Genomic DNA, 56,948 nt, shown 5'->3' on the forward strand with positions numbered 1-56,948 from the left:
GACGCGGACGGGCGGCGGGCCCGGAGGCGGACCGGGCCATCCACGAGCCCGTGCGGGACCTGACCGCCGAGAGCGACACCACCCAAGCCGAGATCGCGGAAGCTGAGATCATGGAAACCGAGATCACGGAAGACGGGATCGCGCAGGGCGACACCGCCCGGGCCGGGATCACGGAGGACGAGATCGCCCGGACCGGGATCGCGCAGGCCGGGACCGCGGAAGACGAGATCACGCAGGTCCAGACGGCCGAGGCCGAGGTGGCCGAGGTGGCCGAGGGTGACACCGCCCAGGACGCCGCCATCGGCGATGCCGGGACGGACGCCGAGTTCGCGGCGCTCGACCAGGACAGGATCGCGGCCCTGACCGAACGGCTGCGCCGGCAGGAGGAACGCAGCTCGGTCGAGAACGCGGATCTCGCGTCCCGCCTGGCGGCGGCGGAGCTGTGGGCCACCGCCTCGGAGAGCCGGGTGAGCGCGGCCGAGCGGCGGGCGGCGAACGCGGCCGAGCAGGTCAACGCGACGCAGGCACGGATCGCCCAGATCGAGGCGGAGCTGCGCCGCGAGGGCGACGGGCGGGATGGCCAGGCCGCCCACCTGCGGACCGCGCTCGCCGAGGCGGAGACCCGGGCGGCCAGCTTCTCCGCGCGGCTCGCGACCGTGCGGACCGAGGCCGAGGAGGCCGCCCACCAGACCGCCGCGCTGACCGAGCGGCTGGAGGTCCGCCAGGCGGAGTGGGCCGCCGAACGCGCCGGGCTGCTCCGCAGGATCGCCGAGGTCGAGGCGCTCGCCGCCACCTGGGCGACCAGCGCCGCGACCACCCGGGCGACCGAGGCCCCCACGGTCCCCACGACCAGGGCTCCCGCGACCGAGGCCCCGCGGGACACGGCTGACGGGCTGGACGTCCCGATCGGCGTGGCTAGCGTGGTTGGCATGGCGAGCGTGGTTGGCATGGATGGCGYGGACGGCGACGCACCGGCCACCGGCGAGCCCCGCCGCGAGACGGCGGCCCCCGCGTCCCCTGGGGCTCCCGCGGCCGGCGCCCCGGTGGCCGCGCCCCTGGCCCCGGCCGCTCAGGCGGCGAAGGTGCCGCCGGCCAACGCCGGTGCGCGGCCGAAGCCCAGGACGGCGGCGGAGACGTTCCCGTCCTGGGGCGGCCTCGCGGAGCCGGTGGCCTCGGCGGACAACCTCAAGGAGATCGTCGGCATCGGCCAGGTGATCGAGGCGCGGCTGCGCGGGCTCGGCGTCACCTCGTTCCGTCAGCTCGCGACCATGGGCGACACCGACGTCGAGCGCCTCGTGGCGCTGCTGGAGGGGTTCGGGACCCGGATCGTCTCCGACGACTGGGTCGGCCAGGCCCGCGAGCTGGAGGCCCGCTACCACGGCGGACTGTAGGTCTCCGGCGGCTACAGCTCGGAGATCAGGCCCTCGATCTCCGCGTCGAGGATGCGCCGGTCGGTCACGTCCACGTACAGCCAGAGGTGGCCGCGGTAGCCGTCCGGGCTGACCAGGGGCAGGTGGCTGCGTTCGAAGACCCGGCCGTCGGCGAACATCACCGTCTCGCGGCGCAGGGTGCGCCGGCGCCGCAGCAGCGTGTCGAGGCGGTCGGCGAAGCCGGCCGGGTCGTCGACGAGGCCGGTACGCGGACGCAGCAGCAGGCGGCAGTCGGTGCCGACGAGGTCGACCGGCGCCTCGGCGAGGTCGAACAGGTCGCAGTACGCCTGGTTGACCCCGACGACCTGGCTGTGCGCGTCGGCGAGCAGCACCGCGGCCGGCAGCTCGGCGAGCAGGCTGGTGAGCCAGCGTTCCCGGTCGCGGCAGGCCGCCTCCGCGCGGGTCAGCTCCCCATAGAGGCATCCACACTCCGCCGGCGGTAGCCGGTCGGGCTGGCCGCGCCCGCTGTCGCCCATGCCGGAGCCGCGCCCGCCGCCCTGCCCGGAACCGTTGCCGCCGGTGTGGCCCTGGCCGTCGCCGCCGGCCGGGCCGCGGCCCTGGCCGCCCGCCTGGGCGTGCGCCCGGGCGTGCTGGCGGCTGTCGTGCGGGTGCGGATGGGCCGCCGCCGGATCCCGGTCCTGGACGTCGTGCCTGCCGGCGTCCCGGCCGTGCAGCGCGATGGCGGCGCGCCACTCGCCCCCCAGCGTCGGCGCGGTCCTCGTCTCCGTGTTGCCCGGCCAGGTGTCCCCGCCATCGGGCGCGGCGGCGCGGCGGCGGTTGCCGTCCCAGGCGAGATGGTCACGTCGGGAGCGGCCCGGGCCACGTTCGTCGAACGGGGCGTTCAGGCCGGCTGCCCCCACGTCGTCCCGGCCGGTCAGGTTCATTGCCTCGTCCCACCAGCTGCCCGCGGTCTCGCCAACCTCGCCGTCGCCGCCGTCCTCGGCCTCCCAGGCGGGCAGGTCGTCGCCGCTCCAGGGCGCCACGTCGTCCCGACCCTCGGATTCCGGCGTGCCGCGACCGGCCGCGGTCACCCACGGTGGCTCCTGCCCGGTCCGTGGCCGTGGCACCGGGACCGGGATCGTCGCGCGGCCGTCGTCCTCGCGGGTACGGCCCTGGTCGTCGGCACCGTCCCTCTCCGGCGTATCCCGGCCCGGCGCGTCGTGAGGCCCCGTGGCCGTCTCCCTCGTGGTCGTCTCCTTCGCCGTCGCCTGCTCCGCCGGGACCGGCCCGGGCGGAGCCGCGAGCGGCGGTGGCAGGGGCGTGGGCGCCGCGCCGGCACCGTGGCGGGGAGTCGGCAGCGAGGCCGGCAGCGGGGGGAGCGGGGTGAGCGTCCCGATGAAGCGCGGGACGCCTCCCTCGACTCCCGTCGGTACCGCCTGCAGGATGGCCGCCCGGTGCAGTCCGTCGGGGCGCAGCAGCCGTAGCCGGACCCACAGCCCGTCGCCGCCCGACCGGGCCCGTCCCCACTGGTTGGTCACGACCAGCAGGTCGTGCGGGTGGATCGCGCGCTCCCAGCCCCAGCCCATGGCCTCGTCGGGCTCGACGCCGGTCAGCTCGCTCCATCGTGGGTTGACGAAGACGTGCCGGCCGACCGCGTCGGTGGCGAAGACCGGCAGTGGGCAGCTCATCGCCATCCGGCGGAACAGGTCCCACCCGGCGGTCTCGGCACCGTCGTTCGCGCCGCCAGCGTCGTTCGCGGCGGCGGCGTCGTGTTCGCCGGCGACGGCGTTCGTGCCGTCGCCGTGCCGGCCATGGGGAGCGCGGCTGAGGGGGGCGTCGGTGGTGACGTCGCGGTCATCAGTGCCTTCGCCGGCCGCACTGTGGGACGCCTCGCCGAGCGCCGCTTCGCCGAGGCTGCCCTCGGCGCCCCACTCGTCGGACTGGTCGGGCATGGGAACGCCCACAGTTGACACCCCCGGGAGGCATGCCACGGCGGTCCGACAAGGCGGTGGACGTGGGGGGAAGGTCCGTCGCCGAACGGCTCGTGACTGAGCGAACGTGGAAGGTTGCTAAGCGTCGCCAGGTTAGCGCGCGCCGGGTGAAGGTGCCATCAGGTACATGGCTGTGGCCTGTCGCCGTTGACGGGTCCGGTCGCCCGGTACCGGGTTGTCCGGATTGGCTTCCTTCGTGACTCGCCGGCTGCCTCGACGCGGCGGGTCCGAGGCGGCGATGTGGCGGGAGCCGCGAGCTGTGAGCCGGAACCGCCGTGATCTGGGGCATCGACCCGGACCGCCCGACCTGCGCCGGTCGCGTCGACCCGGACCCGTGCCGAGGGTCGGCGATCCGTCGGGCCGATGAACATCACCTCTCGTCATCGCCCTCGTTGCTCAAGTGATGACGTTCTCACGGAAAGCGCCAAGCCGAACATACCCCGCCACCACGAGCCGACGGGGATTGTGCGAATGTTGGTTCCGTGCGCCCCCTTCATCAGGGGTTGCCGGGATGTGGCGACGTTCCTACCCTTCGTAGCGATTGCCCGCTGACGCGAGGTGGTGACACGTGCGCCTGGACGAGGAGCGGCGGACTCTCGTGGCGGCTGTACGTGGTGGCCCCCTGGGCGGGGGCCCTCTGGGCGGTGGCTCCCTGAACGGCGGCCTGACGGGCGGTCCGGGGCCGGGCGGCTGGCTCGACGCGAGCTCTCTCGTGGAGGCGGAGGTCCGGGAGCTGGTCCGGCGGCGTTCGCTGGACCCGGTGCGGGAGCCGATGGCCGTGCGCCGCCTGGTCGACGACGTCCTGACCGACTATGAGGACCGGGTCCTCACCAGCGACCTGCCGGCCGTCGCGGACCGAGAGCTGACCGCGCGGCTCGTCTACGACGCCGTGGCCGGCTTCGGCCCGCTGCAGCGCCACCTCGACGACCCCACCGTCGAGGAGATCTGGATCAACGAGCCGGGCCGGGTGTTCATCGCCCGCCACGGCCGCAGCGAGCTCACCAACACGATCCTCACCGCCGACCAGGTGCAGGACCTCGTCGAGCGGATGCTCAAGTCGTCGGGGCGGCGGGTGGACCTGTCGACGCCGTTCGTGGACGCGATGCTGCCGGACGGCTCGCGGCTGCACGTCGTCATCCCGGACGTGACCCGCCAGCACTGGTCGGTCAACATCCGCAAGTTCATCCTCTCGGCGTCGAGCCTTGACGAGCTGGTCGCGATGGGCACACTCCCGCCGGCCGCCGCCGCGTTCCTCGAGGCCGCCGTCGTCGCCGGCCTCAACATCATCGTCGCCGGCGGCACCCAGGCGGGGAAGACGACGATGCTCAACTGCCTGGGCTCGGCGATCCCGGCCAGGGAGCGGGTGATCAGCTGCGAGGAGGTCTTCGAACTGCGGCTGCGCTCGCCGGACTGGGTGGCGATGCAGACCCGGCAGGCGAACCTGGAGGGCAGCGGAGAGATCCGGCTGCGGCGGCTGATCAAGGAGGCGCTGCGGATGCGCCCCGACCGGCTGCTGGTCGGCGAGGTCCGCCAGGAGGAGGCGCTGGACCTGCTGATCGCGCTGAACTCCGGCCTGCCCGGGATGTGCAGCCTGCACGCGAACTCCGCCCGCGAGGCGGTCACGAAGTTGTGCACGCTGCCGCTGCTGGCCGGTGAGAACGTCAGCCACAACTTCGTGGTGCCGACCGTGGCCGCCAGCGTCGACATCGTCGTCCACCTGGCCAAGGACGCGCACGGGCGGCGACGCGCCACCGAGATCGTCGCCCTGCCGGGCCGCGCCGAGGGCGACGTCGTCGAGGTCGCGCAGATCTTCCGCGCCTACGGCGACACGCTGGTGCGCGCCGAGGGCTACCCGCCGCACCCGGAGCGGTTCGCCCGCGCCGGCTACGACCTCGCCGCGGTGCTCGCCCCGCCGGAGCGCGGCGGCTGGCCCGAGATCGCGGTCGACCGATGATCCGCCGGCGGAGCCAGACTCGCCGGCGGAGCCAGATACGCCAGCGGACCCAGCGGACGGCCACGGGGGTGGGCTGATGGGAATCTTCGTCGGGCTGTTGTTCGGCCTCGGGCTCTTCCTGATCGTCGGCCCGCGCCGGCAGCGGTCACGGGAGGCGAGCCCCGAGGCGAACTGGCACCGGTCCACCGCCGAGTTGCTCGCCCAGGCCGGGGTGCGAGGGCTGAGCCCCAGCCAGTTCGTCGCCGTGAGCGTGGTCGTCGGCGTGGTCGTCGGCTTCATCATCTTCGCCTTCACGTCGACCGTCTCGCTCGCCGCGGCGTTCTTCGTGTTCGCCGCGTTCCTGCCGCGCACGCTGGTGGTTCGCCGCCGCCGATCCCGGATGCACGACCTTCGGGCGATGTGGCCGGACGTCGTCGACAACCTCGCCAGCGCCGTGCGCGCCGGGATGTCGCTGCCGGAGGGACTCGCCGCGGTCGGTCAGCGCGGGCCGGCGCCGCTGCGCGGGGCGTTCACCCGGTTTGGCGAGGAGTACCGGGCGACCGGCTCGTTCAGCACCTGCCTGGACCGGCTCTCCGACGAGCTCGCCGATCCGGTGGCCGACCGGATCATCGAGTCGCTGCGGCTGGCCAGGGAGGTCGGCGGTACGGATCTCGGCCGGCTGCTGCGCACGCTGTCCACCTTCCTGCGCGAGGACGCCCGCACCCGCGCCGAGCTGGAGACGCGGCAGGGCTGGACGGTCAACGCGGCTCGGCTCGCCCTCGCGGCGCCCTGGGTGGTGCTGCTGCTGCTCGCCACCCGTGGCCAGAACGTGTCCGCCTACGACAGCCCGACGGGGGTCGGGGTGCTCGTCGGCGGCGGGGTCGTCTCGCTGCTCGCCTACCTGCTCATGAAACGGATCGGCCGGCTGCCGGAGGAGGGACGGGTGCTGCGACCGTGACCGAGGCGACCGTGCTCCAGACAGTCATGACCCAGACAGTCATGACCCAGGCAAACATGATCCAGAAAGCCGGGAACGAGGGGACGGGTCAGCGATGAGCCTCGCCGCCACCGGAGCGTTGTTGGGACTGTTCACCGGCGCCGGCCTGGTGATCATTGCTGTGCGCTCGCCGCGGGCGCGCCGGATCCGCTATGCCGATCGGGTCGAGCCCTACCTGCGCGACACCCCGGCGCCGTCCCGGCTGCTCGACGAGCGGACCGCCCGCGAGCTTCGCCGGGCCGGGCGCGCGGCACCCACTCCACTCGCCGCGGTCGAGGCGCTGGCCCGGCCGTTCCTCACGGACGCGGCCCGCCGGCTCGACCGGTTCCTCGGCGGCAGGGCGGGCCTCGCGCGCCGGCTGACCCAGGCCGGTGGCCGCACGTCCGTTGAGGAGTTCCGCGCCCAGCAGGTGATCTGGGCGGTGGTCGGCGGCCTCGTCGGGGCGCTGCTGCTGGTTCTGCGCGCGACCGCCGGGATCGGGCCGCCACCCGCCGTCGGCGTCGCGCTGATCGTCGCCGGGGTCGCGGGCGGTGTGGTCGCCAGGGAGTGGTACCTCACCCGGGCCATCCGGGAGCGTGAGGACCAGATGCTCACGGAGTTCCCGACGGTCGCCGAGCTGCTCGCGCTCGCGGTCACCGCCGGGGAGTCGCCGGTCGGCGCGCTCGAGCGGGTCGCCCGGCTGACCCGCGGCGAGCTCGGCCATGAGCTGCGGCTCGCGCTCGCCGACGCCCGCGCCGGCGCCACCCTGGTGCAGGCGCTGGAAGGAATCGCCAACCGGACCACGCTGACGTCGCTCGCGCGGTTCGTCGACGGAATGGCCGTCGCGATCGAGCGCGGCACCCCGCTGGCGGACGTGCTGCGCGCGCAGGCGGTCGACGTCCGGGAGGCCGGCCGGCGCCAGCTGCTGGAGGCCGGCGGGCGCAAGGAGATCGCGATGATGATTCCCGTCGTCTTCCTGGTGCTGCCGACGACGGTGATCTTCGCTTTCTATCCGGCGCTCGTGAGCTTCACGTTCTTCGCGCAATGACGCGCTGGTATCCGGCCGAGGTGCCTTCCTCGCGGCGATCAGGGCACAGCCTGGCGCCGTCGGAGGTCCGGTCATGGCATCGGGTGTGGTGACACCCGTGAGTCTCGCGCGATGAGGCGCGTGGGTCGCCGCCAGTGCGCGGCGGCGGCCGGGTCGCGGAGCGTCTGAGGGGTCGCTCCGTGAGTGGGGGGTCAGCGGTTAGAGGGGGTCGAGGGGGCCAGGGGTTCTGCTGCGAATAGGCAGGCCCGCGGCCGCGCGAGGCTTCGCCATCGTCGCGTGTCGCCGGTCAGCCGGACTGGGAGGACGAGATGGCACGGATGGCGACGACGTTGGTCGTCGGCTACTTCGCTTGGTGGGAACGGCGGCACCCGGCCGCGGCCCACCGTGGCGGGGATCGCGGCGACGTGCCGGGCTGGGTGATGGTGACGGTGATGACCGCCGCTTTGGTGGTCGCGATCGCCACCATCGCCACTCCGGCACTGCAGGACATGTTCACCGCCGCGATCAGCAAGGTCACCGGCATCGGTGGCGACGGCGGAGGCGGCGGTGCGGGCGGCTGAGTCCCCGCGCCGGCGCCGGCTGGCCGCCGTGGTCCGGGCTCCCGCCCGGGTCCGCGACGGCCAGCCGGCGGGGGCCGATGGAGATCACGAGGCGCGACAGCCCCGAACTCCGGGCCGGTCGGCCCGACACCCGGCCCACGGCCGACACCCGGCCCACGGCCGGTACCGGGCCGACGCGGGCTCGGCTGGACCGTGTCGGGTCGGCGTGCGCCGAGCCGGTGCGTGTCGGGCCGGTGCGTGTCAGGTCGGCGTGCATCGGGTCGGCGTGCGCCAGGCTGGTCCGCGCCGGGCCGACGCCGGGTCGGCGATCGTGGAATTCGTGCTGGTCAGCACCCTGCTGCTGTTCCTCTTCCTGGGGATCATCCAGGTCGGCCTGGTGCTGCACGTCCGCAACACCCTCGCCGCGAACGCCGCGGAGGGCGCGCGGCACGGCGCGAACCTCGGCGTCGACCCGGCCGACGGTGGCCCCTACGCGCAGCGACTGATCGCCGAGTCCATCCCAGGCCGGTCCGACACGGCCTGCACGGGCGCCCAGATCGACGGTCCGGGCGACGTGCCGCTGGTCCAGGTGACCTGCGAGGTCCGCGTTCCCCTCAGCCTGCTCCCGTTCGGGGGCGGCGTGACCGTGCACGTCACCGGCCACGCGGTGAAGGAGACCCCATGACGACGACGCCGGATCCGCAGAGGCCGGCCGCTCTCCCGCGGACACCATCCCCGTCGTCCCCGTCGTCATCCCCGTCGTCGTCGCATGCGCCGCCTGGTGCCGCTTCAGCCAAGGTCGGYCCGGCCACGCCGCCGCGCCGTGAACTTGATCAGCGGATCTGTACCCGGATCCGAACCAGCGAGGGCTCGGAGTTCGGATCCGGATACAGTCCTGGCGATCTTCGAGGCGCGGGCTGGGTGAACGTCGCCGTGGACGGCACGGGGGCGTCGGCGCGGGCTTTGTCGCCGGTGGTAGCGCCTGTGGCGACGGCGCGCCCTGTCGAGGCGCGGAAGCCCGGCGCAGAGAGATTCCGCCGGTGGCGGGCGGATTTGGCTCTCCGCACGCGTCCGCGTCCGGTTGGCCTGGCGGGTCGTGGTGCCCGGGATGGGCGCGACGAGCGGGCACGGCGGCCGGACGCCGGTTCGGCGATGATCGAGTTCGTCGGGCTCTCGGTGGTGCTGCTGATCCCGTTCGTCTACTTCTTCCTCGCGCTGTTCTCCGTGCAGCGTTCGGCGTTCGCGGTCACGCAGGCGGCGAGGGAGGCGGGCCGGGCCTACTCGACGGCCGCCAACGAGGAAGAGGGCCTGACCCGCGCACGGCTCGCCGCCCAGCTCGCCTTTCAGGACCAGGGAATCGACACCGCTCCCGAGCTTCGGTTCGCGCCTCAGGGCGCCAACTGCGGGGCGTCCGACCCCGGCGACGGTGCCGAGACCCTGCAACCGGGCGCAGTCTTCGTCGTCTGCGTCCGCACCGTCGCCCCACTCCCCGGAGTCAGCGTCCTCGGCTCCGGCCTCGCCGACGTCACGCTCAACGGAGCGTTCACCGTCGTCATCGACCAGTACCGCGCGGACCGGTCCGGCACCGACACCGAGCCCTAGCGGGAGAACGGCGCGACCTCTGGTCGGCCGGTGCCAAAAACCTCACCAGATCATGGTCTGGTTCATGATCTGGTGGGATTTTCGGAGTCGGAACTCCGAAAATCCCACCAGATCACCGTGGGCCTCGCGCGTTGCCGGTCGTCGGCGACTTTTCATCGCTCCCGTGCGGCTGGTCCAGCCCGGCCCGGACCCCGATGGGGTTGTACCGGTTCCATATGTGCCCGTTATCGGGCGGTATGGGTCGGACCCCTCTCGGCGCCAGCCCCGGGTACAGAATGGCCCCGACCGATGCCGGGGCCGTTCTGCCATGTGCGCTTAGCGGTCATGCGCGCTTAGCTGCCATGTCCGCTTTAGCTGCTATGTCCGCTCAGCTGGTCTCGCAGGCCACGCCGTCGTCATCCCGGTCCAGAGCGCTCCGGTATCCCGGATCGCCTCGATGTAGGGGTGCGGCGCCGGCGGCACGAGCCTCGGAGCAGTTCGCGTAGTACACGCTGGCGGGTTGCGCGGGGGCCTGCTGAGGTGGCGGGGCCTGCTGCTGGGGCGGCGGGGCCTGCTGCTGGGGCGGGGCAGCGGCCTGTGCCGGTTCGGTACGTGCTGGTTGCGTGGCCGCGGGTACTGCCGGCTGGGTCGTCCTTTGCGCCGGCGCGGCGGCTGATGTCGTTGCCGGTGCCAGGAGCCCCGCCGCTGGTGTGGTCGCAGCCACCTGCGTGGCAACCGGTGCTGGTGTTGACGGCGTCGGCTCGGCAGTAGAGAACGTCGCCGTCGGGGTTGCCGTCTGAATGTCCGCGGCTGTGGCCTTCTTGTCCGACTTCGGCAGTACGAGACCGAGGATCAGGAAGAACAGAAACAGTCCGCCCATGATGGCTGCTGTGATCTTTGCGATTCGCCGCCAGTTTCGCTGTGGCTGCGGCTGTGGCGGATACGGTCCCCCGTAGGTCATCTCCAACCCCCCTGTTGGTGAGGCAGGCAGCGTATGGGGGGCCGCAGGGCGAGCCGACGGGAGGTCGTGACTCGTCATTTACAACCGTTCTGGCGCGCTGGTCCGTAGGTTCGCGGTTGTTCCGTGTGTTCATCGATTGATCTGTCTTGCTTGGTTTGGCTGGAGCGGGTCGTCGAGCATGGGGACGTGCGCGAAGTACCAGATTCTGGGCAAACTGCAGATCGCCGGCCCGGTCGATGACCATCGGCACTCATTTAGGCTCTTTGTGCCCTTTATTCGCCATCGTGCCGCGACGACGACGCGGAAGGCGAGCCGATCTCCGCCAGCAGCCGGATTGCGGGCTGAGATCAAGGGAGGTGCCGCTGGTCTGCGGCGGACCGCTCAAGCGGTGAACCGTCAGCGCGCGGTCGTCATCGACCGGCGCCGAGCGGACCGGTCTGATATCCAGCCCAGGCTGGGCTTTCGCCACTCAGCGGATCGCGCCGGATCACCACGCGATGGGGAGCTGTTCGGGGTAGCGCCAGATGGAACCTGTATGCCAGGGGATCTCGTCGGGGGGCACCGCCAGGCGCAGGTCCGGGAAGCGGGCGAGCAGGGTTTCGAAGGCGATACGCAGCTCCATCCGGGCGAGGCCGGCGCCGACGCAGTAGTGGATGCCGTGGCCGAAGGTCATGTGCGGCCCGTGCCGACGTTCGAGGTCCAGCTCGTCCGGGTTCGGGAACATCCGGGGGTCGCGGTTGGCGGCAAGGTAGGAGACGTGGACGGCGTCGCCCGCGTGGATGGTCACGCCGCCGAGCTCTACGTCCTCGGTGGCGACCCGGGCGATGCCAACGCCCTGACGGAACGGGATGAACCGCAGCAGCTCTTCCAGCGCCGGCTCCAGGAGATCGGGGCGTGACCTCAGCAGCGCCAGCTGCTCGGGGTGGGTGAGCAGCGTGTAGAGGATGTTGCCGAGCTGGTATGTGCTCGTGTCATGGCCAGCGATCGTGAGGGTCATCGCCAGCATCGCCAGCTCGGTGAGGCCTAGGGGCTCGCCGCCGCCACCATCGCGAGCAATGGCGAGCGCGCTGACCAGGTCGTCGCCCGGCCGCTCGCGGCGGCCGGCGGCGAGATCGACGAAGTACGCGCGCAGGCTGGCCTTCGCGTCCCGCGTCGACTGAGCCCCCCGGTCGGTGGACATGAGCGCGACCACCAGCCGCCGGATCCGTGGCCGGTCGGCTTCGGGAATGGCGAAGACCTCGCAGGTGGCGGCGAGCGGCAGCCTGGTCGCGAACAGCCGGGTGAAGTCGGCGGGAGTCCCATGGGCGGCCAGGCCGTCAGCGAGCCGGTCCACGATCGCGTGGATTCTCGGGGCCATGCGTTCGAGCTGGGTCGCGGTGAACGCCTGGGCGGCCAGCCGGCGCAACCGCGTGTGCGCCGGCGGGTCCATCAGGTTGATCGCGTCGGTCTGAGCGATGGGCTCGGGCGTCATCCTGGGAAGGTCGCGGCCGATTCCGGCGGCGCGGCTGAACCGCTGGTCGCTCACGACGGTACGCACGTCGTCGTACCGCGTCACCAGCCAGGCCCAGCCCTGGCCGTGGGGCATGGTGATGCGCGCGATGGGCGCCTCCTCACGCAGCCGCCGCAACAACGGGTCGAACTCCAGCGCGGTCGCATGGTCGAACGGGCAGTGCACGATCCGCCGCTCTGTTTCCTGCCTGACTGTTCCTTGCCTGGCTCCCGTCGCTCTCCTGGTCTCGATCGTCATGACATCCCGCTCTCCGCGGTCGCGATTCGGGGCGACTGGGACGGCTGGGGGGAAGGCTGACCCGTGGGGACCGCCCAGGTGCCGACGCAGCTTTCGGCCGTGATGCCAGGACCGAAACCGGCGATCACCCCGGCGGCGCCGTGTTCGAGCGTGTTTTCCTCGAACATGCGGCGGAGAGCGTCGAATACTACGGCGCTCGCGATGTTGCCGTAGTCGGTGAGGGTCGCCCGACTGTAGCGAAAGGACTCCGTGTCCACTCCCAGGATGTCGCTCAGATCGTCCAGAATGCGGGGACCGCCGGCGTGGATGATGTAGAAGTCGAGAGCGGCGGCATCCCAGCCGTGGCTGTCCGCGAGTGTGCGCAGCGCCGGCGCGAGCATCGCCATCGTCGTCGGGACTCGTTTGTCCAGCCGGAAATGGAAACCGGTTGCCTTGACCGCGTAGGAGATCCAGTGCTCCGTATCCGGCACGAGGTAGGAGCCGTTGCGTTCGAGCCGCACGCCGTACCCGCCGCGTCCACGAACGACGGCGGCGGCCACCGCGTCGCCGAACAGCCCATTGGACAGGAGCGAGCCCACGTCGCTGTCGGACGGCTGGTAGAGCAGTGAACAGAACTCGCAGGCGACGATGAGCACGTTCGTCCCTKGGTAGGCATTGCAGAAGTCGGCCRCCCGGTTGATCGCGGCGCCGCCCGCAGCGCAGCCGAGCTGGGCGATCGGAATCTGCCTGGTGTCGTTCCGGAATCCCAGATTATTGATCATCCATGCCGTCATCGACGGCATGAGGAAACCGGTGCAGGAGACGAAGATGATGGCGTCGATGTCCTGGGCGCCCAGGTCCCCGGCCGCGGCGAGCGCGGCGAGCGTGACTTCCGGTACTCGCCGCCTGGCTTCCTCCTCGTAGACGAGGTTGCGTACCTCGACTCCGGGATGGCGCAGTGTCTGGTCCAGCGGGCGCACCAGGTGGCGCTTATGCACGCCGGTGTTCTCAATGAGCTGGAGAACGAGATCTAGTTTCGGATGGTCTGCATGCAGCTGACGCGCCAGGTCCAGCGTCTCGCCCATCGTGATGGTATGTTCCGGCACCATTACGGCCGGACGGCAGAGAATCGGCATACGACGGGCGCCTCCTCCGGCTATCCCGGTCGTCCCCGGGGGCGAACGTCCCGGGACTAACGACCCGGAACCCCGCGGCGAGGTCGGCTTGCTCGGCGACCGGGCCAGCTAATAGCCAATACAGCCTGCCCCAGCCTGGACTCCCAAAACGGCGGCCACCTGACCGGCATGCGAACACGCGTCGTCACGCAACATCGAACGTGCGCCCGGCATTGAGAAGAGATAATTCGCGTGAGCGCGTCCGGTTGAAGGTTTGGCGGCGGTGAATGGCGCATTTTTGCGATGGCCGATCCGTCCTGACGGTGGCCGATCTGTGCTGGCTGTGACCGGACCGTCCTTTCGGTGATCGCCGCGATGGGCGACCATGCAGGTTCCGGCGTGCCTGCGATGTGACGGGTCGGTGCTGCTGATGCCATGTTTCATGATCTGGTGGGATTTTGGGAGCTGGGGCTCCGAGGATCCCGCCAGATCATGAACGGTTCGCGGGTTTGGGTCCTCGCGCGTTTCGGGGCCCTTGCGTGGCGGGGTCATCGCGGGCGAGGCAGAGTGTGTTCGAGGCCCTTGCGTGTGCGGGGCCCTTACGTGTTCGAGGTCAGGGTGCCCGGTGCGGCGCGGGCATCTGGCCGGGCGGCCTCGAGCCAGCGTGGCGGGAACCTGCGCGGCGGGAACCTGCGCGGCGGGAACCTGCGCGATGGGACATCGCCCGGCGGGACCCGCCGGGGCCTCGGGCGGCCCCTACGGCTTGCGGAACGGGGACCTGACGGCGCGCCCTAGGGCGGGGAGCTGGGCGGCGACGCCCTTGGCGGCGGTGGCCGCGCGCGCGGCCACCGACGGCCCCGGAGCCTCCACGGCCGTCAGGCCGAGCTCGATGTAGGCGGCGGCCGCGATGTCAGCGAGAGCGTGGCGTTCGCCGAGGGTGGCACCGACGACGCCGACCGCGGGGAGGTTGCCGAGCGCGCGATGCCATAGGCGTCCCTCGGCGCGCTGGCCGGAGAGACTGTGGATCGTCCACAGCTCGCGAGCCGCGCGGTAGACGGCCACTGGGATCTGCCGCGCGACCAGTCGCCAGGTCGCCGACTCCTCGTCCGCGTCCCGGGGGTCCACGGTCCCGCCCGCGACCGCGCTCGTACCTGTGGTCGCGCTCGTGCCCGCGTCCGCGCTCGTGCCTGTAGCCGCCTCGGGACTCGGAGCGGCCTCGGTGGCGTCGAGGGCGCCGCCGGCGGCTGGGCCGCCACCGCCCGCGCCGCCGCCGTCAGACCGGGCGTCGTCGTCAGTGACGTCAGCGACCTCAGCGGTGGCCGCGTCGTCGGTGGCGGTGGCGGTGGCCGCGTCGTCGGTGGCGACAGTGCTGTGGGCCGGGTCGGGCACCGGCGGTGTCCAACCGGCGGGCAGGTCCTCGCGCAGCATCAGGGCGGCGACGAGCCGGACCTGCTCACCCTCGTCCGTCACGCCGCACAGCTGCGCGAGCGACAGAACCAGCAGCCCCTGCACGGTGCCGGCGAGCACCTCGCGGATCGGCTGCGTGAACCGGCCGCCGACCCCGGGCAACGCGGCCAGCGGAACGAGTTCGTTGCGCCAGTGCCGCACGATCCGGTCAGCCTGGGCTCGCCGGCCGCCGTCTTCCCCGTCGTCGGCGGTGGTCACGCTGACGGCCGTCGCCGCCACCGGGCGGGCCACCCGTACGAAGCGCAGTAGCGTGTCGGCCTCGCGCCTGCGCACGGTGTCTCCCATCCCGGCCGCGAGGCGGCCTTGGCCGTCTGGCCGATGGCGGCACCGCCGGGCCGGCCGCCCGTGCGCTTGCCTGCCTGTGTCCGATTCCTGGCGAGTCCTGAACCTACGTCCAGAGAACCACATCGCTGTTGGCGTCCAAAGAACGGGAACCGGCGACATTGTCGGTTGGGCAAGTAGCTGACCTCGTGGGAGGTCGACCCGCGCGGAGTGCTCGCCGCCAGAGGTGTCAGGCCGCGCCGCTGACGGGCCGCGCCGCTGACGGGCCGCGCCGCCGTCTGGCCGCGCCGCTGCACGGCCACGCCGCCCGACCGGTCGGAAGCACCGGTAACCAGCGCTGACCGGTAGCGAGGTCGTTGGCCGTGAGGAGGTGTGGCGCGGATTCGATGATGGATGTGGCGTGTTGGTTGGGCGGGTTGTCCCTGACTGGGCGCCGTACGTGACAATGGACGGGTGACAGGGGTTCGCGCCGTTGTGTCCACGTGKATGCGAGTTCGCCCATCGGTGCGCCGTTCGGGTGGGCGGGCCGATGCCGGGTCGATCATGATGCTGACGCTGGGTTACGTGATGATCGCGGCGATGCTGGCCATCGTGGTAACCGACGTCTCCGCGGTGTACCTGGCCCGCCGTTCGGTCGCGTCGGCGGCCGATGGGGCGGCCTTGGCCGCGGCGCAGCGGATCGACGAGAACGCCGTCTACACGACCACTGGGCAGCTCGACCGGTTGCCGCTGTCGGACGTGCTGACGACGGTCGCCGACTACCAGGACCGCGCCGACCCCAGCGGGGCGACCGTACTGACCGGGTCGCTCCTCGACGAGGACACCGTCGAGGTCCAGGGCAGCCGGGTCGTCGACCTGCCTCTCGTCGGCTTCCTCGGCATCGGCCCGGTCACGGTCCACGCGGCGGCGGATGCCCAGACCATCGTGCGCCAGCAGCAAGTGGAGCCCTGACAGTCCTGACAGCCCTGGTAGCCCCGCCGGGCGGGAGGGAAGTCCTCAGACCCAGGCCGCGGTCGCGGCGACCAGGTCGTCCAGGGCGTGGCCGGTGTGCGTCTCGGCGAGGTTCGAGACGTCGCGGACCAGGCGGGCGACCCATTCGGCGGGCCGGTCCGCGGCCAGCGCCACGGCCGCCGCCGCGTGCTCGGCCGCCTCGAAGTGGTCCGGCCGGTCACCGCTGACCGCCGCCCGTGCCTGCGCCATCAGGACGGACACGATCATACCGGTCTGGCCGCTGTCCTTGATCAGCGCGTACGCCTTCTCCAGGTACGGTCGGGCCTCCTCGGCCGCGCCCACCGTGGTGAGCGCCTCGGCCGAGGCGAGTGCCAGGTCGGCGGGGGAGTAGGTCTCCAGCGCGAAGCCCGGCCGGCCGTAGGCGTTGTCGTCGAGCAGCTCCATCGTGCGCCAGGCACGGGCGACCGCGTCGCGGACGCCGGCCAGGTCGCCCGCCGCGGCGTAGGCGCCGGCGACGACCTTGCCGGCGATCATCGCGCGGGCGGGGCTGTGCCCGGCGATCCGGGCGGCGGCGCCGGCGATCTGCAGGGAGACCGCTGGGCTGTGCTGGCGCACCAGCCGGGCCCGCAGCGCGAGCGCCCGCGCCGCGAGCGGGCCGTCGCCGGCCGCCCGGGCGAGGCTCGCGGCCCGGTCGGAACGGGCGGCGGCGTCGGAATGCAGACCTCGGTCATAGTCGGTGCCCGCGGAGACCACCGTGACGGCGGCGTGCAGCCGCATCCAGTCGAGAGCGTCCCGCCCGCGCAGCCGGCGCTGGCGCGGAATGGTGCGGGTGGTGTTCTCCAGCGGGCGCATCGAGGACGCGGTGCTGGTCAGGTCGGACGTCTCGTAGCCGTCGATCGCCTGGATGAGGGCGGCGGAACAGGCCTGGTGCAGATCGGTCGTGCTGCGCAACGGTTCAAGGTTGGGCTGGTGGTCGAAGCTCACCGCGACCACCGCCGAGGCCCTGAACGCGCGTAGCAGGAGACGTCTGTCGAGGACGTACGGCACGGCGACGACCTCCGTGATCCGCTTCCGGCCGGTACTGGCTGTGGGCCGGTGGCCGTGCGCGGCTCCGCCATGGTCACCGCGGGGGTTCCCGCCGACTGGGCGCCAGCAGATCGCCGGGGGGGCGCTTCGGCGGCGTCGGGACCGCTGCCCACGGGGGACGAGCGAAGGAGGAGATGAGCCCCGGCCGTCGCCGCGGGAGCCCGTAGAGCCGGCAGACCGCGATGTGATCGCATCTCGAAGTACCTCACGGCGTAGCGGGGACCTTTGATTCAAGATAGCGTTCGATCCAAGGGTCGAGCCGGCTCCCGGTTCGACAGCGGTGTGGCCTGCGTCTCGACTGAAGAAGCGATGTGGGCGATCGCCCAATTGCATTACGGGACACGCCGACAATGTTTCCGGGAAGTATCTTCGTGCAATTGCATGTTACCGGGCTGGGTCGGGCTGGCGGGCACGTTCGCCGGCCGCGGTCGCCGCTGCCTCGTCGGCTCGCGGCCGCCGTTATGGCGGTCCACGGTCGCGGCTCGCGCGCGGGTGGAGACCGGGCGGCGGCGGTCGGCGGGCACGGCCGGGCCGGCGGCGAGCGGCGCGCGATCACTGCCGGCGTCGGGGAGGCATGGCCGCCGGTAAGGTTGAGGGCATGGCCGCCGACTTCGCTGAGGAGCTCAAGAACCTCGACGCGACTCTGACCGGTATCGAGACCGTGTTGGACGTCGAGGGGCTGCGTAGGCGCGCCGAGGGCCTGGAGCAGGAAGCCGCTGACCCGGACCTGTGGAGCGACCAGGACCGGGCGCAGGCCGTCACCCGCAAGCTGTCGTCGGTGCGTGGCGACATCGGCCGCGTCGAGGGGCTGCGCCGCCRGCTGGACGACCTCATCGCCGCCTTCGACCTCGACGACGAGGACCTGATGGCGGAGGCCGCCGACCAGCTGCCCGCGATGTCCAGGGACATCTCGGCGCTGGAGGTCCGCACCCTGCTGTCTGGCGAGTTCGACGAGCGGGACGCGATCGTCCAGCTGTCCGCCGGCGCGGGCGGGGTCGACGCCGCCGACTGGACGGCGATGCTGCTGCGGATGTACACGCGCTGGGCCGAGCGGCACGGCTACACCACCGAGGTGTACGACTCGTCCGAGGCCGAGGAGGCCGGGCTCAAGTCGGCCACCTTCCTGATCAAGGCGCCATACGCGTACGGAACGCTGCGCAGCGAGCACGGGGTGCACCGGCTGGTTCGCATCAGCCCGTTCGACAACCAGAACCGCCGGCAGACGTCCTTCGCCGGGGTGGAGATCACCCCGGTCGTCGAGCAGTCCGACCACGTCGACATCGACGACAAGGACCTTCGGATCGATATTTTCCGGTCATCCGGCCCTGGTGGGCAGGGCGTCAATACGACCGACTCGGCCGTGCGTATCACCCACCTGCCGACCAATATCGTCGTCACCTGCCAGAACGAGCGCAGCCAGTTGCAGAACAAGGCGGCCGCGATGGTCGTTCTGCAGGCAAAGCTGCTGGAACGACGACGGGCCGAGGAAGCAGCCGAAAAGCAGCGGCTGACCGGCGGCCCGCAGGACGTCTCGTTCGGGTCGCAGATCCGTAACTATGTTCTGCACCCATATCAGATGGTCAAGGACCTGCGGACCGACGTGGAGACGTCCAACACCGGCGCGGTGCTGGACGGCGAGATAGACGAGTTCATCGACGCCGAGGTGCGCTGGCGGCGCTCGGCCGAGTCGGGCGCCAACTAGCGAACGCCGCCGACTCACGATGCGCACCCGGCCGCCCGGTTCACCAGGACGACGTCGTCCGCCCGCCGGGCGTCCGCACGGTTCGTGGTCGTGGTCCTGGTCGGCGGCGCGGCTCGCACCGGGACGGCGGTCGGCCGAACTGCGGGCCGAGCGGGCGCGGCTGCTGGAGCTGCTGGCCGAGCTCGGCGAACCGGTGGACCCTCCCGACCCGGCGGATCCAGCGCCGGGGCCCGATCTCACGGACCCCCCGAACCTCACGGAACTGGGCGGTCTGGCGGAGTTCTCGGACCTGGCCGACCTGCTGGAGCTGGCCGACACCGCCGAGCCGGGAGGGACCCCGCCTCCGCCGGCGGACTGACCTGGTCCTGACGCGGGCGTGGAGGCTGACAATGGCCGCGCCGGCGGCCGGATGGCGGAAAGGTGACCTGACGGTGGAGTCGAGTGTGGGAACGGCGGGCGCGGGCGTCGGCTGGGTGGCGCTGGTCGGGGGCGGGCCAGGCGCCGCCGATCTGATCACCGTTCGCGGCCTGAACCTCCTGCGCCGGGCGGACGTCGTCGTCGTCGATCGGCTGGCGCCCCGCCAGCTGCTCGCCGACCTCGGTCCCGAGGTGGAGATCGTCGACGCGGGCAAGGGGCCGCATGGTCACAACCTCAGCCAGGACGAGATCAATGTGCTGCTCGTCGAGCGGGCGCTGCGCGGCCGGCGCGTCGTCCGGCTCAAGGGTGGGGATCCGTTCCTGTTCGGCCGTGGGGGCGAGGAGGCGCTCGCCTGCGCCGCCGCCGGGGTGCCCTGCGAGGTGGTGCCTGGGGTGACCAGCGCGGTCGCGGTGCCGGCGCTTGCCGGCATACCGGTCACGCATCGCGGCGTCACCCAGGACCTCGCCATCGTCTCGGGGCATGTCGACCCCTCTCACCCCGGATCGACATCCAACTGGGATGCCCTTGCCTCCGGGCCTGGAACGGTGGTCGTCCTCATGGGCGTCGCGGCGCTGGCGGAGATCAGCCGCGAGCTGGTCAAGCGGGGTCGACCCGCGGCGACCCCCGTCGCCGTCATCCACGCCGGCACGACCACCCGCCAGCAGGTCGTGACCGGCACCCTCGGCGACATCGCGGCCGCGGTCACCACCGCCGGCCTGGGCTCTCCGGCCATCATCGTCATCGGCGAGGTCGTCACCCTGAGCGCGGAGATCGGCTCCTACCGGATCCCGGACTAAGCCAGCAGGTGGCCGGTGGCCGCCTGACGCCGGCTCCGCCGCCTGACGCCGGCTCCGCCGCCTGACGCCGGCTCCGCCGCCTGACGCCGGCTCCGCCGCCTGACGCCGGCTCCGCCGCCTGACGCCGGCTCCGCCGCCTGACGCCGGCTCCGCCGCCTGACGCCGGCTCCGCCGCCAGACGAACAGAGCCAACGACCGCCGGCGCAGCGAGGTGACACCGCTGGCGGCCGGATGACGCGGCTAGCGCAGCGAGATGATGCGGTCGTCGTCCTGGGCTGGCTGACCGCGGCCGTCGGTGTTGCTGGTGGCGACCCAGAGGGTGCCGTCGGGGGCGGTGACGATCGTGCGCAGGCGGCCGTAGACGTCGGCGCGCACCGCCCTGGGCGTGCCTGCCGTCGGCGCGCCCGTCGTCGGGGCGGTCGGCGAGGCGGTGCCCTGGGCGAGGCCCGGGCGCAGGTCGATCGTCCAGATCCGCTCGCCCTTCAGCGCGGCGGCGTAGAGGACGTCGCCCGCGATCGCCGCGCCGCTCGGTGAGGCGTCGTCGGTCGGCCAGGTGGCCACTGGGCTGGTGAAACGCCCGCCGTCGGTGTCGCCGACGCCCTCGACGACCGGCCAGCCGTAGTTCGCGCCCGGCCGGATCAGGTTGACCTCGTCCCAGGTGTCCTGGCCGAACTCGGTGGCCCACAGCCGGCCGGCGCTGTCCCAGGCCAGCCCCTGCACGTTGCGGTGGCCGAGGCTGTAGACCAGCGACCCCGGGAACGGGTTGTCCGGTGGGACCGAGCCGTCCGGGCGCATCCGGAGGATCTTGCCGTTGAGGCTCGCCAGGTTCTGCGCCCGGGTGCGGTCCGTGGCGTCCCCGACGCCGGCGTAGAGCATCCCGTCCGGGCCGAAGGCGATCCGGCCGCCGTCGTGGAACTGCGCGGAGGCGAGACCGGTGAGGATGGTCGTGACCTGGCCGATCTTGGGCGTCGCGCCCGCGCCCGCGCCGTCGCCGGTGCCGTCGAGCGTGAACCGGACGATCCGGTTGTCGGTGCGCGTCGTGAAGTAGGCGTAGACGAGGTGGTCGGACGGGTAGGTCGGCGAGACCGCCAGCCCCAGCAGGCCGCTCTCGCCGACGTGGTACACGCCGGGCAGCGCGCCGATCTCCACCGGGGTGCCGTAGCCGCCCTTGCCTCCGCCGTCGTCGGCCGGCATGAGCAGGATCTTGCCGCTGTCACGCTCGCCGATGAGCGCGTCGCCGTCCGGCAGGAACGCCAGCCCCCAGGGCGAGCGCAGCCCGGTCGCTATCACCCGGTCGGCCCGCGGGTCGTCGCCCGGCGCGGCGGACGCGGGCACGCCGCCCGGCGCGAGCGGTGTCGCGGTAGTCGGCCCGCCGGGCGTCCCGGGGCCGGTGTCGTCGGGCGTGCCGCCGGAGCATGCGCTCAGGACGGCGGCCAGGATTATCGCCACGACCCCCGCCATGATGATCAGCGGTGTCCGCGGCCGGCCTGCTGTCCTCAGGAAACGCCGGTCCAGACCAGATGCCATGGTTCCAGGATCCGCCACGGTCAGCTGGTCCGGGAATGACCCGACCTATCCGAATTCCGACGGGCGAAATCCCAACCCCGTGCCCGTATTCGTGCCCGCCTTGCTGGATCTGGTGCCTACTGGACCTGATGCGCGGCGAGCAGCGCCAGCGCGGTCAGGACGAGGAGCAGCAGGGCGACCAGCTGCGGGGAAACCGTGAACCCACCGGACTGGTGGTGGAGCTCGGCGCGGGCGGCCCGGCAGGTCGGGCAACGGCCTTCGGCCACTGGGCTCGCGCACCGCGCGCAGACCAGGTCGTCACAGCACATAGCCGCCGTCCCTTCTACCGTCCGCCGGGGCGGGCGCCGCCCCACGATGCGTTCTTCCCGGATCCGCCGGTGGGTTACCAGGCCGCGAGGGCCTCTTGCCCACCAAGTTCCCCGTCGTGATTCTTTGAGGTCATGATCCTTAAGAACCCATGATCCTAAGACCACACTGTCGGACGCTGTCTGTTCACCGTACGCCCGCTTACCGGTCACGACCATCTAGTCACCTACAGTGGTGAGAGCAGTTCGGACGGTGATGGATTGGGATGGTCGGGGCGGCGGCGGTTCAGGCGCCGCCGCACCGGCCGCCCGGAAGGGGCCCGGGATGATCCGGCTCGACGCGGTGACGATGACMTACCCGGCGGGCACCCGGCCGGCGCTGCGTGACCTCACCCTGCGCATCGACGAGGGGGAGTTCGTCTACCTCGTCGGCCCGTCCGGCTCGGGCAAGTCGACCCTCCTGCGGCTGTTGCTGCGCGAGGAACGAGCTACCAGCGGGCTGGTGACCCTCGACGGGATGGATCTCGCCGCGATCCCCGACCGGAGGGTGCCGCTGCTGCGCCGCGCCGTCGGCTGCGTGTTCCAGGACTTCCGGCTCCTGCCCGACCGCACCGTCGCCGGCAACGTCGCCTTCGCCCTCGACGTCGTCGGCCGGCCGCGGCACGTCGTTCGCGCGGTCGTGCCCGAGGTGCTCGGTCTCGTCGGCCTCGCCGGCAAGGAGAACCGCTACCCCGACGAGCTGTCCGGCGGCGAGCAGCAGCGGGTCGCGATCGCGCGGGCGTTCGTGGGCCGGCCGCGGGTCCTGCTCGCCGACGAGCCGACCGGCAACCTCGACCCGGCCACCAGCGAGGGAATCATGCGACTGTTGGACGCCGTCAACCGGACCGGGACGACGGTGGTGATGGCGACGCACAACGCCGGGCTGGTCGACGCGCGCCGCCGCCGGGTGATCGAGCTCGCGGACGGCGCCTGCGTCCGCGACGAGCACGGCGGCGCGTACGAGGCGGACGAGACGGGCACCGCCGCCGCGACACCGGGCCAGGGCACGACCGGCATGACGGCCGCCGCGGGCACTCCCGCGGGCGCGGGCGGCGGGGTGGACTAGGTGCGGATCGGGCCACTGCTCGCGATTCTCGGCGCCGGCCTGCGGCGCAACCTGGCAGTGACGTCGGCCGTGGTCATCACCGCGGCTGTGTGTCTGGGCATGCTGGGCGCGGGACTGCTGCTGCGCGCCGAGGTCCACACGATCGACGGCTACCTGGTCGACCAGCTGGAGGTCGTCATCGACCTCACCGACGACGTCACCCCGGCCCAGCGGACCGCGCTGACCGACGACCTGAAGGCCGACCCCGCCGTGCTGGCCGTCCGTTACGAGGACAAAGAGCAGGTCTACGAGCGCTTCAAGCGGGACTTCCGGTCCTCGCCCGACGTCGTCGCCGGGGTTGGGCCGGCCGACCTGCCGGCGGCGCTGCGGCTGCGGCTCGTCGACCCGCGCGCGGGTGACGAGATCGTCCTCGGCTACACCGGCCGCGACGGCGTCGAGGCCGTGCGCGACCAGCGCGCGCTGCTGCGGCCGCTCTACCGGGTGCTGGACGGGTTCAGCGTCGCCGCGTTCACGCTCGCCGCCGTGCAGGCGGCCGCGTCCGGCGCGCTGATCTACACGATGATCCGTGTCTCGGCACATGCCCGCCGCCGGGAGACGGCGATCATGCGGCTCGTAGGAGCGACGAACGCGACGATCCGGGCGCCGTTCGTGCTGGAGTGCGCCCTGTCGGGACTGACGGGTGGAATGGTGGCGGCGGCCGCGCTGGTTATGTGTAAGGCATTCCTGGTCGACGGGCGCTTCGCGCACCAGACGACGTTCCCGCTGTTCGGCTGGGACGCGGTGTGGGTGTCCGGCGGCGCGGTCATGGCGCTGGGCGCGCTGGCCGCGGCCGCGATGGGCAGCCTGGCTCTCCATCGTCACCTGCGGGCGTAGCGAGCCCCGCAGAGCTGCCGCGAGGCGACGCGAGGCGGGCGGCACCGCCCCCGCGCTCGCCGTCGCCGTCGTCCGAACGATCACGGGAAGCTCGGCGGCGCCCGAAGCGGCGGGCGTGGCGGTACCCTCGTGACCTTGGGGTGCTGGCCGCGCGGGGTTGGGCGCGGCTTCGCGAACGCGAGACAGAACGCGGTCTCGCGGACGCGCGAGGCGGACGCCAGCCAGAGGGCGACGCCAGTCAGAAGACGACGCCAGTCAGAAGACGACGCAAGACGGAAGACGGTTGAGGGAAGACGGTGCCGAAGGAGACCGGTCGCAAGACGATCGCGCAGAACCGGCGTGCCCGGCATGAGTACGACATCCTCGACACCTACGAGGCCGGCGTGGTGCTCACCGGCACCGAGGTCAAGTCGCTGCGGCATGGGCGGGCGTCGCTGGTCGACGGGTTCGCGCAGGTCGAGAACGGTGAGGTCTGGCTGCACAACGTCCACATTCCCGAGTACACCGAGGGGACGTGGACGAACCACGCGCCGCGGCGCAAGCGCAAGCTGCTGCTGCACCGCGACGAGATCGAGAAGCTCGTCGGCAAGACCAAGGAGGGCGGCCTGACCCTGGTTCCGCTCGTCCTGTACTGGAAGGACGGCCGGGCGAAGATCGAGGTCGCGCTCGCCCGCGGTCGCAAGAACTACGACAAGCGCGCCGCGCTCGCGGAGAAGGACGCCAAGCGCGAGATGGCCCGCATTATGGGCCGCCAGGCGAAGGGCCGTCACAGCTGAGCCAGCGCCCGCCGCGGGACGAGTCAGACGAGCTGGTGGACGGCGAGACCGCCGGTCCGTCCGGCTCGTCCAGCCGCTCTGGCTCGCCCGCCGAGTCCGGTTCGCCCGCTGAGTCCGGCTCGTTCGGCGAGCCCGGCGAGGCCGGCCAGTCGGGCTCGGCCGGGTCTGACTGGCTGGGCGAGCTGACCTCGACGCGGGGCGGGCGGCTGCTCGCGCGGGCGGCCGCGGCGCTCGAGGCCGGCGACGAGCTCGGGACCGGTGCCCGGTTGCGCGCCGCGGGGGTGCCGCCCGAGCTGGTCGCCGCCGCGTTCACCCAGGCGGAGTTGCGCCTGCGGGCGGCCGGCACGTTCACCCGCGCGGGCGAGATGCTGTTCACCAGGGCTGGGCTGGAGCAGTCGACAGCCGAGGCCGCGGCCCACCATCGCGCCGCCCGGTTCGCCGGGCTGGGCCGCGTCGCCGACCTCTGCACCGGCATCGGCGGGGACCTGCTCGCGCTGGCCGCCGCCGGCCACCCACTCGTCGCCGTCGACCGTGACCCCCTGCACCTGCGCATCGCCGTCCACAACGCGCGCGTCTACGCGCCAGACGCGGATCTCGACGCGCGCGGAGCGGACGTCCGGGACGTGGAGCTGGCGGGTATCGAGGCGGTGTTCGTCGACCCGGCGCGCCGCGCGGACGGCCGCCGGTTCGCCGCCGGTACCAGCGAGCCGCCGCTGCCCTGGTGCTTCGCGCTCGCGGAGCGGGTGCCCGCCGTCGCGGTGAAGGCGGCACCGGGGTTGCCGACGGCGCTCGTCCCGCCCGGCTGGGAGATCGAGTTCGTCGCCGACGGCCGCGACCTGAAGGAAGCGGTGCTGTTCTCGCCGGCCCTGGCCTACGGGACGCCGCGGCGCGCGACCGTCCTGCTCGACGGCGCCCTGCTCGACGGCCTCCTGCTCGAGGGCGTCCTGCTCGACGGTGTCCAGTTTGACGGCGTCCGGCTCGACGACGTTCCGCTCGAGGATGCCGGCTCGCCGAGCGGTGACGGACCGACGGCGGCGGTAGGGCCGCCGGAGATCTCGCCCGGGACCCCACCCGAGGYCCTGCCTGGGATCTCGCCCGAGCTGGGCCGGCAGAGCGTCGTGGCCGTGACGCTCGCCGGAGAACCCGACGGCGAGCCTGGCGACGACGGTGAGGAAGGTGTGGGCGCGCGCCGGCTCGGCGAGCCCGGCACCTATCTGTACGACCCGAGCCCGGCCGTCACCAGGGCTGGGCTCGTCGGTGAGCTCGCCCGCCGGCTCGGCGCGTGGCAGATCGACCCGATGATCGCCTTCCTTACGTCCGACCGGGCGGTCCCGACGCCGTTCGCCCGAATGCTGCGGGTCGAGGCGAGCCTGCCGTTCGACGTACGCCGGCTGACCGTCCTGCTGCGCGGCATGGGGATCGGCGCGTTGGACCTGCGTCGCCGGGGGCTCGCGGGCGACGTCGACGCCCTGCGCCGGCGGCTGCTTCCCGCCCGTCGCGACCTGGTCGCGGGTGGTCCGGCCGTCACCGTCGTCATGACGCGCCACCACGACCGTCCCTGGGCCTTCGTCTGCACCGCCCCAGCGAGCCCCAGCCACCGGGCGCCCCGAGCGGCCCGGCCATTCAGGCCGCCCGAGCCGCGCCGGGCGGCCGCGCGGCGCGGTGACGGTGCGGCAGAGTGATGGAACAGACGTCGATCCGGCATGGTTGCGTTGGCAACAATATGGTGAGGGCCGGATCTGAGGTCGGATGCGTGGTCGGCGCCGCCGGCCCAGTGACCAGGCCCAACGACCGGAGGCGGCGGGGACGATGGAAATCAAGGAACTCGGGCACCTGGTGCTCTACGTGCACGACATCGAACGATCGGCGTCGTTCTACCGGGACACTCTCGGATTCCGGCAGATCTTTCCGGATCCCGGCAATGACGGCCCGCTGCCGTTCCCCGCGGCGGGGTTCTCCTCGGGGCGGACCCACCACGAACTGCTGCTCATCGAGGTCGGCGAGGACGCGGCGGAGCTGCCGCGCGGCCGTCGCGTCGGGATGTACCACTTCGGGCTGAAGGTCGGCGACACCGACGACGAACTGCGCGAGGTGCTCGCCCAGATCACCGAGGCGGGCGTCTCGATCGCGGGCGCCTCCGACCACACGGTGACGCACAGCCTGTACATCTTTGACCCGGACGGCAACGAGATCGAGCTCTACATCGACGTCGCCGGCGTCGACTGGAAGAACGACCCGACCCTGGTCGCGGCCCCGATCCGCCCGCTGCGCCTCTAGCCCTCCGCCGCCGACGCCGAAGATCGGCCCCGGCCCACGATCGTTCATGATCGCCACGGCGAACGTTGGTTGGGGGCGGCGCCAGCGCCCGCCGCCAGCCAATCCCCGGGTGTCCGGGCGACACTGTGACGAGGGCGCGGGGCGCCCTTGGGTGGCGGACGCCGCGCACCCGACTGCCTGGTTACGGGCCGGTGCGCCTGGCGGGGGCTGGTGATGGTTCGGGGCTGGCGAGGTGGCCGGGCCGGTGGCCCGGTCGCGCACTGGCCGCGGGCCACGGCGGGTGCCCTGCTGTCGATGACGTTCGTGTCCGGGCTGGTGGACGCGGTCGTCTTCCTCGCCATCGGCCATCTGTTCGTGGCGATGGTGACCGGGAACATCATGTTCCTCGGCTTCACACTGGCCGGAGCGCCCGGTCACTCGGCCGCGCAGCTCGCGACCGCGGTGACCGGTTTCTTCGTTGGTGCCGTGGTCGGCGCGCCGCCCCGGCGCTCACCCGCCAGACCCGGCCCCACGGACGGCGCGATGCGCACGGACGACGCGGACGACGCGACGTGGGCCGCGCGGCGTCCGTTGGCGCTTGCGGCGGCGGCCTACGCCGGCCTGCTCGTCATCGGCCTCGTGATCGCCATGGTCTTCGACGCCGAGGCGGGCCGGATGCGGTACGTCATGATCGTCGTCCTGGGACTGGCGATGGGCATGCAGAACGCGGCCGGCCGTCGGCTGGCGATGCCGGACATTCCGACCAACGTGCTGACGACCCAGCTGACCATGATCGCGGCTGGTGGCTGGCGCACCGGTGAGCTGGGACGAAGCGCCCGGCGGCGTTCCGCCGCCCCGGTCGTGATGTTCAGCGGCGCGCTCGTCGGCGCCGCCACCTACCGCGCGGGCGGCGTACCGGTGCCGCTCGCACTCGCGTCCGCGCTCGCCGTCGTCGTCGCGCTGGAGGTCGCCACCGGCCGCGTCCGTCCGCCCTGAGCGTTGGGCGCTCGGGGCACGGCATGGGTGCGGGTGCGGGGTGCGTGGCACACCGCGGCGCCGGGGCGGGAACAAGCCCGGCTGGCGAGCGTTATACTTGCTGGTGGAAACGAACTTGCCGGGCGGACGAGCCGAGGGTATGTTCGATCACCAGGGCCTTCGGGCTCGTTGTTCCTCTTGAACTGCACAGCACGGTATGACACCCACGGTCAACGCATTGCCGCAAGGCGGGCATGGGCGTGGGAACCACCTTCGCCAAGGCACGATGATCGCGTCCGCGGTGGTGGTGTCTGAACCTGGGGGTGACCGGTTTCGACTTCGGACGCCACGCCAGGGGAAGCGGGCCGAGGATGAGCGGTTATCTCGCTAACGATCCGCTCAAAAAAATAGCTGCCAACAAGACGCAGCCTGTTACCTCCCGTTACGCCCTCGCGGCCTGACGAGATATAGGTAACTGTCAGCCTGGGAGCTCCTCCGGCCCAGGACCTGGCATCGCTAGGAGGATCACCTCGCCACCCGGTCACGGGGTAGCGCGGAACATCAAACAGTGACTGGGCCCACACCGGCCTGCCTGCGGGACCGGTGGGGCCGAGAAATAAGGAGCAGGCTGCGCCCGGAGAAGCCCTGACGCGCCGCCGGAGGACGCGGGTTCGATTCCCGCCACCTCCACCAGAGCCGCCAAGTTCGAACCATGATCTTGACGGCTTGTGGCCTTGTAAGACAGTTCGCCGCCCGGACGTCGTCCGGGCGGCGTTTTGCTGTGCCCATAAGGCGCTGTGCCCGTAAGTTGCGGCGCCCGTAAGTTGCTGTGCCCATAAGACGCCCAGTGGTGTCGTGGACGGGTTCGAGAATTTTTTGGGTGCATGAGACGTAGGTCCGGCCTTCGGGATGCACGCTCCAACGTGCCCACTGCCGCCGGAGGCTGCGACGTACGCGGCCTCGCCTGCCGCATGTACATCGCCTGAACCACGGCCGGTCTCGCATCTCATGATCTGGTGGGATCCTCGGAGCTATAACGCCGAAGATCCAACCAGATCATGAACGGCTCACCCGAGAACGCGCGGAGCGCGGCGCCCCGACGGGCCTCTTTACTGTGCGCGGCTGCGGCCACGTCCAGCCGCCGCCCGACGACGACCGCCCGCCTCGGCGCCCCCGCCCCGACGTCTGTCGGCAAAAAGTGACGGAATGACTTCGCTGTGTGTCGATCGTGCTAGCGGGGGTCGCGGGTCTGCCCCGACCATGACGGTGGCGTTGGCGACGGTGTGTTTGGGTGGCCAGTTGGGTGGGATAAAGCATCCGAAATCACGACGGGCGATCGTCGAATATGCTTCGCCTACCTGGAGGCTCCCGTGGTCTGGACCATCATCTTCTGGCTTTTGCTCGGCCTGGTCGCCGGCGCGGTCGCGCGTTTCGTCGTGCCCGGCCGTGACCCGATGGGCGTCGTCGGGACCATCGTCCTCGGGGTCGTCGGCTCGTTTCTCGGGGGATTTCTCGGATACCTCATCTTCGGTAAGGACCTGAGCGAKGGTGCGCTGCAGCCGTCCGGGGTCGTCGGGTCCATCATCGGCGCGATCGTCGTCCTGCTGGTCTACCGGGCCGCGAGCCACCGCCGCGTTCTGCGCTGACGGCGCTCCTCGGAGACGACCCCGTCAGCCCATAGGCGACCAGGATCGGCGGTCGGGGGCAGTCGCGGTCGGGGCAGGAGCCGGGTCTGATGTTCCGGAGAAACTCTGATGTTCCGGAGAAACTCGGCAGGCCTGGTTTCCCGCGGCGCCTTCGGTCGATGGCGGATCACGGTCCAAGTGGGCGGGCGGTCCCGAGACGGGGCCGTCCGCCCACCTCACATCAGTACGTCGTCCGCCCGGCGGGAAGCACCAGAACAGCCAGAAGCACCAGAACATCCATAGGACACCGGCCCGGAACAATGGAATCGGGAAGGCAAAATGGCTGGACGCGAGAAATGCTCACTCGCCCCACGCTGTCCCGCCCACGCCGGCCCGCGATCAGTCGTCGGATCAGTCGACGTGAGGTGGCGTAGGCACAGGTCCCGATCGCGACGCTGGCTGCCGACGTGGTGAGCGAGCGGGCCGAGGAGTTCTGGATCGTGTCCGATCCGACGGCCGTCCGCGAGACCCGGCACGCCGTGCGACGGTTGTGTCGAGGCGCCGACCTGGGCACCGACACCTGCGAGACGGCCATGTTGCTGGCCAGCGAGACCGTGACGAACGCCATCGTGCATGGCGGCCCTCCCGCGCGCCTGGTCATCCGGGTCTCGGCCGGCGGCATCCGCGTGGAAGTCACCGATGGCACCGCCCGCCCGCCCGTCGCCGTGCCCGCGCGGCCCGACGACACGAACGGCCGGGGCATCCAGCTGATCGACACGCTCGCGACCCGCTGGGGAGTCCAGCGACATCCCGATGGAAAGACCGTGTGGTTCGAGGTCGCGCCAGCTTCCCCAACCACCCCGCCAACCCCGACCTGGCCCCCGATCGGCTGACGCGCCCGGCGCACCGCGACTCGTCTTCCAGGCCACCGATGAGGAGGCCGTCGAGACCGGGCATCTTGTGGCGCCGTCGACGACCGCTCGGACGAGAAGCCGCAGGCCGTCGACCTCGTCTCGGAGGTCAGAACCGTTCGGCGGTCAATGGCCGGGGTAGCCGGACGACGCTGACGAAGAAGTCGTCGATGTGCCGGATGACCTCGACGAACCGCTCGAAGTCGACGGGTTTGGTGATGTAGACGTTGGCGTGCAGGTCGTAGCTGCGCAGCACGTCCTCCTCGGCCTCGGACGTCGTCAGCACGACCACCGGAATGTGTCGCAGCGTGCTGTCGGCCTTGACCTCGGCCAGCACCTCCCGGCCGTCCTTGAGCGGGAGGTTCAGGTCGAGCAGGACGATGTCCGGCCGAGGGCTGGCGCTGTACTTGCCTTCGCCCCGCAGGAAGTGCAGCGCCTCCACGCCGTCGCCGACGACGTGCAGGTTGTTCTTGACCTTGTGGTCCGCGAACGCCTCCCGGGTCATCAGCACGTCGCCTGGGTCGTCCTCGACGAGCAGGATCTCGATCGGCAACACGGGTTCGGAAAGCGGATTGGGCACGCTGCTCCTTCGTGTGCGGCGATCCGGGACACACGCCGCACCTCCTCTGTCGGGCCGTCGACGCGGCGGCGATCGCCTTGATCGGACTCGTCGCCTATGCCTGGCCCTTAGCCGGCAGGCTACACGGCGGTCCAACCGGCGCAGGGTCCCGCGGGCAGCGGGGAGCGGGCGGTAAGCCGCGTTCGAGGCGGCGTTCTCTCCGGCCCGCATCCGCGACTCGTGCAGCGCCAGGGTGGCCTGTTCGGCCTCGCGTCGTTCGATGTCGTAGCCCAGCGCCGTGATGGCGCACCTTGGCGGGAAGGCAGGGTTTGCGCTGGTCTATGGGGGAATAGGTCCCGCGGTTGCCGTTCTCGACGCTGAGCGAGGTCCGATGCCGACGCTTCTCCCTCCCGCCGCCCCCGCTGATCGCCTTCAGCCCATCCGCCCGGCGGAAGCCGCCTCCTTGCCTCAGACGGTCGGCCAGCCGCCGCATGGCGAGGACGACGCCGCGGCGCCGGCGCTCGACCTGGGGATGGCACTCGACGTGGCCGAGGTATCCGAGGCGATCGGGGGCGATTCCCTGGCCGAGGCCTACGCCGACGAGAGCGACCTCGACGTGGACCTCCTCGACTGGCGGGTCGGCGCCGCCTGTGGCTCAGCGGACGTCGAGATCTTCTTCCCACCGGAGAGCGCCGACGGACAGGAAAGGCTCCGGCGGGAGGCGGCCGCCAAGGAGATCTGCGCCGGGTGCCCGGTCCGCGTGCTGTGCCTGCTCTCGGCGATGGTCACCGGGGACCGGCACGGGATCTGGGGCGGCACCACCCCGGCCGAGAGGCTCACGAACGCGGACGGGTCGTTTCTCCAGCTGGATGCCGCCTGAGTGCGTAGCGCCGGCCGGGGCATGCTCCCGGCGAACGACGCCCACGAGCGACCGGCGGCAACGAAACCAGGCCTGCGGGTCTCTCGCGTGTGCCCGCGCCGATGCCCACGGGACCCGTGGGCATCGGCGCGGGCACGATCGCGCCCGGTTTAGTGCGGTTCTCATGGGTATGAGACTTCTATGCTTATCGACATCTTGATTGCGATCGTCATCGTCGCGATCGCCGCCGCGCTAGGACTGACGGTTCATCCAGTGCTGTGGGTGATTGTGATTATCGCCGTGCTCTGGCTCGTGGGCCGCCGCGGCATCGGCCGAGGCGGCCGATCGAGGCTCTAGCGGTAGGCTGGCCGCGGACCTGGAAGCGGGATATCCTCCGGCATATGAATTCCCAGGCCCACGAGGGTGGGCATGGTTGAACCCCCGTCACGCGAGTGGCGGGGGTTCTTGCCTTGTCGGGAAACCCCGATGTGTGCATTCCACCGGGTCCCGGTAGGCGCATTCGCGATGGGCCCTTGGAGGGGCTGGTCGTGGCGCAGCGCCCAGGGCTGGCCCAGCTGGGCGGCGCTGGCGTTGGCGCTGGTGGCGCAGGTGGCGGTTAGAGCGTCGCTGGTGGTCAGACGGAGCTGGTGGTGTCGGTGACGACGGTGGAGACGCCGTTGCCGAGGGCGCCGAGCCAACCAACCGCCGTGTGCACGATGGCCGCGGCGTCGCTGGGTGCGGTCATTACGTAGAAGACCACGAATATCCAGAATGCCCATGGCAGCAGGGCCTTCACTGTCGCGCACCTCCCACGGATGGTCTGTGTTTAAACAATAACCGTCCGCCGTCGGCGGCGCCGGCTCGATAGTGATCGTCTTGGCGCCTGTTTCTCGGCACATTTCGGATACCCACCCGGCCGTGGCCGAATTGATACCCGGAGACACGTGCCAATGCCTGGACGGCTGGCGCTCGCCGGCCGACGTCCCGGTCACGTAGCGGAAGGGTTCGGGTGTGTGCGGACGGGCGCGGTCGGCGATTCTGGGAAGGAGGGGGAATGAGGTGTTGCGCGACGTGGGGCCTCACTGCTTGTCCCGGGCCGTCGCCGGCCGGTACCCGAAGGGCCGCGCGTCGGCTGGGACCGGGCCGGCACGCGGTCCGGCGGCGCACTCGGCTGGAACGGTGAGCGGGCGGGTGTTCTGGTGGCTGGCCGGTGGAACCGCGCTGCTGTACGTGGGAGCGCTCGTCCCACTGGCCTTCCTGGGTGGACAGCCGCGGGTGGTCTTCCAGGGGATCGCGTTCGTCACCTGCAGTGTGTTCGCGGCCGTCGTAGCTGGTGTCGCCATCGTGCGCAGCCGCGGTGCCGAGCGTCGTTGGCGCCTGCTGCTGAGCAGTGGTCTGGCCTCGGCGGTGGGTGGGTCGATCGACTGGATGATCACCTGGCTGGTCGCGGACCGTTCCTCGGTCACGCTGGATGCCGCGGACCTGGTGTACCTGGTGCCGCCGTTGCTGGCCTCGCTGGGCCTGCTGAGCATTCCGATCCGGCCGGCCGAGGGGTCAGCGGAGCAGCGTGCGCCTCCGCTCGACCATGAGGAAGGACGGCATGCCGCGGCTGTGGTGGTCGCGCTGGACAGCCTGATGATCGTGGTGTCGATGTTCCTCATCGCCTGGGTCGCGGTGCTGGAGAACGTCACCGCCAGCGGGTTGAGCGGGTGGCCGTTCGCGCTCGCCCTCGCCATCCCGTTGAGCGGGATGTTGTTGATCGTGGTCGCCGTCCTGCTGATGACGTTCCGACGGCCCTGCAATGGCCGGTCGATGGGGCTGGTGACCGCCAGCCTGGTGCTCTTCGCCGTTTCGGAGACGGCGTTGATATTTCTGGCCGCGGGCGGGCCGTTCGAAGTCGACGACACGGCGCTGTACTGGATCGGCACCGTCCTCGCCCCGCCGCTGCTCGCGCTGGCCATGGTCGTCCCGCCGGGACCGGCCAGGAGGCGACCGGCACGGCCGGGCCGGGGCGGCGGCGAGGACCGGTCGCTGTTGGTCCATGCCTATCTGCCGTACCTGCCCCTGGGCGTCGCCGCGCTGCTGGTCGTCGTGCCCGCTGCCCGGGGCCAGGCCCTGCAGGGGATCACTCTGCAGCTCTCGATCGTGCTCGTCACCCTGGTCACGATCCGCCAGCTGATCACGGTCGCGCAGAACACCCGGCTGATGGCGAGCCTGCGCGCGACCCAGCGCGGCCTACGCCACCAGGCGCTGCACGACCCGCTGACCGGCCTGGCCAACCGCGCCCTGTTCACCGCCGAGGTCGACCACGCCGTCGACGCACACCGCGCCAGCGGCCGGCCACTCGTCGTGCTGTTCTGCGACCTCGACGACTTCAAGACCGTCAACGACACCCTCGGCCACGGCGCCGGCGATGAGCTGTTGCGCGCGGTCGCCGGGCGGCTGCGCGGCGCCGTCCGCGCCCAGGACCTCACCGCCCGCCTCGGCGGCGACGAGTTCGCCGTCCTCATGCGCGACCCGTCCGACGACCCACGCGCGACCGGCGACGCCACCGCGAGGCACATCCGAGAAGCCATGAGCCCGGCGTTCCAGGTCCACGGGCAGCGGCGCGACCTCCAGGCCAGCGTCGGCGTCGCCGTGGCCGACGCCGGAACCCCCGTCGCCAGCACCGAAGATCTGCTTCACCGCGCCGACCAGGCGATGTACGCCGCCAAGAACCGGCTCCGCCACCCAGGCTTTCACCCAGCCCTTTCCGCCTCTCGCCTTGGCCTGCCACGATTCCTCCATCGGAGAACGCCCGGGGCGTCGGCCCCCTGGTGATCGCCGTGCTGTCGCAGCCCGATGTCGGGGCTGGTGGCGGCCGCCGCAGAGGGCCCGCGTTCCCGGCGTCGCAGCGCGGCGCGGGTGACGGGCTCGACGAACCGGGCGGCGAGCGGGCCGAGGATGGCCATCAGCAGCACGTAGCTGGCTGCCAGCGGTCCCAGCTTCGGGTTCACGCCGGCCGCCACGGCGAGGCCGGCGATGACGATCGAGAACTCGCCGCGGGCGACCAGCGCCGCCCCGGCGCGGAACCGGCCGAGCGTCGCGATTCCCGCCCGCCGGGCCGCCCACCAGCCGGTCAGCACCTTCGTCGCGACTCCGGCCAGCGCCAGCAGCGACGCCGCGCCCAGCACCGGCGGGATCGCCGACGGGTCGGTCTGTAGCCCGAAGAAGACGAAGAACACCGCGGCGAACAGGTCCCGCAGCGGAGTCAGCACCTCGCTGGCGCTCTCGGCGACCGGGCCGGACAGCGCGATGCCCACGAGGAACGCGCCGACCGCGGCGGACACCTCCAGTCGCTGCGCGACGCCCGCGACGAGCAGCGCGAGCCCGAGCGCCCGCAGCAGCAGGATCTCGTCGTTGCGGTCGGACTTCGGGTTGAACACCAGCAGGGTGACCTTGGCGCCGTGCCGCAGCGCCACGACCAGCACCCCGACCAGCGCGCCGAGGGCGATCGCTACCGTCAGCGAGCCGCGAGCGACGGTCTGGTGGGCCAGCAGCGCCGTCACGACCGGCAGGTACACCGCCATCGCCAGGTCCTCGAGCACCAGCACCGACAGCACCACCGGCGTCTCCCGGTTGCCGAGCCGGTGCAGGTCGCCGAGGACCTTCGCGATGATCCCGGACGACGAGATCGCGGTCACTCCACCCATGACCACCGCCGCGAGCGCGCCCCAGCCGAGCAACAGGGCGGCGGCGACGCCTGGAGCCGCGTTCAGCACGAGGTCGAGGCCGCCGGCCGGTGCCTGGCGGCGCAGCCCGTGGATCAGCTCGCTGGCGGTGTACTCCAGGCCAAGGGTAAGGAGCAGGAGGACGACGCCGATCTCCGCGCCTGTCTTGATGAACTCCTCGCTGGCCCCGAGCGGGAGCAGCCCACCGTGGCCGAACGCCAGCCCGGCGAGCAGGTAGAACGGGATCGGGGAGATCCCGACCCTGGAGGCGACGTGTCCCAGGATCCCGAGGCAGAACAGCACCCCGCCGAGCTCGATGAAGACCGATGCCGTGTCATGCACGCCGTCACCCACTTCCTGTCTGGTCAGCCGGTGCGGAACAGCTCGGCGACGGCGGCGGTGTTCTCCGGGGTTCCGACCACCACGACGACGTCCTCGGCGGCGAACCGGAAGTCCGGCCGCGGCGAGGCGAGGACCTCCTGGTCGCGTACGACCGCGACGATCGACGCGCCGGTGCGGGTGCGCGCCTGGGTGTCGCCGAGCGGCCGGCCCGCGTAGGGGGAGTCCGGCGAGATCCGGATTCGTTCGCCGACCAGGCCCGCGAACATCTTGTTGAGGTTGGCCAGCTTCTCGACGATGTGCGGCGCGCCGAGCAGTTCGGAGAGCGCATCGCCCTCCTCGGCGGTGAGCATCAGCGACTCGGCGACGGCGTCCGGGTCGTCCGCTCCGTAGATCACCAGCTCTCGCCGGCCCTTGTGGTGCGCGACGACGCCAACCCGGCGCCTGCCGCGGGTGGTGAACTCGTGCCGCAGCCCGATGCCGGGCAGCGCGGTCTCCTCGATCTCCATGGATGCGGCCTTTCGTTGGCTCTCGGCAGTCGGCGGGCCAAAGGGTGCGCGAGAATGATCTTCTTTCGCACACCCGGAGGCCGTTGTCCCCGAGATCACTGACGGGAGGTCATCGGCCAGGCGCGGAACGTCCAGCGGCGGAACGTCCAGCGGCGGAACGTCCAGCGGCGGAAGGCTCGGTCTCGGGAGTCGGCCCGGGAACGGCGCCGGTGCGAAGGCGCGGACCCTTCGACGGCACGTCGACCGGGACCCGGCCAGCGGTGTCGGTGTCGTCGTCGGCGGCGGCGTCGATGGCGTCGGTGGCGGGAGGCAGCGGGAGCCCCTCGCGGCCGGGCCTCCCATCCGCGGTGTAGCGAATGGGCCGCGACAGCGCCTCCAGACCGAACCGGCGCCGATCTCTGCGCAGATCCCACCAGATCACGATCGTTGGCGCGATGAACATGAAGCCGAGAAGCGGGACCACGATCAGTACACGGCCCCAGTCGAGTCCTGAATGCACAGGCTGTTCTCCATAACGGTGTCCCTGGGCCCAGCCCGCGACGGGGGAGGGCGCCAGGCAAGACGAATGTGAAGCCCCAGCCGCGTCGTCTCGAACGCGGCGGAAGATTCCGGACCGGTGGGCGACGAGGAAGGGCCAGCGAAGAAGTGCCACCCCGGCGGCAGATCACCGGCGGCGTCCGGCGACGCCGTTGCGCCGTTACGCGGCAACGGCGCAACTTGGCAACGGCGCAACGCGGCAACGCTTTCGCGGACGTCGCGGACGTCGCGGACGTGGGCGCAGCTGGATGTCCGGCGGGTCGACCTGGAGAGCCAGGCCGGTCAGGAGACGACCGCCCGCGACGCCGGGCCACCCATAACAGGGCGCTCCGGTCAGAGCCGGCCGGATTCGCGATCCGCCGCTCGCGCGATCAGCGCGCGGCAGCCAGGGGTTCTACTACGGCGTTATCTACCTGGCAGGTGGGCCACGGGCGCCGCACACACCGTCGAGCTTGTCCGGCCGGCGACCGCGGCCAACAGCTCGTCGCCACCAGACGAGACCCGGCAGCGTCAGCCCGAAGAGCGTCGCCGCGACGGCCAGATCGCCAGGATGATCGGGGGCCAGCTTCGCCGACACCGCCATGCGGCCATCGACGCGGGGAACGACCACATCCGCGCGGGCCGCGGAACCCGCGACCGAGGAGACGGCGGCCAGCGCCCGGTCCGACGCTCCCGCGCCAGCACCGCCGCCGCCACCGCCCGCGCTCAGCAGGCCAATCACCAGCAGGGCCACCGCCCAGAGGGCGCCGAAGCTCCGGCGCCGGACGGTGACCATGTGCCCAGCGTAAACCAAGGCCACAACCCACGAACGTGAACCGATTCCGCTTCGAGATCAGTCAGGCGCTGCGCGACAGTGGCCTGACTGATCTCGAACAGGCCGTTCCGTCGTCAGGCCGGGGCTGGCCGGTGATGCCCCGCAGCCCGCAGCCCGGGCCTGGTTCCTTAACGTTCCGTGGCTGTCAAGCCTGATCTAACTGCCCAGCTCGAACATGTCGGAGTGCTCTGAACTGCATGTTTGCGACACGCKACCCAGACTTAAAGACTCCTGTGATTGCTCTGTGTGACTGTTGATGGACGGGCCCGCAGGTCGCTGTCGGTAACAGGTTCGACGCGGCTCCATGGCAATCCCACTGCAGCTAGGTCGCGTCCAGCGGCGTGATGTACGGAGAGTGACGTCGCGTGATCCTGGGTGCAGGTTATGCGGTGAGGGCTTCGGGGGTCACGCTGATCTCGGGTGTGTCGGGCGCGGTTTCGGCTGGGTCGGTTTTGGCGAGGATTTCCAGGCCGAAGTAGCGGTGGGTCTCGATCCATTCGTCGTGCTGTTCGGCGAGGACGGCGCCGACGAGTCTGATGATGGCGTCGCGGTTCGGGAAGATCCCGACGACGTCGGTGCGTCGGCGGATCTACTTGTTCAGCCGTTCCTGCGGGTTTGAGGACCAGATCTGGCGCCAGATCTCCCGGGATGGGCGGTGAACGCGAGCAGGTCGGCTTTGGCTACACCGGCGCCGCGACGGTGGATGGTGCCGTTGGTGACCGCCGCCGTGCTGGCCGGGGGAACGGTGACCGCGTGCTCGTCGGACTCGTCGGATAAGCCGCGGAATCCGGTCGCCGCGCCGACCCCGAAGGTGGGAGATATCCCCTCCTGCGACCCGGAGAAAGGCGCCCGGCCCGACGCCGTGCCCGGGGACTGCGGCCGCGACGACAAGGGTGAGTGGAAGTTCGCGGGTACGGTGAACAACCGCTCGAAGGACAAGCGGGACTATTCGATCGTGGTCGACTTCGTGCTTGACGAGGGCAACACGGTCGTCGACACGAAGGTTGTGAAGGTGCCCGGAGTCGCCGGCGGGAAAAGCGCCGACTGGACGATTCTCGGCGCGTCCGGCAAGGAAGACGATCTGCGCTGCGTCATCCGTAACGTCCAGTTCTCCTAGCCGTCGGTTGCCCCGGCGGCCCCGCACCGCCGCCGGGGCCGCCGGCTGGGGCTGCCCGCGTCAGCGGACCACATCGAACACCTGCTTCTGGACGCCGTTGGCGTAGGCCTGGTACTCCACCAGCTTCAGCATGGCCTTGTCCTTGTCGGCCGCGCTGAACAGCCGCTTCCCGGCGCCCAGCAGGACGGGAAACACCAGCAGGTGGTAACGGTCGACCAGGCCCGCGTCGGCCAGGCTCTTCCCCAGTTCCGCGCTGCCGTGCACCGCGATCGGGCCGCCCTCGGTCTCCTTCAGCGCCGCGACCTCGTCGACGGAGCGCAGGATCGTCGCCGGCCACCGCGGGTCGTCCTGCGTGAGCGTGGTCGAGACGACGTAACGCGGCATCGCGTTGTAGCCCGCGAACTCCTCCATCGTCGGCCAGATCGGGGCGAACGCCTCGTAGCTGATCCGCCCCAGCAGCAGCGCCGTGGTCTCCTCCTGCTCCCGGCCCTTGATCTCATAGGCGGCCGGGTCGAAGTCGATGTCCTTGAAGGTCCAGCCGGTGTTCCGGTACTCCGCCTCGCCGCCCGGCGCCTCCATGACGCCGTCGACGGACACGAAGGCGGTGACGATCAGAGTGCGCATCCTGGACTCTCCTCTTTGCTGGGTCGTGGACTTCCGCTTGCTGTGTCGTGGACCTCCGGCATTGCCGTGGTCCCGGTCCCGCGGTCCGCTCGGTGCTTTACCTGGTCAGACTGACCGACGGCCGGGAACTCATCGGTGACCGGGTCCGGCGCGCGCCGCCCGCCGCCCGCCGCCGGGTCTGTCGGTCTCCACGGCTGGGTCGATCACCGCGGGAAGGTGGCCTCGATGTCCAGCCCGCCGGTCGGCCGGGCCGCGGCGGCGAGCCGGGCGCCGTGGGCCTCGGCGATCGCCCGGACGATCGCGAGGCCCAGGCCGTGGCCCTCGCCGTGCCGGATGCGCCGGCCGTGCAGCTGCTGGAACGGCTCGAAAAGTCGGGCGACCTGCGCTGGCTGGACGACCGGCCCCGAGTTGCGGACGGACAGCCGCGCCCCGCTGGAGGTCGCCGACGTCGTCACCTCGACCCGCCCACCGGCCACGTTGTAGCGCAGCGCGTTGTCGACCAGGTTCGCCACCAGGCTCTCGACCAGCCGCGGATCCCCCGACGCGGGTGCCGCGTCGAGGGTCGAGTCGACGGCCACGTCGGCGGGCCGATGCGATGGGCGGTACGACAGGACCTGCCGGGCGATGTCGGCCAGGTCGAACGGCTCCCGCCGGTCCACGCCCTGCTCGCCGCTGGCCAGGGTGAGCAGGGCCTCGATCAGTCGCTCCTGCGTCGCGCCCAGCTCAAGCACCTCCCCGCAGGCCACCCGCAACGAGTCGACCGTCGTGTCGGGGTCGGCGAGGGCGACCTGCAGGACGGCTCGCTGCGCGGTCAGAGGTGTGCGCAGCTCGTGCGACGCGTTCGCCACGAAGCGCCGCTGCGACGCGAACGCGGCCTCCAGCCGGCCGAAGAGGTCGTCGAGGGTCGCCGCGAGCTCGGCGAACTCGTCGGCGCGGCCGGTCGGCCCCAGCCGGCGGTGCAGGTTGCTCGCCGAGATGTCCCGGGCCGTCGCGGTGATGGTCCGCAGCGGCCGCAGGAACCGGGCCGTCACCAGCCAGCCCAGCCCGACCGACACCAGCAGCAGCGCGACCAGGCACAGCGACCAGGTGAGGAACGGGAAATACGTCGTCGTGGTCGGCCGCATCCCTGGCCCTGGGCCTGGCCCGAGCCCGGGATCGAGCACCGCGCCGACCGGCGCGGACGACCTGGTCCCGACCAGCGCCGCCGTCAGCAGCACCGTGCCCGACACGAAGAACGGGATGGCGTAGAGCAGCATCAGCTGCGTCCGCAGCCGCCGCGGCAACCGCGGGCGGGGGATCACAGCTCGCCGATCCGGTAGCCGCCCTCGCGGACGGTGAACACCACCGGCGGGTCGCCCAGCTTGGCGCGCAGCCGGCGGATCGTCGTCTTCACCGCGGTCGTGAACGGGTCCGCCGCCTCGTCCCACACCCGTTCGAGCAGCTCCTCGGCCGGCACCGGCCGTCCCGACGCGGCGAGCAGGCATTCGAGCACTCCGAGCTCCTTCGGGCTGAGGTCGAGGCGCCGGCCGCCCCGGGACGCGACCCGCCGACCCGGGTCGAGGGTCAGGTCGCCGTGCTCCAGCACCGGCGGCACCAGGGCGGTCGGCCGGCGGGCCAGCGCCCGGATCCGGGCGACCAGCTCGGCGAAGTCGAACGGTTTCGGCAGGTAGTCGTCGGCTCCCAGGCCAAGCCCGTCGACCCGGTCCCTGACCGTGCTCGACGCGGTCAGCATGAGGACCCGGCTGCCCGAGTACGTGGCGACGATCCGCCGGCACACCTCGTCGCCGTGCGTGCCGGGCAGGTCCCGGTCGAGCACCACCACGTCGTACCGGGTGGACACGAGGCGCGCCAGCGCGTCGTCACCGTCGAGCGCGACGTCGACCGCCATCCCCTCGCGGCGCAGCCCGGTCCTGATCGTGCGGGCCAGAATCTCGAAGTCCTCCACCACCAGGACGCGCATCCCATCACCATCCCAGGCCGGCGGTGGCGTCCAGGTGTCGTCGGGCGGCACCGTGCTGACACCGCCGGACGGTTAGAACCCCGACCTATGATCACCGTGAACGGACTGCGGAAACGGTTCGGCGAGACCACCGCCCTGGACGGAATGACGTTCACCGTCCAGCCGGGGCAGGTCACCGGCTTCGTCGGGCCGAACGGCGCCGGCAAGTCGACCACCATGCGGGTCGTCCTCGGCCTCGATGCCGCCGACGACGGCGAGGCCCTGATCGACGGGCACCCGTACCGCTCCCTGCGCCACCCGCTGCGCCACGTCGGCGCGCTCCTCGACGCGGCCGCGGTCTCGCCGGGCCGCACCGCCCGCAACCACCTGCTGTGGCTCGCGCACTCCCAGGGGCTCGGGGCCGGCCGGGTCGACGAGGTCCTCGACGCCGTCGGGCTCGGTTCCGTCGGCCGGCGCCGGGCCGGGGGGTTCTCGCTCGGCATGCGGCAACGCCTCGGCATCGCCGCCGCGCTGCTCGGCGACCCGCCGGCGCTGATGCTCGACGAGCCGTTCAACGGCATGGATCCCGAAGGGATCATCTGGATGCGCGGTCTCACCCGGGCGCTCGCCGCCGAGGGGAGGGCGGTCCTGGTCTCCAGCCACCTGATGAGCCAGCTGCAGGACATCGCCGACCACGTCGTGGTCGCCGGCCGGGGCCGGGTCCTCGCCGACGCGAGCGTCCCCGAGCTGCTGGCCGCCGTGTCGGACGGCCGGGTCACGGTACGTTCCTCGGCCGCGCGCGCGGCGGTGGTGCTGGCGGGCGGTGGCGGTTCCGTCACGGCCGCCGGGGACGGCACGCTCGTCGTGGCCGGCCTGCCGGCCGAGGCGATCGCCGCGCTGCTCAGYCGCCACCGCGTGCCGTTCTCCGAGCTCGCCGCGCACCGGGCGACGCTCGAGGACGCCTACCTGGAGCTCACCCGCGACGCCGTGGAGTACCGCGCCGCCGCGTCGGCCGCCACCACGGAGGAGGCACGATGAGCGCGTTCGCGGACACGCTGCGGGCCGAGTGGACGAAGTTCCGGACCATCCGCGGCTGGGTCATCGCCACCGTCGCCATCGTCGGCGTCATCGTGGCGTTCGGGCTCATGCCGGGGATGCAGGGGAGCTGTGGCAAGAACGGCCCGGGATCCGAGTGCTCGCTGCCGGTCGGCCCCGGCGGCGAGGAGGTCACCGACACCTTCACGTTCCTGCACCAGGCGCTCGCCGGGGACGGCGAGGTCATCGCCCGGGTCACCGCCATCACCGGCCTGGCGTCCGGGGTGGACCCGGACGCGCCGAGCCACACCGTCGAGCCGTGGGCCAAGGCCGGCCTCATCGTCAGGGCGGGCACGGGGCAGGGCTCGTCGTACGCGGCGGTCATGGTCACCGGTGGCCACGGGGTGCGGCTGCAGTACGACTACACCCACGACGTCGCAGGCAGCCCCGGCGACACCACCACCACCGCCCCTCGCTGGCTGCGCCTGAGCCGATCCGGGGACACCGTCACGGCCGCCGAGTCCGTCGACGGCGGCCGGTGGACGACCGTCGGCACCGCTCGGCTGCCCGGCCTGCCGCCGACCGTCGAGGTCGGGCTGTTCGCCACGTCCCCGCAGCACTCCGAGGAGCTGCACGCCGGGCTGATGTCCGGCGCCATGGGCGGGCCGACCCAGGTGACCGGCACGTTCGACCACCTCGCCGCGCGGGACGGCTGGACCGGCGCGGCCTGGCACCCGGACGTCATCGGCGCGCCGAGCGGGCCGTCGGGCGATCCCCTGGGCGCCGCGCTGGGGGTCGAGCGGGTCGGCGACGCCGTGCGCCTGACCGGTTCCGGCGACATCGCGCCGGCCGTGGCCGGCGCCGGGGGCCTCGGGGTGTCCATCGCCCAGACGCTGGTCGGCACCTTCGTCGGCCTGATCCTGGCCGTCGTCGTGGGCACCGTGTTCGTCACCGCGGAGTACCGTCGCGGACTCGTCCGGACGACGTTCGCGGCCAGTCCGCACCGCCTGCGGGTCCTGGCCGCGAAGGCCACCGTCGTCGGCGGCGTCATGTTCGTCGCCGGCCTGGCCGCGGCGGCGGCCACGATCACCCTCGGGCAACGGGTGCTGCGCGGCAACGGCGTGTACGTCCATGCCGCCCCGGCCGGCACCGAGGCGCGCGTCGTCGTCGGCACCGCGGCCCTGCTCGCCGTAGCCGCGGTCCTGGCCCTCGGCCTCGGGACGCTGCTGCGGCGCGGCGTCACCGCGGTCACCACCGCGGTCCTCGTGATCGTCCTGCCATACCTGCTGGCCATGACCGTCCTGACGGGCGACGCGGCGCGCTGGCTGCTGCGCGTCAGCCCGGCGGCGGCGTTCGCGCTGCAGCAGGCGTCGCCGGAGTATCCGCAGGTGGCGAACCTCTACACGCCGGCCGACGGGTACTTCCCGCTCGCGCCGTGGGCCGGCTTCGCCGTCCTTGCCGGCTGGGCGGCCGTGGTCCTCGCCGCCGCCGCGGTGACGCAACGCCGGCGGGACGCATGACGCCGACGGATGCCACGGAGCCCCGCCCACGAGCGCAGCGAGGTTGCCCGTGCGAGGAAGCAGCCTCGGCTTGGCGACGCTACAGCGTGCCGCGACCGAACGGGGCGCGGAGGCGCGCCTCCGCGGAAGCCCGCCCACGAGCGCAGCGAAGTGCCCCGCGAACAGAGGTCGTTCGTGGATTGGCGACGTTCAGCGGCGGGCGACCGTGCGGCGCGGAGGCGCGCCTCCGCGGAGGCCCGGCCCACGAGCGCAGCGAAGTGGGTTGGGCCGCAGCGGAGGTCGCCGGAGCGCCCGTGAGCGGAGGAGGACGGCGCGCGGAGGTCCCTTCCGCAGCGAAGCAAGGAAGGGGCCGGAGCGCGCCGCCCGCACGGAGCGAACCATGAACACAGTGCGCGCCGAGTGGACCAAGCTGCGCACGTCGCCGGGCACGCTGGCGCTGCTGGCCGCGGTCGTCGCCGGCACGGTCGCGGTGAGCGCGGTCGCGGCCGGGTTCTCGGACCCGCTGCCCGGCGCGGACCTGCCGAGGCTGAGCCTCACCGGAGTGCAGCTGGGTCAGGCGGTCGTGGCGGTCCTGGCCGTGCTGGCCGTCGGCGACGAGTACGCCAGCGGCCTGGCTGTGGTGACGTTCACGGCCATGCCGCGCCGCAGCAGGGTGCTGGCCGCCAAGGCGGCGGTCGTCGCCGCCGTGGTGGCGGCCGCGGCGGCCGTCGCCGTGGCCGGGTCCGTGGCCGCGGGTCGGTTCCTGCTGCCCGCGCACACCCTGGCCGCGCGCCCGGCGGTCGGCTCGGTGCTGTACCTGGTCCTCATCGGCCTGTTGAGCCTCGGGATCGCGGCGGCCGTCCGTAGCCCGGCCGCCGGGATGGGGACGGTCCTCGCGCTCCTGTACGCGCTCCCGATCGTGAACGCCGCGGTGGCCGACCCGGCCTGGCAACGGCGCCTGCAGCGGATCGAGCCGGCGAGTGCTGGCCTGGCGGTGCAGGCCACCTCCGGCGACCTCGCGATCGGCCCCTGGAAGGGTCTCGGCGTCCTGGCGTTGTGGGCCCTCGGCGCGCTGCTTGCCGCCGCGGTACTCCTCGAACGCAGGGACGCCTGACAGCGTCGACGCCGGTGCCCCGGTGCCCCGGTGCCCCGGTGCCCGGGCGTCCGGGCGTCCGGGCCACCCCGGCGCGCGGCCGCCGGGGTGGCCTGAGCCACGAGCAGGCCCAGCTGATCGAGCCCGCGAGCGTGCGGCCGGTCGATCGGGAGGCCTGGCATCGTGGCTTTCGGCTGAGGCGCACGCGCCTTGTCCGCGGCTTCGGCTACTGTCGGTGCCGGTGTGCCGGGAAGTCTGGTCGGCGGCTGGTGACCTGACCCCGTGGCGAGGAGTCCGCCGTGCCCGAGAGCCCACCTCGCCGGTTCGTGGTGTTCGATCGTGGATCGTGGCCGGAGAGCCGTCGGATCGCCGCCATCCTGCGCAAGGAGACCATCGGCGGCGCGGTGTTGCTGGTGGCCACCGTCCTGGCTCTGGTCTGGGCGAACTCGCCGTGGTCGGCCTCCTACCAGTCGATGGTGTCCTACCGCCTGGGGCCGGCCCGGYTGCGTCTGGATCTCACGGTGGCCGAATGGGCGGCCGACGGACTGCTCGCGATCTTCTTCTTCGTGGCGGGGTTGGAACTCAAACGCGAGTTCGTCGCCGGCGATCTGCGTGATCCGCGGCGAGCCGCCGTTCCGGTCGTCGCCGCCATGGGAGGCGTCGCGGTTCCGGCCGTGCTGTACTCGCTGGTCAATCTCGACGGCGGCGCGTCCCGGGGCTGGGCGATCCCGACCGCCACCGACATCGCGTTCGCGCTGGCGGTGCTGGCCGTCGTCGGACGGCATCTGCCGCCGGCGCCGCGGACCTTCCTGCTGACCCTCGCCGTGGTCGACGACCTGCTCGCCATCGTCATCATCGCGGTCGTCTACACCCGCCACCTCTCGGTCGTCCCGCTGCTGGGCGCCCTGGTGCCGTTCGCGGTGTTCACCGTCCTGGTGCAACGCCGAGTACGGGCGTGGTGGCTGCTGCTTCCCCTGGCCGCGGCCACGTGGATGCTGGTACACGCCTCCGGTGTGCACGCGACCGTCGCCGGGGTGCTCCTGGGATTCGCCGTGCCGGTACGACGACGACATGGCGACCAGGCCGGCGGGCCCCCGACGGGTCCCGGGCTGGCCGAGCATTTCGAGCGCCGCTGGCGGCCGATCTCGGCCGGTGTCGCGGTGCCGGTCTTCGCGTTCCTCTCCGCCGGGGTCACCATCGGCGGCCTGCACGGCCTGACCGACGCTCTGACAGACCGTGCCGCCCTCGGGGTCATGCTCGGCCTCCTCATCGGAAAACCCGTGGGGATCATGGCCGCTACCTTTCTGGTAGCCCGCTTCACCCACGCCACCCTCGACGACGAGCTCGCCTGGATCGATGTTCTCGGGCTGGCGGTCCTGGCGGGAATCGGGTTCACCGTCTCCCTGCTCATCGGCGAGCTCGCCTTCGGCACCGGCAGCGGCCACGACGACCACATAAAGATCGCCATCCTGGCCAGCTCCCTGTTCGCCGCTGTCCTCGCCGCCGCTGTGCTGCGCCCGCGCAACCGCGCGTACCGCGCGAGCCGCGCGACGAACTCGACTCAGTGACGCTGCTCTTGGAGGTCGGCTGTGCCCGGTTTCGACGCGACGCCCTCGTAGGCGAAACCCATCAGCGCCGTACCGCTCATCGGATACGTCCTGACCGACTCCACGGTTAGTCCGGACTTCTCGACCAGCTCGTCGATCCGGCGGTTGAGCTTGCAGCCTCCGGCGAGTCGGCCCCAGGAAGGTGTGAGCCGGTCCTGCCAGCGGGCTACGCCGGGTCTGGGCGAGCGGCCGTGCTCGGTGAAGTGCATCGTGCCGCCGGGCCGCAGTACTCGATGGATCTCGCGCAGCGCCTGTTCGGCATCGGGGATGGTGCACAGTGTCCAGGTCGTCAGCACATGGTCGACCGACTCGTCCGGAAGGGGTAGCGCCTGGCCATCGTCACCGATGAACTCGACCGGGGCGGGCGCCGCGGCAATGCGAGACGCCGCGAGTTTGCGGCCGACGGCCGCGGGCTCGACCGCGAGCAGGCGAGTGACGCCTGCTGGAAGATGCGGAATGTTGCGTCCCGACCCGAAACCGATCTCGAGAACCTCGCCGGACAGCCCGGCCGCGACGCGCGCCCGGGTCTCCTCCATCGGTCTGCCGAGGGCGAGGTCGGTGATCCGGGGCAGCACCTGGTCGTCATAGAACCCCATCACGACTCCTCATCGGAGGACCTGGGCGGAACCTGGGCGGGGCACGGCGGCGTTCGGTCCCTCGGCCCGGCCGGCGGCCGGTGGCGCCGCGGCGACGAGGGTGGCCTCGATGGTGGGCCAGGGCAGGCCAGGTGGCAGCAGGATGGTGACGACGTCGGCGACCTGGTCCCAGGCCGCTAGCTGCTCGGTGACCTGGCCGCCGGTTCCGTAGGCGGCGAGCTGGTCGAGGACGGACTGGGCGGCAGGGGGAATGATGCCGCGCCGCGGGCTCGGTCGCGGGTTGGCATCCGCGATGGCGCTGATCTGGGGGGCGTAGCCCTGATCGGACACCGACCGGGCATAGACGCCGCCCATGGCGGTGAGGTACCAGGCGGCGCAGGAGGCGGCGATGTGCCGGGCGGTGTCGGGGTTCTCATCGGCGACGGCGATGGGGCCGGCCGCCACGGTGAGAGCCGCCCGGTCCGGAGCGACGGTCGCCCGCAGCCGGTTGAGCTGCTCCGCCGCGGCCGGGAGGTGGTCCCGGGCCATCAGCGCGGGGATCCAGCCGTCGCCGACCTCGGCGGCCACCCGGGTCGTGCGTGGGCCGAGTGCCGCGAGGAAGATCGGCACCTCGGAGGTCGGGGACTGGCCCAGTCGCAGCGGGTGCGCGCCAGGGAGGTGGCGCAGCTGGGCCGGCTCGCCGGCGAGCAGCGCGCGGACCTGGGTGACGACCTCGCGCAGCTTCGCGGCCGGATGCTCGAACGGCACGTCGTGAAACCCCTCGACCAGTGCTTTCGTGCTGGCACCCAGGCCGAGCACGTAGCGCCCCGCACAGACCTGGTGCAGGGTGGCGGCGGTCATCGCCAGTGTCGCCGGGGTGCGCCCCCACACCGACAGGACAGCCGAGGCCAGCTGGATACGAGTGGTGCGCAGCGCGATCTCAGTCACGACCGGGGTGGAGTCCAGGCCCCATCCCTCGGGAACCGCGAAGGTCTCGTATCCCAGCTCTTCTGCCAGCACTGCGGCCCTGACGATGACGTCTCGCCGGGTCTCCATGGGGGTGAGGCCCACCCCGCGCCGCGCAGTCATGACGCCGCGCTCTCGGCCGGGCCGTGGAAACAGGTTGGGACTGCCAGGGTCGGTGGCGCCGGGCGCGGTGACTGTTTCCCGGTGGCCGGTAGGGGCGCCGGGATCGAGACGGGTGACATGAGGTCGACGCTAGGACCGCCGCGTCGGGCCGCCTATCGGGTGAACTACTGGCCTGGCACCGCTCCGGCGTGGTCCTGGCACGGTTGGCGGCCGCGGATATCGGGTGTTCGACCGATCCTTCAGCGGTGCCGGCGCAGCCGCTGTTCGGTGGTCCAGGCCGCGATCTGGGCGCGGGAGCTCATCCGCAGCTTGCGTCGGATGTTCTCCACGTGCGTTTCGATCGTTCGCGGCGCGACGGACAGCCGGCCGGCGATGGCATGGTTGGTGAGCCCCTCGGTCACCAGTTCGGCGATCTCGAACTCACGGTCCGTCAGCCGTTGTCCCCTGCGCGCGGGCTGGCCAAGAAAGGTGAGTGCCGCGTCCAGGACCGCCTCCCAGTCGCCGTGGTAGTAGAGATGGCTGGAGCCTGGCAGCGGGATCAGGGTGGCCCCGGGGATACTCGCGGCGACCGCGCGGCCCAGCTCGAACCTGGTGCCTCGGTCGCCTTCGCGGTGCAGGACCGCGGTCGGCGTCCGGACCGCCGGAAGGAGCGCCCGGATGTCCGTGTCGTAGTACACCTCCAGCAGCTGGGCGGCCACCGCGGCCGAGGCGCTCGTCCGCTGGAACCGGGTGAACGCCGCCATCTCGTCCGCGGTGGGATCGGTGACGAATGCGTTCGCCAGCGCCTGCAGCCCCATGCCCCAGTGCGCCCGCACCAGCGCGACGACGGACTTCCTGACGTCGAGCGGAGCCAGCTCTCGGCCGTCGGCGCACATTCCGTAGACCACGAGCGCCTCGACCCGTTCCGGGCACCTCGCCGCGATCGCGGCGGCGATCTGACCCCCCTGCGAGGCGCCGAACAGGCGGAAGCGGCGCGTGCCCACCGCGTCGGCGACCGCCAGCGCCGCAGCCACCTGACCGTCGAACGAGAGGTCTGCTCCGTCCCGATCCGACAGGCCACATCCGGGCTTGTCGAAGCGAATCACCGTGAAATGCTGCGCGAGGCGTTCGACGAACCTGCCAAAGGAAAGCAGATCCAGCTGCTCACGGAGGTGGGTGATCCACCCCGAGTCGCACAACAAGGCCGGTCCAGACCCCATTGTCGAATACGCGACGGGGCCAGCCGGCGTCGCGCAGTATTTGATCAGCGCCCGCACTCGTCCACGCTGACAGGTCCAGCCGACGCAGTAAAGGAATCCACACGGACGGCGAGGGCTACGAGCAGGCCCAGTTGATCGAGCCCGCCAGGGTGCGGCCGGCGTATGTGCTGGCGCTGAACGAGACAGAACCGCCGGTCGAGGTGATCTCGACGGTTGCCGGCACGGCGTYGATGGCGTACCGGGAGGCGTCGTTCGCGACCAGGGACACGGTCACCACCGCCGCGTACGAGCCCGGTCCGGTGTAACCCGCGACCCGCACGCTCTCGGCGACCGTGGCCCCGTTCACGACGCCGGTCGCCGACTCGGCGTAGCGCCGCCCGGCGACCTCGCAGCTCACCGGCGTGTTGACGTGCCCCGCGACGGACACCGGGCTGGTGATGCCGACGGTCAGCGAGCCGGGGCCGCCGGTGCCCGCCCCGGCCGGTGCCGTCGTGCCGGCCGTCGGATCCGTGCTCGTGCTCGTGCTCGTGGACGCGGCCGCGCCGGCCGTGGCGGTCGCGGGTGCCGCCGAGGCCACGCCCGGCGATGGTCCGGCGCTGGCGCGGCACCCGGATACGGCCAGCAGGAGCCCGCCTGCGAGCGCGATCGAGCGGCCGCGAACCCAGTTCCGACTGTTCACATCATTCTCCGAACTGACGACGACGCTTGGCGGACGCCAGCCTGGGCGGCGTCCAGTGCGGTGATCCCACCCGCGGTGGATGCGCCGTGGCTGCGAGCTGGATGTGAGAACCGTGTGACGAAACCGGAACTGGCCAGGTCTCCTCAGCTGACACCCCCGCGGCGGTGGGCCACCATCGGCAGGCCGCCCTTGGGGCGCAGCGTGACCAGCGGCTCGGGCACGACCGGCGTGTCCGCGGCCGGGGTGAACGACCAGTGGCGGGCGATCGCGGCCAGCGTCAGGACCCCCTCGGCGACCGCGAAGCTGTTACCGATGCACTGGCGAGATCCGGCGCCGAACGGGAAATAGGCGAAGCGGGGGCGGTCGTGCGCCGTCGCCTTGTCGAGCCAGCGCGTCGGGTCGAAGCGGTCGGGATCCGGCCACCAGCGCTCGTCCCGGTGCATCACCCATTGGCTGAAGACCAGGGTCGATCCGGCGGGCAGCAGGTATCCGGCCACCTCGTGGTCCGCGACGAGATGGCGACCCATCGCCCAGACCGGCGGGTAGAGCCGCATGGACTCGGAGAACACCGCGTTGGTGTAAGCAAGCTGGGGCAGGTCGTCGATCGTGGGTGGCCGGCCGCCGAGGACAGCGTCGACCTCCTCGTGCAGCCTGGCGGCCACCGCCGGCTCGCCGCCGAGCAGATGGAACGTCCACGCCAGCGCGTTCGCGGTCGTCTCGTGGCCGGCCAGCAGGAGGGTCATCGCCTCGTCGCGGATCTGGGAGTCGTCCATCCGCTCGCCGGTGTCGGCGTCCTGGGCGTGCAGCAGCAGCGACAGCAGGTCAGTGCCGGCGGCACCGGTAGCGCCGGTGGTGGCGGCGTGGCGCCGGGCGGCGATCATCTCGAACACCGCGTTGTCGAGCGCCAGACGGGCCTCCTGACGTCGCTGCGCCGCTCGGAGCGGGAGCCGCTCCAGACGCTGGAAGCCGGGCAGGCTGGCGCGCCGCGCGGCCGGCATGTTCTCGCCGACGGCGGTCCGCACCACGTCGATGATGCGATCGTCGACATCGACGTCGAACAGCGTCCTGGCGACGATCGCCAACGTCATCTCGGTCATCTCCGCGTGCAGGTCCAGCCGCTGGCCGTCCCGCCAGGTCGCGGCGGCAGCGTCTGCCAACGCGACGAACTGCTCGCCGTAACCGGCGATCCGCTGCTTGTGGAACAGCGGCTGGATCAGCCGGCGCTGGCGAAGATGGGTATCGCCCGCGCTGGTCAGCAGGCCCTGGCCGAGCAGGTATGTCAGTGGCTGCGTGACGGTCGTGCGCGAGCCGGGGCCGCGAACCACGGCCCCCTTTGCGTACAGGCGGTGGCCGCCTACCAGAGCGTCGGCGATCGCGTCCGGGTCGGACACGAGAAAGGCGGACACCGGCCAGCTGGCCAGCCGGACCAGCGGCCCGTAGTCGCGGCGCAGCTCAKGGAACCGCGCCAGCGGATCGGCGCGCAGCCGCCGGACGGCCGCGACCATGCCGCCGGGCGGCCCGGGAACCTCGTGCACGCCGCGTGGCGCGGTCGCCGGGACGCTCCCGGGCGACGAGGCCGAGACGGGCGGGGGAGAGAAGGGCGGGGGAGAAGAAGCCGTGGGGCGCATGTCGCGTGTCTCCTTGATCGAGTGGTGGTCTCATGACCGTCTGGGTGCGTCGAGGTCGGGTCTGGTCAGGACCGGCAAGGTCCGCGGGCAGGAACGACGGCTGGACGCCGCGCGCGGTACTGCGCGCGCGAGCTGTCAGAAGAGGGCTGGCTGTCAGAAGGGAAGGACGACGACCGCCACCAGTAGCGCGATCTTCACGGCGAGGAGGAGGTCACCGGCTCGGCCGTGCGGGTGCGGCAGGCCCACCGCGGCCAGTACCCGCCCGGCCGCGTCCCGCGCCGCTGGCCAGAACAGGGCGACGATGCCGATGCCACAGCCGGCGACGGCGGCCCGGATGCTGACCGGCTCGGCCGTGAACAGGACGGCGAGCGCCGACGCGGCGACCAGTGCGAACGCCTTGATCCCGGCGAACGCGGCGAACGGATGGCGGCGGGGCAGCAGAACGGCAGCGAGACCCGTGGCCACCAGGATCATGGTCAGCGCGGTGACGGCGCTCATCGGCGCGGGCTCGACCTCGGCGAGCCGGGCCAGGTGCAGCGTGGGGGCTGGGTGCTCGAACCGCGACACCGTCACGACCAGCACGGTCAGCCCGGCGACGGCGGCCTGGACCCCGCGCAGGACCAGCAGCGCCGTGATGATCAGGAGCAGCCTGGCGCCGCGGTCGCGCGCGGACCTGCCCCGCCGGGCGACGAGCCGCCAGGCGACGCGCGGCGCCCCGGGACCTGGTGCCGTGGTGCTGGGCGCCGTGGTATCGCAGGACGTGGTGTCGCAGGACGTGGTGTCAGCCACGGCATATCCGTCCGTCCGCACCGTCCATGCCGGCCAGCGCGGCTCCCGGCATCGTGACCGCGAGCCGCAGTCCGCCAGGCACCGGTTCGACGCCGTCGAGGTGCGCGCCCGGTGGCAGGACGGCGGCTGACGGGCGCCCGGCCACCGCCGCGGCCACCGCCGGGTGGCCGGTCGCCAGCGGCCCGGACCCGAGCAGGCGCGCCAACCGGCCGCCCGGCCCGTCGGAGCCGAGGCGCAGAACGGCCGTCAGCGAGACCGAGCCAACCGTGGGCGAACCCGCCGCCGGACGGCCGAAGATGGCCGACCAGACCGGGACGTGGACGTCGTGGAACGTCACGGCGAGTTCGGTCAGCCGGTCGGTTCGGCCGAAGCCGTCGGCCGTCGCCGTCACGGTCCGGAAATGACCGGCGCCGAGCTGCGTCAGGAAGGGGAATCCGTCGATATGCACGGATCGAGTTCCCGTCAACGTGCCCATGCAGCCCAGCCGGTTGGTCAGGCGGTGCTCGGCGACGCGAACCAGCAGACGGTCGGTCAGCAGGAGGGCGGCCGAAACCACGAGCGGCGCCGCGGCGAGCCACCGCCATCTGATCTGCCATCTGCCCCGCCACCAGGCTCCGCCGCCCGCGATGACCACCCGTCGCGCGGGCAGACAACTCGCCGATCCGAACCCACCCACCGGTTTCCGCATGACACCGAGCAGACCGCCCGTTCATGCGGACGAGATGTGAGCCAGGGTCGAGCGGCGTGCGGGTCCGACGCGGGTCCGTTCAGGAACCGGGCAGCGTGACCCGGACGGCCAGCCCCTGCCCGGGAGCGCTCGCGACCTCGGCGCGGCCGCCGTGGGCGGCGGCGACGGCGGCGACGATGGACATCCCCAGGCCGCTGCCGCCGCGGCCACGCTCCCGGCCGGCGTCGGAACGGTAGAAACGGTCGAAGATCCGGTCCAGGTCGGCCGCCTGCACGCCCGGCCCCTCGTCCCGGACCTCGAGCAGGATCTCGCCGCCGACGGCGCTGAGGGAGATCTCGGCGGGGGTGCCGGGCGGGGTGTGGACGCGGACGTTGGTCAGCAGGTTGCCCATCACCTGCCGCAGCGCATCCGAATCTCCGACGACAAGGCATTCCGGCGGCACCCGCACGGACAGCGGGCGATCCGGCTCGACCGCGGCGACGTCGGCGGCGGCGTCCCGGACGATGGCGGCAAGGTCGACGGTGGCGCGTTCGAGCGGCCGGGCCTCGTCGAGATGGGCGAGGTAGAGCATGTCGTCGACGAGGGTGCTCATCCGACGGGTCTCGTCCTGCACGCGGCGAAGCGCGTCGTCCGCGCCCGACGGCGGCACGATGCCCTGGCGCAGCATGTCGACGTAACCGCGCACCGAGGTCAGCGGTGTGCGCAGCTCGTGCGAGGCGTCGGCGACGAACTGCCGCAGGCGCTCCTGCGAGCGTCGGCGGCCCTCGAAGGCGGTCTGGATCTGCGTGAGCATGACGTTGAGGGCGGCGGCGAGGCGATCGGTCTCGGTACGCGACCGGCCATGCGGCACCCGGCGTTCCAGATCGCCGTCGGCGATCGCCGCCGCGGTCCTGGTGATGTCCCGCAGGGGGCGCAGGCCGCGGCCGAGCAGGAGCCAGGCGCAGCCCCCACCGAGCGCGAGCACGGCGGCGGCGGCGACGGTCTCGACCAGCAGGAGCCGGCCGATGGTGTCCTCGATCGGTCGCATGGGCAGCGCGACGAGGTCGGTGACGCCGCCGGGGAGCGCCGTGACCAGCGCTCGGTAGCGGCCGTCCGCCGTCTCGATGGTGAACGGCGTGGCCGCGGCGATCCGGCGGTCCAGGTCGGTGACGCTGGTCAGGAGCCGGGCGCCGGCCGCTGGCTGGTCGGTCCCGCCGGTCAGGGTCATCGTCGAACCGCCGGGCTGACGCAGCTCGATCACGAACTCGGTCGGGGCCACGGCGCGCTGCAGCCCGACGCCGCCGAACAGCGGAGCGAGCCGGGTGAGCGTCGAGACGCCGCGGGTGCTGATCAGGTTCTGGGCGCCGCGCAGCTGGTCGTCCGCCTGGTCGATCAGGTGCGACCGCAGGGCCAGGGCGCTTGCCGTCCCGGCGACCGCCAGGCAGACCGCGAGCAGCGCCAGCAACCCGAGCATCAGTCGGGCGCGCAGCGTCACGGCGGGACCTCGGTCACGCCTCACTCGCGTCCGGCTGCTGGGCAGCCGGAACGCCCGCCCGCAGGGCGTAGCCGAAACCCCGCTGAGTGTGAATCAGCGGCGGGCCGTAGGGCGCGAGCTTGCGCCGCAGGTAGCTGACGTACTGGTCGACGACGGTGGCGCCGCCGCGGTAGTCCTCGCTCCAGACGGCGTCGAGGATCTGCTCCCGGGAGAGCACCCGGTTCGGGTTGGTCATGAGATACCGCAGCAGTTTGAACTCGGTGGCGGCCAGCTCGACGGGCTGGCCCGCGCGGGTGACGCAGTGCGTGTCCTCGTCCAGCCGGACGTCGGCGAAGGTCAGCGCCGGCGGGCACGCGGCGGGTGGCTCCCGCCGCGTGCGGCGCAGCACGGCCCTGATCCGGGCGACCAGCTCGTCGATCGAGAACGGCTTGGTGACGTAGTCGTCGCCGCCGTAGGTCAGCCCGGCGATCTTGTCGGTGTGCCGGTCGCGCGCGGTGAGGAACACGACCGGCACGTCCACGCCCTGCTCCCGCCACTGCCGGCACAGCTCCAAGCCGTCGCAGTCGGGCAGCATGATGTCCAGCACCAGCAGGTCCGGGCGCCGCGCCGCCACCGCCGCCGTGGCCTGCCGCCCCGACTGGGCGGTGACCACGTCGAACCCGTGGAACCGCAACGCCATCCGCAGCATGTCGACGATGTTCGGCTCGTCATCGACGACCAGCAGCCGTGGCCCGGCCCCCTCCATCGTTCACCCCCGGCCTTCGCTGCCGTGCTGTCCGCGAACCATTCCATGCTGTCCGCGGACCATTCCATCTGGCGAACATATGAGTTCGGTTCGAACCGCCGGCGCCGGGGTGGAGCCGCCTACGACGAGGCGGGCTGGGCAGACCGCTGATCCTCGGCCGCTTCGGCTGGCTGGCCTTGGGCTGCCTGGCTTTGGGCTGCCTGGCTTTGGGCTGGCTGGCTTTGGGATGGCTGGCCTGGGGCGGTCTGCGCCGCGGCGGGGCGCAGCAGGGTCCCGACGGCGACGGCCGCGGCGGCGACCACGACGGCGGCGCAGGTCAGCGCGGTGCGCATGCCGTCGACGAAGGCGGTCTCGGCCTGCTGGGCGACGGCCGGGCCCAACCGGGTGGCGAGGGCGAGCGAGGACCGGGCGGACTCGGCGAGCGGGGCCGGCAGGCCGGCGGGGTGCAGGTGGTCGCGGTAGGTCGACTGCAGGATGCTGCCCAGCACGGCGATCCCCAGGGCGCCGCCCAGCTCGCGGGCGAGGTCGTTCGTCGCCGAGCCGACGCCCTGCTTCGCCGCCGGCAGCGCGTCGGTGATCGCGGTCGTCGCGGGCGTCATGGCCAGGCCCATGCCGGCGCCGAGCGGCAGCAGGCCCGCCAGCAGCAGCCAGTAGCCGCTGTCCGCGCCCAGCCGCGACAGCACCAGCAGGCCCGCGGTGACCAGGGTGAGCCCGAGGACGACGACCGGGCGGGCGCCGACCCGGCTGACCAGCCGGGGCGCGGCCACCCGCGCGGCCGGCATGATCGTCAGGCTCATCGGGATCAGGCTCACCGCCGCGACGAGCGGGCCGTCGCCGCGGACCAGCTGCAGGTACTGCAGGAGCAGGAAGATGAACCCGAAGAACGCGAAGAACTGCAACGTGATCGACAGGGTGCCGGCGGCGAAGGCGCGGTGGGCGAACAGGCGCGGGTCCAGCAGCGGGTTCGGGTGGCGCAGCTCCCAGAGGACGAAGCCGACCAGGATGACGACCCCGGCGGCGATGCCGAGCAGCGTCCGGGGACTGCTCCACCCCTCCGTGGGCGCCTCGATGATCGAGTAGACCGCCACGCCGAGCCCGGCGACCGTGAGCAGCGCGCCGACGAGATCGAGCCGCCCGGCCGCGGGGTCGGCCGACTCGGGGATCACCCGCAGGGTGGCGAGGACGGCCACCGCGGCCAGCGCGACGTTCAGTCCGAACACCGAGCGCCACGACCAGACCTCCAGGAGCAGGCCGGAGGCGAGCACCCCCAGCAGCGCGCTCGCCCCGGCGACGCCGGCCCAGGCTCCGACGGCGCGTGACCGCTGCTCCGGCGGGAAGGTGGCGGTGATCGTCGACAGCGTCGCGGGCATGACCAGGGCGGCGCCGACGCCGAGCACGGCGCGCATCGCGATGAGCCAGCTCKGGTCGCTGACGGCCATGGCCGCGAGCGAGCCGGCCCCGAAGACCGCGAGACCGACGATCAGCGCGCGTCGGCGGCCGTACCGGTCGCCGATGGCGCCGCCGAGGAGCAGCAGCGCGGCGAACG

The 56,948-nt window shown here is 72.2% G+C and carries 54 protein-coding genes, 1 other RNA gene and 1 pseudogene (2 of these 56 cut by a window edge); 28 read left to right on the forward strand and 28 right to left on the reverse strand.

Features of this window, described 5'->3' with window-relative positions; translation table 11 throughout:
• A protein-coding gene (locus BCD49_RS13315) for a hypothetical protein (protein WP_071041532.1) crosses the window boundary here: on the forward strand, positions 1–1,391 show its 3' portion. Its footprint begins 214 nt before the window's first position; 1,391 of the gene's 1,605 nt are visible here — the last part of the coding sequence; its start codon lies beyond the left edge, outside the window; the stop codon is at positions 1,389–1,391.
• Positions 1,392–1,402: 11 nt separating this feature from the next.
• Here the strand turns inward: BCD49_RS13315 and BCD49_RS13320 are convergent, their stop codons facing one another.
• Positions 1,403–3,334, reverse strand: a complete 1,932-nt coding sequence (locus tag BCD49_RS13320) for a PAS domain-containing protein (RefSeq protein ID WP_007512805.1) — start codon at positions 3,332–3,334, stop codon at positions 1,403–1,405.
• A gap of 595 nt (positions 3,335–3,929) precedes the next feature.
• Here BCD49_RS13320 and BCD49_RS13325 point away from each other — a divergent pair.
• The 6 genes from BCD49_RS13325 (at position 3,930) to BCD49_RS13350 (ending at position 9,459) form a co-directional block, all read left to right on the forward strand.
• A complete protein-coding gene (locus BCD49_RS13325; protein WP_007512806.1) occupies positions 3,930–5,315 on the forward strand; it encodes a CpaF family protein in 1,386 nt (461 codons plus the stop codon).
• A 76-nt stretch (positions 5,316–5,391) separates the two neighbouring features.
• The gene (locus BCD49_RS13330; RefSeq protein ID WP_007512808.1) at positions 5,392–6,252 is read left to right on the forward strand and encodes a type II secretion system F family protein; all 861 of its coding nucleotides are present in this window, start codon (positions 5,392–5,394) and stop codon (positions 6,250–6,252) included.
• A 94-nt stretch (positions 6,253–6,346) separates the two neighbouring features.
• Entirely contained in the window at positions 6,347–7,318 is a 972-nt protein-coding gene (locus BCD49_RS13335) for a type II secretion system F family protein (protein WP_007512812.1), read from the forward strand.
• A gap of 308 nt (positions 7,319–7,626) precedes the next feature.
• Complete coding sequence (locus BCD49_RS13340) at positions 7,627–7,878, forward strand: hypothetical protein (protein WP_007512814.1); 252 nt, start codon at positions 7,627–7,629, stop codon at positions 7,876–7,878.
• A 250-nt stretch (positions 7,879–8,128) separates the two neighbouring features.
• Positions 8,129–8,542 (forward strand): TadE family protein, encoded by a 414-nt coding sequence (locus BCD49_RS13345; RefSeq protein ID WP_007512815.1) that lies wholly within the window; start codon positions 8,129–8,131, stop codon positions 8,540–8,542.
• A 467-nt stretch (positions 8,543–9,009) separates the two neighbouring features.
• Complete coding sequence (locus BCD49_RS13350; protein ID WP_007512817.1) at positions 9,010–9,459, forward strand: hypothetical protein; 450 nt, start codon at positions 9,010–9,012, stop codon at positions 9,457–9,459.
• Positions 9,460–9,826: 367 nt separating this feature from the next.
• Here the strand turns inward: BCD49_RS13350 and BCD49_RS46130 are convergent, their stop codons facing one another.
• The 4 genes from BCD49_RS46130 to BCD49_RS13365 form a co-directional block, all read right to left on the reverse strand.
• On the reverse strand, positions 9,827–10,477 hold the full coding sequence (locus tag BCD49_RS46130) for an excalibur calcium-binding domain-containing protein (protein WP_198535924.1): 651 nt from the start codon (positions 10,475–10,477) through the stop codon (positions 9,827–9,829).
• 409 nt (positions 10,478–10,886) lie between these two features.
• A complete protein-coding gene (locus BCD49_RS13355; RefSeq protein WP_007512819.1) occupies positions 10,887–12,146 on the reverse strand; it encodes a cytochrome P450 in 1,260 nt (419 codons plus the stop codon).
• Positions 12,143–13,261 (reverse strand): type III polyketide synthase, encoded by a 1,119-nt coding sequence (locus tag BCD49_RS13360; RefSeq protein ID WP_071041533.1) that lies wholly within the window; start codon positions 13,259–13,261, stop codon positions 12,143–12,145. The genes BCD49_RS13355 and BCD49_RS13360 overlap by 4 nt, the downstream gene beginning before the upstream one ends.
• 735 nt (positions 13,262–13,996) lie before the next feature.
• A complete protein-coding gene (locus BCD49_RS13365) occupies positions 13,997–14,980 on the reverse strand; it encodes a hypothetical protein (protein ID WP_007512821.1) in 984 nt (327 codons plus the stop codon).
• Between the two features lie 552 nt (positions 14,981–15,532).
• On the opposite strand from BCD49_RS13365, the gene BCD49_RS13370 reads away from it, so the two are divergent.
• Positions 15,533–15,940, forward strand: coding sequence for a pilus assembly protein TadG-related protein (locus BCD49_RS13370; RefSeq protein ID WP_007512822.1), 408 nt, complete (start codon positions 15,533–15,535; stop codon positions 15,938–15,940).
• A 45-nt stretch (positions 15,941–15,985) separates the two neighbouring features.
• Here BCD49_RS13370 and BCD49_RS13375 read toward each other — a convergent pair whose 3' ends face one another.
• Positions 15,986–16,987 (reverse strand): hypothetical protein, encoded by a 1,002-nt coding sequence (locus tag BCD49_RS13375; protein ID WP_007512823.1) that lies wholly within the window; start codon positions 16,985–16,987, stop codon positions 15,986–15,988.
• Between the two features lie 637 nt (positions 16,988–17,624).
• Here BCD49_RS13375 and prfB point away from each other — a divergent pair.
• The 3 genes from prfB to cobA are packed head-to-tail and all read left to right on the forward strand — an operon-like array spanning position 17,625 to position 19,942.
• A complete protein-coding gene (gene prfB, locus BCD49_RS13380; protein ID WP_071041548.1) occupies positions 17,625–18,728 on the forward strand; it encodes a peptide chain release factor 2 in 1,104 nt (367 codons plus the stop codon).
• A 19-nt stretch (positions 18,729–18,747) separates the two neighbouring features.
• Positions 18,748–19,086, forward strand: a complete 339-nt coding sequence (locus tag BCD49_RS13385; protein ID WP_007512827.1) for a hypothetical protein — start codon at positions 18,748–18,750, stop codon at positions 19,084–19,086.
• A 31-nt stretch (positions 19,087–19,117) separates the two neighbouring features.
• Positions 19,118–19,942 (forward strand): uroporphyrinogen-III C-methyltransferase, encoded by an 825-nt coding sequence (gene cobA, locus BCD49_RS13390; RefSeq protein WP_007512828.1) that lies wholly within the window; start codon positions 19,118–19,120, stop codon positions 19,940–19,942.
• 240 nt (positions 19,943–20,182) lie between these two features.
• On the opposite strand, the gene BCD49_RS13395 is transcribed toward cobA, so the two are convergent.
• Positions 20,183–21,469, reverse strand: coding sequence for a PQQ-dependent sugar dehydrogenase (locus BCD49_RS13395; protein ID WP_007512830.1), 1,287 nt, complete (start codon positions 21,467–21,469; stop codon positions 20,183–20,185).
• A 116-nt stretch (positions 21,470–21,585) separates the two neighbouring features.
• Complete coding sequence (locus tag BCD49_RS13400) at positions 21,586–21,735, reverse strand: hypothetical protein (RefSeq protein WP_232793872.1); 150 nt, start codon at positions 21,733–21,735, stop codon at positions 21,586–21,588.
• A gap of 364 nt (positions 21,736–22,099) precedes the next feature.
• On the opposite strand from BCD49_RS13400, the gene ftsE reads away from it, so the two are divergent.
• From ftsE to BCD49_RS13445, 9 genes are all read left to right on the forward strand, one after another.
• Positions 22,100–22,879 carry a cell division ATP-binding protein FtsE gene (gene ftsE, locus BCD49_RS13405; protein WP_232793871.1) on the forward strand — a complete coding sequence of 260 codons (780 nt, stop codon included), beginning with the start codon at positions 22,100–22,102 and terminating at the stop codon, positions 22,877–22,879.
• The gene (gene ftsX, locus BCD49_RS13410; protein ID WP_007512836.1) at positions 22,880–23,752 is read left to right on the forward strand and encodes a permease-like cell division protein FtsX; all 873 of its coding nucleotides are present in this window, start codon (positions 22,880–22,882) and stop codon (positions 23,750–23,752) included.
• A gap of 296 nt (positions 23,753–24,048) precedes the next feature.
• Positions 24,049–24,528 carry an SsrA-binding protein SmpB gene (smpB, locus tag BCD49_RS13415; protein ID WP_007512838.1) on the forward strand — a complete coding sequence of 160 codons (480 nt, stop codon included), beginning with the start codon at positions 24,049–24,051 and terminating at the stop codon, positions 24,526–24,528.
• Positions 24,529–24,563: 35 nt separating this feature from the next.
• Positions 24,564–26,210 (forward strand): THUMP-like domain-containing protein, encoded by a 1,647-nt coding sequence (locus tag BCD49_RS40585; RefSeq protein ID WP_083401431.1) that lies wholly within the window; start codon positions 24,564–24,566, stop codon positions 26,208–26,210.
• A 127-nt stretch (positions 26,211–26,337) separates the two neighbouring features.
• Entirely contained in the window at positions 26,338–26,805 is a 468-nt protein-coding gene (locus tag BCD49_RS13425; RefSeq protein ID WP_007512840.1) for a VOC family protein, read from the forward strand.
• A gap of 213 nt (positions 26,806–27,018) precedes the next feature.
• Complete coding sequence (locus BCD49_RS13430; RefSeq protein ID WP_007512841.1) at positions 27,019–27,780, forward strand: YoaK family protein; 762 nt, start codon at positions 27,019–27,021, stop codon at positions 27,778–27,780.
• 298 nt (positions 27,781–28,078) lie between these two features.
• Positions 28,079–28,452: a transfer-messenger RNA gene (gene ssrA / locus BCD49_RS13435) on the forward strand.
• 677 nt (positions 28,453–29,129) lie between these two features.
• Positions 29,130–29,405, forward strand: coding sequence for a GlsB/YeaQ/YmgE family stress response membrane protein (locus BCD49_RS13440; RefSeq protein WP_071041534.1), 276 nt, complete (start codon positions 29,130–29,132; stop codon positions 29,403–29,405).
• A 479-nt stretch (positions 29,406–29,884) separates the two neighbouring features.
• On the forward strand, positions 29,885–30,277 hold the full coding sequence (locus BCD49_RS13445) for an ATP-binding protein (RefSeq protein WP_241832322.1): 393 nt from the start codon (positions 29,885–29,887) through the stop codon (positions 30,275–30,277).
• Between the two features lie 127 nt (positions 30,278–30,404).
• On the opposite strand, the gene BCD49_RS13450 is transcribed toward BCD49_RS13445, so the two are convergent.
• On the reverse strand, positions 30,405–30,875 hold the full coding sequence (locus BCD49_RS13450) for a response regulator (RefSeq protein WP_007512848.1): 471 nt from the start codon (positions 30,873–30,875) through the stop codon (positions 30,405–30,407).
• Positions 30,876–31,317: 442 nt separating this feature from the next.
• On the opposite strand from BCD49_RS13450, the gene BCD49_RS40590 reads away from it, so the two are divergent.
• Positions 31,318–31,734: a WhiB family transcriptional regulator gene (locus tag BCD49_RS40590; protein WP_232793869.1), complete on the forward strand. Its 417-nt coding sequence runs from the start codon at positions 31,318–31,320 to the stop codon at positions 31,732–31,734.
• Between the two features lie 180 nt (positions 31,735–31,914).
• A complete protein-coding gene (locus BCD49_RS44075) occupies positions 31,915–32,070 on the forward strand; it encodes a hypothetical protein (protein WP_007512851.1) in 156 nt (51 codons plus the stop codon).
• Between the two features lie 277 nt (positions 32,071–32,347).
• Here BCD49_RS44075 and BCD49_RS44080 read toward each other — a convergent pair whose 3' ends face one another.
• Positions 32,348–32,509, reverse strand: a complete 162-nt coding sequence (locus BCD49_RS44080; protein ID WP_007512853.1) for a hypothetical protein — start codon at positions 32,507–32,509, stop codon at positions 32,348–32,350.
• 383 nt (positions 32,510–32,892) lie between these two features.
• Between BCD49_RS44080 and BCD49_RS13460 the strand changes: the two genes are divergently transcribed.
• A complete protein-coding gene (locus BCD49_RS13460) occupies positions 32,893–34,533 on the forward strand; it encodes a GGDEF domain-containing protein (RefSeq protein WP_232793868.1) in 1,641 nt (546 codons plus the stop codon).
• On the opposite strand, the gene BCD49_RS13465 is transcribed toward BCD49_RS13460, so the two are convergent.
• From BCD49_RS13465 to BCD49_RS40595, 5 genes and pseudogenes are all read right to left on the reverse strand, one after another.
• Entirely contained in the window at positions 34,452–35,765 is a 1,314-nt protein-coding gene (locus tag BCD49_RS13465) for a cation:proton antiporter (RefSeq protein ID WP_007512857.1), read from the reverse strand. The genes BCD49_RS13460 and BCD49_RS13465 overlap by 82 nt on opposite strands.
• A gap of 23 nt (positions 35,766–35,788) precedes the next feature.
• Positions 35,789–36,271: a cation:proton antiporter regulatory subunit gene (locus BCD49_RS13470; protein ID WP_007512859.1), complete on the reverse strand. Its 483-nt coding sequence runs from the start codon at positions 36,269–36,271 to the stop codon at positions 35,789–35,791.
• 109 nt (positions 36,272–36,380) lie between these two features.
• Positions 36,381–36,770: a hypothetical protein gene (locus tag BCD49_RS13475; protein ID WP_007512863.1), complete on the reverse strand. Its 390-nt coding sequence runs from the start codon at positions 36,768–36,770 to the stop codon at positions 36,381–36,383.
• A 447-nt stretch (positions 36,771–37,217) separates the two neighbouring features.
• Positions 37,218–37,583, reverse strand: a complete 366-nt coding sequence (locus BCD49_RS13480) for a hypothetical protein (protein WP_007512864.1) — start codon at positions 37,581–37,583, stop codon at positions 37,218–37,220.
• A 421-nt stretch (positions 37,584–38,004) separates the two neighbouring features.
• Positions 38,005–38,303, reverse strand: a pseudogene (locus BCD49_RS40595) (transposase); the annotation flags it as partial.
• Positions 38,304–38,337: 34 nt separating this feature from the next.
• On the opposite strand from BCD49_RS40595, the gene BCD49_RS13485 reads away from it, so the two are divergent.
• Entirely contained in the window at positions 38,338–38,739 is a 402-nt protein-coding gene (locus tag BCD49_RS13485; protein ID WP_232793867.1) for a hypothetical protein, read from the forward strand.
• Between the two features lie 60 nt (positions 38,740–38,799).
• Here BCD49_RS13485 and BCD49_RS13490 read toward each other — a convergent pair whose 3' ends face one another.
• From BCD49_RS13490 to BCD49_RS13500, 3 genes are all read right to left on the reverse strand, one after another.
• A complete protein-coding gene (locus tag BCD49_RS13490; protein ID WP_007512866.1) occupies positions 38,800–39,363 on the reverse strand; it encodes a dihydrofolate reductase family protein in 564 nt (187 codons plus the stop codon).
• A 203-nt stretch (positions 39,364–39,566) separates the two neighbouring features.
• A complete protein-coding gene (locus BCD49_RS13495) occupies positions 39,567–40,664 on the reverse strand; it encodes a sensor histidine kinase (protein ID WP_007512867.1) in 1,098 nt (365 codons plus the stop codon).
• Positions 40,661–41,323 carry a response regulator transcription factor gene (locus BCD49_RS13500; RefSeq protein WP_007512868.1) on the reverse strand — a complete coding sequence of 221 codons (663 nt, stop codon included), beginning with the start codon at positions 41,321–41,323 and terminating at the stop codon, positions 40,661–40,663. Before BCD49_RS13500 ends, BCD49_RS13495 begins: the two co-directional genes overlap by 4 nt.
• An 87-nt stretch (positions 41,324–41,410) precedes the next feature.
• Between BCD49_RS13500 and BCD49_RS13505 the strand changes: the two genes are divergently transcribed.
• From BCD49_RS13505 to nhaA, 4 genes are all read left to right on the forward strand, one after another.
• Positions 41,411–42,340: an ATP-binding cassette domain-containing protein gene (locus BCD49_RS13505; RefSeq protein WP_007512869.1), complete on the forward strand. Its 930-nt coding sequence runs from the start codon at positions 41,411–41,413 to the stop codon at positions 42,338–42,340.
• The gene (locus BCD49_RS13510; RefSeq protein ID WP_007512870.1) at positions 42,337–43,857 is read left to right on the forward strand and encodes an ABC transporter permease subunit; all 1,521 of its coding nucleotides are present in this window, start codon (positions 42,337–42,339) and stop codon (positions 43,855–43,857) included. The genes BCD49_RS13505 and BCD49_RS13510 overlap by 4 nt, the downstream gene beginning before the upstream one ends.
• 379 nt (positions 43,858–44,236) lie before the next feature.
• Positions 44,237–44,950, forward strand: a complete 714-nt coding sequence (locus tag BCD49_RS13515; protein ID WP_007512872.1) for a hypothetical protein — start codon at positions 44,237–44,239, stop codon at positions 44,948–44,950.
• A 278-nt stretch (positions 44,951–45,228) separates the two neighbouring features.
• The gene (gene nhaA / locus BCD49_RS13520; RefSeq protein WP_007512874.1) at positions 45,229–46,497 is read left to right on the forward strand and encodes a Na+/H+ antiporter NhaA; all 1,269 of its coding nucleotides are present in this window, start codon (positions 45,229–45,231) and stop codon (positions 46,495–46,497) included.
• Here nhaA and BCD49_RS13525 read toward each other — a convergent pair.
• The 10 genes from BCD49_RS13525 to BCD49_RS13570 all read right to left on the reverse strand — a co-directional run.
• Entirely contained in the window at positions 46,491–47,132 is a 642-nt protein-coding gene (locus BCD49_RS13525) for a class I SAM-dependent methyltransferase (RefSeq protein WP_007512878.1), read from the reverse strand. The two genes, nhaA and BCD49_RS13525, sit on opposite strands and share 7 nt — an antisense overlap.
• A gap of 9 nt (positions 47,133–47,141) precedes the next feature.
• A complete protein-coding gene (locus tag BCD49_RS13530) occupies positions 47,142–48,200 on the reverse strand; it encodes an LLM class flavin-dependent oxidoreductase (protein WP_007512880.1) in 1,059 nt (352 codons plus the stop codon).
• Positions 48,201–48,439: 239 nt separating this feature from the next.
• Positions 48,440–49,399, reverse strand: a complete 960-nt coding sequence (locus tag BCD49_RS13535; protein ID WP_083401433.1) for an alpha/beta fold hydrolase — start codon at positions 49,397–49,399, stop codon at positions 48,440–48,442.
• Between the two features lie 115 nt (positions 49,400–49,514).
• On the reverse strand, positions 49,515–50,078 hold the full coding sequence (locus BCD49_RS13540) for a hypothetical protein (RefSeq protein ID WP_071041535.1): 564 nt from the start codon (positions 50,076–50,078) through the stop codon (positions 49,515–49,517).
• A 143-nt stretch (positions 50,079–50,221) separates the two neighbouring features.
• On the reverse strand, positions 50,222–51,706 hold the full coding sequence (locus tag BCD49_RS13545) for a cytochrome P450 (RefSeq protein ID WP_071041536.1): 1,485 nt from the start codon (positions 51,704–51,706) through the stop codon (positions 50,222–50,224).
• Positions 51,707–51,859: 153 nt separating this feature from the next.
• Positions 51,860–52,495, reverse strand: coding sequence for a hypothetical protein (locus tag BCD49_RS13550; RefSeq protein WP_007512888.1), 636 nt, complete (start codon positions 52,493–52,495; stop codon positions 51,860–51,862).
• On the reverse strand, positions 52,488–53,051 hold the full coding sequence (locus tag BCD49_RS13555) for an LmeA family phospholipid-binding protein (protein WP_157845166.1): 564 nt from the start codon (positions 53,049–53,051) through the stop codon (positions 52,488–52,490). The genes BCD49_RS13550 and BCD49_RS13555 overlap by 8 nt, the downstream gene beginning before the upstream one ends.
• A 211-nt stretch (positions 53,052–53,262) precedes the next feature.
• Positions 53,263–54,657 carry a sensor histidine kinase gene (locus tag BCD49_RS13560; RefSeq protein ID WP_007512892.1) on the reverse strand — a complete coding sequence of 465 codons (1,395 nt, stop codon included), beginning with the start codon at positions 54,655–54,657 and terminating at the stop codon, positions 53,263–53,265.
• 13 nt (positions 54,658–54,670) lie between these two features.
• Positions 54,671–55,402, reverse strand: coding sequence for a response regulator transcription factor (locus tag BCD49_RS13565; protein ID WP_007512894.1), 732 nt, complete (start codon positions 55,400–55,402; stop codon positions 54,671–54,673).
• A gap of 119 nt (positions 55,403–55,521) precedes the next feature.
• A protein-coding gene (locus BCD49_RS13570; RefSeq protein ID WP_083401435.1) for an MFS transporter crosses the window boundary here: on the reverse strand, positions 55,522–56,948 show its 3' portion. It continues 202 nt past the right edge of the window; the window shows 1,427 of its 1,629 coding nt (coding positions 203–1,629); its start codon lies beyond the right edge, outside the window; it ends in the stop codon at positions 55,522–55,524.

It is taken from the genome of Pseudofrankia sp. EUN1h, from assembly GCF_001854645.1.
In the GTDB taxonomy this organism is placed as follows: domain Bacteria; phylum Actinomycetota; class Actinomycetes; order Frankiales; family Frankiaceae; genus Pseudofrankia; species Pseudofrankia saprophytica.

What these genes read in the sequence shown, in the direction of transcription:
- BCD49_RS13425 (WP_007512840.1), top strand. Translation starts at nt 26,338, where the DNA reads ATGGAAATCAAGGAACTCGGGCACCTGGTGCTCTACGTGCACGACATC.
- BCD49_RS13355 (WP_007512819.1), bottom strand. Translation starts at nt 12,146, where the DNA reads ATGACGATCGAGACCAGGAGAGCGACGGGAGCCAGGCAAGGAACAGTC.
- BCD49_RS13480 (WP_007512864.1), bottom strand. Translation starts at nt 37,583, where the DNA reads ATGGTCACCGTCCGGCGCCGGAGCTTCGGCGCCCTCTGGGCGGTGGCC.
- BCD49_RS13470 (WP_007512859.1), bottom strand. Translation starts at nt 36,271, where the DNA reads ATGGAGATCGAGGAGACCGCGCTGCCCGGCATCGGGCTGCGGCACGAG.
- cobA (WP_007512828.1), top strand. Translation starts at nt 19,118, where the DNA reads ATGGCCGCGCCGGCGGCCGGATGGCGGAAAGGTGACCTGACGGTGGAG.
- BCD49_RS13515 (WP_007512872.1), top strand. Translation starts at nt 44,237, where the DNA reads ATGAACACAGTGCGCGCCGAGTGGACCAAGCTGCGCACGTCGCCGGGC.
- BCD49_RS13385 (WP_007512827.1), top strand. Translation starts at nt 18,748, where the DNA reads ATGCGCACCCGGCCGCCCGGTTCACCAGGACGACGTCGTCCGCCCGCC.
- BCD49_RS13500 (WP_007512868.1), bottom strand. Translation starts at nt 41,323, where the DNA reads ATGCGCGTCCTGGTGGTGGAGGACTTCGAGATTCTGGCCCGCACGATC.
- BCD49_RS13395 (WP_007512830.1), bottom strand. Translation starts at nt 21,469, where the DNA reads ATGGCATCTGGTCTGGACCGGCGTTTCCTGAGGACAGCAGGCCGGCCG.
- BCD49_RS13530 (WP_007512880.1), bottom strand. Translation starts at nt 48,200, where the DNA reads ATGACTGCGCGGCGCGGGGTGGGCCTCACCCCCATGGAGACCCGGCGA.
- BCD49_RS13350 (WP_007512817.1), top strand. Translation starts at nt 9,010, where the DNA reads ATGATCGAGTTCGTCGGGCTCTCGGTGGTGCTGCTGATCCCGTTCGTC.
- BCD49_RS13330 (WP_007512808.1), top strand. Translation starts at nt 5,392, where the DNA reads ATGGGAATCTTCGTCGGGCTGTTGTTCGGCCTCGGGCTCTTCCTGATC.
- BCD49_RS44075 (WP_007512851.1), top strand. Translation starts at nt 31,915, where the DNA reads ATGCTTATCGACATCTTGATTGCGATCGTCATCGTCGCGATCGCCGCC.
- BCD49_RS13335 (WP_007512812.1), top strand. Translation starts at nt 6,347, where the DNA reads ATGAGCCTCGCCGCCACCGGAGCGTTGTTGGGACTGTTCACCGGCGCC.
- BCD49_RS46130 (WP_198535924.1), bottom strand. Translation starts at nt 10,477, where the DNA reads ATGACGAGTCACGACCTCCCGTCGGCTCGCCCTGCGGCCCCCCATACG.
- BCD49_RS13490 (WP_007512866.1), bottom strand. Translation starts at nt 39,363, where the DNA reads ATGCGCACTCTGATCGTCACCGCCTTCGTGTCCGTCGACGGCGTCATG.
- BCD49_RS13525 (WP_007512878.1), bottom strand. Translation starts at nt 47,132, where the DNA reads ATGGGGTTCTATGACGACCAGGTGCTGCCCCGGATCACCGACCTCGCC.
- BCD49_RS13535 (WP_083401433.1), bottom strand. Translation starts at nt 49,399, where the DNA reads ATGGGGTCTGGACCGGCCTTGTTGTGCGACTCGGGGTGGATCACCCAC.
- BCD49_RS13510 (WP_007512870.1), top strand. Translation starts at nt 42,337, where the DNA reads ATGAGCGCGTTCGCGGACACGCTGCGGGCCGAGTGGACGAAGTTCCGG.
- BCD49_RS13430 (WP_007512841.1), top strand. Translation starts at nt 27,019, where the DNA reads ATGGTTCGGGGCTGGCGAGGTGGCCGGGCCGGTGGCCCGGTCGCGCAC.
- BCD49_RS13370 (WP_007512822.1), top strand. Translation starts at nt 15,533, where the DNA reads ATGATGCTGACGCTGGGTTACGTGATGATCGCGGCGATGCTGGCCATC.
- BCD49_RS13565 (WP_007512894.1), bottom strand. Translation starts at nt 55,402, where the DNA reads ATGGAGGGGGCCGGGCCACGGCTGCTGGTCGTCGATGACGAGCCGAAC.
- BCD49_RS13340 (WP_007512814.1), top strand. Translation starts at nt 7,627, where the DNA reads ATGGCACGGATGGCGACGACGTTGGTCGTCGGCTACTTCGCTTGGTGG.